This window comes from Cellulomonas sp. P1_C4 (assembly GCF_056406355.1).
Genome location: NZ_JBFUAI010000024.1, coordinates 1 through 56,264 on the forward strand (window position 1 = coordinate 1; position 56,264 = coordinate 56,264).

Consider the following 56,264-nt stretch of genomic DNA (forward strand, 5'->3'; position numbering starts at 1 on the left):
CGTCATCGGTGGGCACGGCAGACCTCCGGTCGGGTGCCGGGAGCGTATCTCGGCGACTCTGCCGCTGTGTCAGGATCACCCTTCTGGCCCGACGATCCAGGGAGCACTGATGGCAGGCGGTCTCGCCGGGACGCTGCACGGCTCGTCGGTGGGGGTCGGCGCATGCACGACCTGGTCGGCTCGGGTCAGCGGCGCATCGCCGCGAGGCAGCGCCCAGGTGACCCGCCACKCCCGAGCCGCGCGCTCCTCGACCGGGCGGTACGCCATGAGCATGAGGGGCAGCTCGCCCTCGCCGGTCGCGACCGTCCAGCGATCGGCGACGTCCGCGATCCGGCGGGACGGGCCGGTCTCGTCGTCGACCAGGATCTCGACCAGGCCCGGGAGGGCCAGCAGCAGCGGGTCGCCGACATCGCGCAGGAGCGAGCGGACCTCGTCGGCGGCGACCTCGTCGCGCAGCTCGAGCACCACCGCGGTGTCGTAGCCGGTGGGCGGGGGGCCCTCCGCGGGGAACGGGAGCCGCAGGGCCGGCAGGGAGCCGTCGCGGCGGCGGACCTCGTCGGCGAGGGGGTCGTTGTCGAGCGCCGCCTCGGCCAGCAGCTCGGCGGCGTCGGCCGCGCTGAACCGGATGCCGCCGGTCGTGCTGAGCACGGAGACCTCGTCGGCCACCGACCGCACCGCGGCGAACCCGACCCCGAACCGACCGACCGTCCGTCGCGACGCCGGCTCGTCGCGCTTGGCCGACGCCCGCATCGACGCCAGCGACGCGACGCCGTCCGCGTCCAACGGGGCGCCCGTGTTCGCGGCGACGAGCACCGTGCCGTCGTCGTCGGTGCGCGCCAGCCGCAGCAGCAGCCGGCCCGGGACGCCCGCGCGCGTGGCCGCGTCCGCGGCGTTCTGCGCGAGCTCGACGATCACGCGGTCGCGGTAGTAGCCGCGGGCGTGGTCCTCCTCCGTGTTCGCGTCCTCGCGCAGTCGCGTCGGCGACGAGCGCCACGCCCCCAGGACGGCCGCGCGCAGGGCGGCCGTCCCGAAGGCGTCAGCGGTCACGGCTCCGGGTCGGGAACGGCGCTGGGCGCGTCCTCGTCGTCGGGGGTCGAGCCGGGCGTGGCGGTGTCGGCGGGCGCGTCGACCGTCGGGCCGTCGGTCGGAACGTCGACGGCCGTCGGCGACTCGTCGTCGGCAGTCGTTGCCTCGTGGTCGGCTACCGGCGCTTCGTCGGCAACCTGCGACGCATCGTCGGCCGGCACTTCGTCAGCAACCTGAGCCTCGTCGGCCCCCTGCGACGCGTCGGCGACCGGTGCCTCATCGGCAACCTGCACCTCGCCAGCAGTCGCTGTCTCGTCAGCATCCTGCACGTCGTCAGCAACCGGCGCCTCGTCAGCGACCTGCACGTCGTCAGCAACTGGCGCTTCGTCGGCGACCTGTACCTCGTCGACCGGTGCCTCGTCAGCAATCTGCGGCTCGTCGGCAACGGCGATCTCGTCGAAAACTGTCACCTTCTCGGCAGCGGGCGCCTCGTCGGCAGTCTGCGCCTGGTCCTCCGCGGCTGCGTGCTCGTCGGCAACCAGCGCGTCGGCCCGAGCCACGACCGGAGCCGCAGCCGACCGAGCGGCGAGATCGACCAGCTCCAGGCTGAGCTCGTCGATCAGGGGGTCGGCGTCGGGCCATTCGGTCGGCGGCGTCTCGGCGTCGGTCTCCGAGTGCGCACCGCACCCGTGGTCGACGCTCACGACGGTGCCGTCGTCGGGCGACCACTGGTTCGCGCACACGCCGAAGACGGTGCCGAGCGAACCCTGCAGCGGCACGAGGAACCCGCAGCTGCCGCACGCGGCGGCGGAGGCGAGTGAGCCAGCGCTCGTCGGGCCGTGCGGGCCGCGGTACCAGCGCTCGGCGGCCTCGTCGCGACCCTCGGGCGAGAGCACCCGGACGCGGGCGAGGGCGAGCTCGTCGATCGCGACGTCGTCGAGCTCGGGGTCCCCGGTCGGGGTCCAGCCGGGCTCGAGCCGCGGGTCGTCGGCCTTGAAGGGCAGGACGTCGCCGGGGCCGATGTCGCCCGGGCGGATGCGCTCGGACCACGGGAGCCAGGCCTGGCCGAGGACGGCGTCGGGGCCGGGCAGCAGCTCGGCCTCGCAGACGGTGACGGTGCGACCGCGCGGCACGCGGGCGACCGTGACCGTCCACTCCCATCCCCGGTAGCCGCGCGCGGCAGACGCGAACCGGTGGGAGACCAGCCGCTCGCCCTCGACCACGAGACCGAGGTAGTCGCCGACGTCGGAGGGGTCCTCGGCGAGGCCGACCGCGACCTCGCGGGCCAGGTCGACGGCCGATCCGAGGACCGCGTCCTTGGTTGCTGCAGGCATGCTCAGGCCTCGATGTCGTCCGCGACGGCTCGCAGCAGGGCGGCGTACTGAACCCCACGAGCCTTCTCGGGGTAGCGGCCACGACGCAGGTCGTTGCCGACGCGGTCGAGGACCTTGATGAGGTCCTCGATGATGACGGCCATGTCGTCGGCGGGCTTGCGCGCCGCCTTGGCGACAGAGGGCACGGGGTCCAGCAGCTTGACCGAGAGGGCCTGGGGGCCGCGACGGCCGTCCGCGACGCCGAAGTCGACCTTCGCGCCGGGCTTCGGCGCCGTGACGCCCTCGGGCAGCGCCGACGCGTGCAGGAAGACCTCGCCGCCGTCGTCGCCGGCGATGAACCCGAAGCCGCGCTCGGTGTCGAACCACTTGACCTTGCCGGTAGGCACGGTGAACCCCGTTCATGAGAAGAAGACGTACTGGCCACAAGGTTACCGGCCACGGCACGGGAAAACCCCACGAGACCCCGGAAGGGTGCATGGCCAGCGCGCGTTGGACCGAAAGATGACCTCCTTCTCCGACCCCCGCGACAGGCTCGAGTCGCTGCGGACGACGACGCTCGCGCGCCTCGCCGCGCTCCAGCGCGAGCACAGCGCGGTCGTCGACGCCTCGCGGGACAGCAACGCCGACGACGAGCACGACCCCCGAGGGCGCGACGATCGCCTTCGAGCGGGCGCAGGTGGACGCCCTCGCGCGCGACGCGTCGGAGCGGCTCGTGTCCGTCGAGCTCGCGCTCGCGCGGCTGGAGGCCGGCACCTACGGCGTGTGCGAGGTCTGCGGGACCGCGATCCCCGACGGCCGGCTGGAAGCGCGGCCGACCGCGACGACGTGCGTGGCGTGCGCCGCGCGACGAGTCTCTTAGACCCCCTGCGCCAGCCGGTCGAGCGCCAGCGCGGCGAGCACGGCCGGGCCGACGGCGAGCGACTCCTCGGCGAACGTCGCCTGCGCGGAGTGGTTGTAGGCCGCGGTCGCCGGGTCCTGGCCGACCGGCGTCGCGCCGAGCCCGAGGTAGGTGCCCGGCACCTCCTGGAGGACGTAGGAGAAGTCCTCGGCGCCCGAGATCGGCTGCGGCGCGGTGCGGTAGGCCTGCTCGCCGAACAGCCCGCGAACCAGGCCGGCCGCGCGGTCGACCTCGGCGGGCGTGTTCGACGTGACCGGGTAGCCGCGCTGGTAGTCGACGGTGGCAGTCAGGCCGTGCGCGGCCGCGATGCCCTCGGCGACGCGGGTCAACCGGTCGGGCACGACGGCGTGGGTCGACTCGGAGAACGTGCGGACGGTGGCCTCGAGGACCGCGGTCGCGGGGATCACGTTGTTCGTCGTCCCCGCCTCGATCTTGCCGACAGTGACCACCACCGGGTCGAACACGTCGAACTGGCGCGTGACCATCGCCTGCAGGGCCAGGACGATCTCGGCGGCGACGGGCACGGGGTCGGCGGCGAGGTGCGGCATGGAGCCGTGGCCGCCCCGGCCGTGGACGGTGACGACGACGGAGTCCGCGGCGGCGAGCATGGTGCCCGCGCGAGAGATCACCAGACCGGTCGGCAGCATCGACGACATGACGTGCAGGCCGTAGGCGGCGACCACCCGGTCGCCGGCGGTGTCCAGCACCCCTTCCTCGATCATGAGCCGGGCGCCGTGGTTGCCCTCTTCTCCGGGCTGGAACATGAAGACCACGTCGCCCGCGAGGTCGTCGCGGCGCGACACCAGGAGCCGGGCGGCACCCACCAGCCCGGCGACGTGCAGGTCGTGCCCGCAGGCGTGCATGACACCGGCGTTCTCCGAGGTCACGGGCTCGCCCGAGTCCTCGGTCACGGGGAGGGCGTCCATGTCGCCGCGCAGCAGCACGGCCGGGCCGGGCCGTCCCCCGCGGAGCACCGCGACGACGGAGCTGAGCCCGACGCCGGTGCGCACCTCGAGCCCGAGCGGCTCGATCGCGTCGAGGACCAGCCGCTGGGTCKCCGGCAGGTCGAGGCCGATCTCGGGCGTCCGGTGCAGGGCCCGCCGCAGGGCGACGAGCTGGGGCAGCTGCGCGGCGGCGTCGGCGCGCAGGCCGGCGAGGACGTCGGGAGCCAGGGACACGAGCGGACCTCCGGGTGCGAGACATGCGAGACGTGTGAGACATGCGAGGTGCCGACGGTTACCGGTCAGTACTGAACCACCCGCTCAGCGCGAGCGCCACGTAAGGTTGTGCGGATGCCCACGTTCACCGGTTACCTGCGCGAACGCAGCGACGACGAGCTCGTCGCGCTTCTGCGCAGCCGACCGGACCTGGCCTCGCCGTCGCCCGCGACGTTGTCGTCGCTGGCGGTCCGCGCCACCAGCCGGTCGAGCCTCGAGCGCGCGCTGGCCGGCGTCGACGCGAGCGTGCTGCAGGTGCTCGAGGCGGTCGTCGCGCTCTCGGACCCGGGACCCGTCACGGCCGCCGACCTGCCCGCGGCGCTGGGTGCCACGGACGACGCCGGCATCGAGCTCGTCGAGCGGGCGCTGCGGCTCGCGGTCGTCGGCACCCTCGTCTACCCGGACACCCCCGACGACGACGCGCCGTTGCTGCCCTCCCCGGGCCTCGCCGAGATCCTCGGGCCTTACCCCGCCGGCCTCGCGCCGCTCGACATCGCCGTCCGACGGGGCGCGACGCCGGAGCCCGTGGACCTCACCGACCTCCCGGCCCTCCTCGACACCGCCCCCACCGGCGCTCGACCCGTCCTGGACGCCCTGCTCTGGGGTCCGCCCGTCGGCCTCGCACCATCCAACAGCACCGCGGCGGCCGCGGCCGTCGACTGGTTGCTGCGCCGGCACCTGCTGCTGCCCGGCGACTCCCGCCACGTCGTGCTGCCGCGGGCCGTCGCGCTCGCGCTGCGGGGCGGCCGCACGCACCCGGCCCCGGCGTTCCCGCCCGGTGTCCCCGACGGCGTCCCGGTGCGGCACCACGCGCTGGTCGCGGCCGAGTCCGCGGCGGCCGGGGAGCGCAGCGTCCTGCTCGTCGCGCGCCTGGTCCGCCTCTGGGAGCACACGCCGCCGGGGGTGCTGCGCGGCGGCGGTCTGGGGGTGCGCGAGCTGCGCCGGGTGGCGATGGCGCTCGAGACCGACGAGCCCGAGGCCGCGTTCGTCATCGAGCTGGCCGGCGCGGCCGCCTTCGTGGCCGACGACGGCGAGGACAACCCGTCGTTCGCGCCGACCGTCGCGGTCGACGAGTGGGCCGTCCGCGACGTCCCCGAGCGCTGGGCGGCGCTGGCCCGCACCTGGCGCTCGATGCTGCGCACTCCGTGGCTCGTCGGCGGTCGCGACGACCGCGGCGGCGTGCGGGCGGCCCTCGACCCCGAGCTGCAGCGCACGTGGGCGCCGCGGCTGCGCCGGTCGGTGCTCGACGTGCTGGCCGAGATGCCCCCGGGCACCGCCCTCGACGCCGCGCACGTGGTGGCGATCCTGCGCTGGCGCACGCCGCGGTCGGTCCCGCCGTCGGCGGCCGTGAACGCGATCCTGGTCGAGGCCGGCCGGCTGGGCATCCTCGGGGCGGGAGCGTTGTCCGACGCCGGCCGCGCGCTGCTGCTGGAGACCGCGCCGATGGTCGGCGCCGAGCCCGCGGACCCCGCCGACGCCCTCGCGGCCGCGCTGCCGCCCGCGGTCGACGAGATCCTGCTCCAGGGAGACCTCACGGGCGTCGTGCCCGGGCGCCCGAGTCCCGAGCTCGAAGACCTGCTCGACCGCACCGCGCACGTCGAGTCCCGCGGCGGCGCGCTCACGGTGCGGTTCACGCCGGAGTCGGTGCGCCGCGCCCTCGATGCCGGCTCCACCGCCGACGCTCTGCTCGGCGAGCTGGCCTCGCACGCCCGGTCGGGCGTGCCGCAGCCGCTGGAGTACCTGGTCCGGGACGCCGCGCGTCGCCACGGCCGCCTCCGGGTCGGCTCGGCGTCCGGCTACGTGCGCGCCGACGATCCCTCGCTCCTCGCGGGCCTCGCCGAGGACCCGCGCCTGGCGTCCCTCGGCCTGGTCCGGCTCGCGCCGACGGTGCTGGCGGCGCAGGCGCCCGTCCGTGAGCTGATCGACGCCCTGCGCGCGCACGGTCTGGCCCCCGTCGCGGAAGGCCCCGACGGACAGGTCGTGCACGTCGTCTCGACCGTGCGCCGCGTCGGGCGTCGGGCCACCGCGGGTGCCCGTCGTCGCACCACCGACGCGCCGACGGCCTCCCGGGAGACCGTGAGCGACGAGCGGCTCCTCGCGCTCGTGCCGCTGCTGCGTCGGGCCGAGCAGGAACGCAAGACGGACGAGGTCGAGCGGCTGCCCGGCGCGCTCCCGCCCCTCCCCGCTCGACGCGCCGTCCAGCCCGCGCTCGCGCCGCTGCCGGCGGGAACAGCCGACCCCGTCGACGCGTTGGTGCTCTTGCGTGAGGCGGCGGCCGAGAAGGCCGAGGTGTGGGTGGAGCTGGTCGGCTCGCACGGCGTCCCGCAACGGCGGCTGCTGCGTCCCTTGCGGGTCGAGGGCGGCCGGCTGCGGGCCATCGACACGGCCCGCGAGTCCGAGCTGACGGTGGCCGTGCACCGGATCGCCACCGTCACCCGCGCGGCAGCACCAGCACCAGCAGACGATCGTCAGGAGACTTCGTGACCAACGGCCCCCTCATCGTGCAGAGCGACAAGACGCTGCTGCTCGAGGTCGACCACGACCAGGCGGAGGCCTGCCGCCGCGCGATCGCCCCGTTCGCGGAGCTGGAGCGCGCGCCCGAGCACGTGCACACCTACCGCCTGACCCCGCTGGGCCTCTGGAACGCGCGCGCCGCGGGCCACGACGCCGAGCAGGTGGTCGACGTCCTGCTCGAGTACTCGCGCTACCCGGTCCCCCACGCCCTGCTCGTCGACGTCGCCGACACGATGTCCCGCTACGGCCGTCTCCAGCTGGTCCAGGACCCGGTGCACGGCCTCGTCCTGCACGCGCTCGACCCGGCCGTGCTCGCCGAGGTGGTGCGGTCGAAGCGGACCGCGGGCCTGCTGGGCGCCCGGCTCGACGCGACCGACGTCATCGTCCACCCCTCGGAGCGGGGCCACCTCAAGCAGGTGCTGCTCAAGCTCGGCTGGCCGGCCGAGGATCTCGCCGGGTACGTCGACGGTGAGGCTCACCAGATCGACCTGCACGAGGACGGCTGGGCCCTGCGGCCGTACCAGAAGCACGCCGTCGACAACTTCTTCCACGGCGGGTCCGGCGTGGTCGTGCTTCCCTGCGGCGCCGGCAAGACGCTGGTCGGCGCGGGTGCCATGGCGCGCTCGTCGACGACGACCCTGATCCTGGTCACGAACACCGTCAGCGCCCGCCAGTGGCGCGACGAGCTGGTCAAGCGCACCTCGCTGACCGAGGACGAGATCGGCGAGTACTCCGGCGCCCGCAAGGAGATCCGCCCGGTCACCATCGCGACCTACCAGGTCCTGACGACCAAGCGGAAGGGCGTCTACACGCACCTCGAGCTGCTGGACGCCCGCGACTGGGGCCTGGTGGTCTACGACGAGGTCCACCTGCTCCCGGCGCCGATCTTCCGCATGACGGCCGACCTGCAGGCCCGCCGGCGCCTCGGGCTGACCGCCACGCTGGTGCGCGAGGACGGCCGCGAGGACGAGGTGTTCAGCCTCATCGGCCCCAAGCGGTTCGACGCCCCCTGGAAGGACATCGAGGCGCAGGGCTACATCGCCCCGGCCGACTGCGTCGAGGTCCGCCTCACGCTCCCCGACGCCGACCGCATGGCCTACGCGATCGCCGAACCGGAGGAGAAGTACCGGCTCGCGGCGACCGCCCGCGGCAAGAACCGGGTGGTCGAGCAGCTGGTCGCCAAGCACGAGGGCGACCCGACGCTGGTGATCGGCCAGTACCTCGACCAGCTGCACACGCTCGCGGAGCACCTCGACGCGGACCTCATCACGGGCGAGACCACCGTGCACGAGCGGCAGCGGCTGTTCGACGCCTTCCGGTCCGGCGAGATCACCAAGCTCGTCGTGAGCAAGGTCGCCAACTTCTCGATCGACCTGCCCGAGGCGTCCGTGGCCATCCAGGTCTCCGGCTCGTTCGGGTCCCGCCAGGAGGAGGCCCAGCGCCTCGGCCGGATCATGCGGCCCAAGGGCGACGGGCGGACCGCGCACTTCTACACGGTGGTCGCGCGCGACACGGTCGACCAGGACTTCGCCGCGCACCGGCAGCGATTCCTGGCCGAGCAGGGCTACGCGTACTCGATCGTCGACGCCGAGGACCTGGACACTGCCGCCGAGCTGGAGGATTGAGCCGCAGCGCAGGCTCAGTCCGCCCACAAGCGAAGGACTGACGGACGACAGAGCGCCCGACCCCCGCGAGGGTCGGGCGCTCCGTCGTGCGTGGYCAGGCGGAGACGGGCTCCTGCGCGCTGGCGCGCACGTGGGCCGCGAACGACTCGGCGAGCGCACGGCCGGCGGCCGTCACCTCGGCCTCGCGCGCGGCGTAGGCGGACAGCACCGCCTCGGTGTCGACATCGTCGTACGCGTCGGCCCAGGAGCGCAGCGTCGCCGCCTCGGCCTCGGGGTGGAACTGCACGCCCCACGCGGAGCCGACGCGGAAGGCCTGGTACGGGTACATCGCCGACGAGGCGAGCCAGACCGCGCCGCGGGGCAGGTCGACGACCGCGTCCGCGTGCATGCTCGGCTGCGGGGTGCGGTACCGGTCGTCCGCCAGCGCTGCCACGGGGCCGACGACGGCGTCGCCGACCGCCTCGGGCCGCCAGCGCACATCGACGATGCCGGTCTCGCGCCCGGGAGGGGCCGCGACCTGCACGCGACCGCCGCGGGCGGCGGCGAGCAGCTGGGCGCCGAGGCAGATGCCGAGCGTGGGGACGCCCCGGGTGCTCGCGTCGGCCAGCAGCGCGCGCAGCTCGGGGAGCCACGGGGCGGCCGCGTCGTCGTAGGCCGACATCTGGCCGCCGAGGACGACGAGGCCGTCGCCGACCTCGCTCGCGACAGGAACGATCTCACCGGCGAACGCCGCGACGAGGCGCAGCTCGACGTCGCCGAGCCACTCGCTGAAGCGGTCGAGCGAGACGTCGGGGGAGCTCTGGATCACGGTGACGACCGGGCGAGGGCCGCCGTGCAAGGGGGTGGTCACGCGGAGACGGTACTCCCGCGCAACCGGTGATCTGCAACGAACGGACCACCCATCTGTCCGATTGCTGGTCAGACGTCCATGTTTGCCGCCCGGATGAATCTGTCACGCGTGCGCGTCGTCACAGACCAGACATCCCGCCCCGTCCGGCGTTCACCCAGCGAACTCCCAGGCTTCCGCGCCAGACTCGGCCTATGTCGACACCCCACACGACCGCGCCGTCGGGCACCCCCGAGGCGCGTCTGCTCGTCGTCGACGACGAGCCGAACATCCGCGAGCTGCTGGCGACGTCGCTGCGGTTCGCCGGGTTCGAGGTCCACGCCGCCGCCGACGGGGCCTCCGCGCTGCGGCTCGCCCGCGAGGTCGAGCCGGACCTCGTCGTGCTCGACGTGATGCTCCCCGACATGGACGGCTTCACCGTCACGCGGCGCCTGCGGGAGAAGGGCCAGCACGTCCCCGTCCTCTTCCTCACGGCGCGCGACGACACGGCGGACAAGGTGCAGGGGCTCACGGTCGGCGGCGACGACTACGTCACCAAGCCCTTCAGCCTGGAGGAGGTCGTCGCCCGCATCCGCGCCGTGCTGCGCCGCACGCGTCCGGGTCTCGACGACGACAGCAGCGTCCTGCGCTACGCCGACCTCGAGCTGGACGAGGACTCGCACGAGGTGGTCCGCGCCGGGCACCCCGTCGACCTGTCCCCCACCGAGTTCAAGCTGCTGCGCTACCTCATGCTCAACCCGGGCCGCGTGCTGTCGAAGTCGCAGATCCTCGATCATGTCTGGCAGTACGACTGGGGCGGCGACGCGAACATCGTCGAGTCCTACATCTCCTACCTGCGCCGGAAGGTCGACCAGATCGACGACGCCGACGGTCGGCGGCTGCCCCCGCTGATCCACACCAAGCGCGGGGTGGGCTACCTGCTGCGCGAGTCGTCGTGACGGCTGACGTCGTGGTCGAGCAGCCGAGCGAGACGGCGCCCGCACCCGCCGCTCCCGGCCGCCGCCGGTTCGGCGCCCTGCGCGACTGGTGGGCCGGCACGACGCTGGTCTCGCGCCTCGTCGGCATCGTCACGGTCCTGCTCGCGGTCGGCCTGGTGCTGGCGGGAGCCACGAGCGCCGCGCTGCTGGAGAGCACCCTGGTCGACCAGGTGGACAGCAAGCTGCAGACCGAGGGCGGGGACCTGGCACAGAGCACCGTGCAGCGCCTCAGTCGCGGTTTCGGTAGCGGCATGGCGCCGAGCGACTACTACGTCCGCGTGCAGCTCGACGGCTACGAGGACACCAACATCTCTCCCTCGGCCGTCACGCGGTACGGGACGCCGCAGGTGCCCGACCTGAGCTCGGAACGGGCGGCCGAGATCGAGGGCGACCCGTACACCGTCGGCTCGACGCAACCGGGCTCGACCTGGCGCGCGGTCGCGTACCCGTTGTACTCGAACGACACGCTCGCGGGATCGATCGTCGTCGCGCTTCCCCTCGGCGACATCGAGAGCACCGTCCGGCACATGAGCTTCGTGCTGCTCCTGAGCGGTCTCGGCATCGTCATTCTCGGCGCGGTCGCCGGCACCTGGGCCGTCCGTCGGTCGCTCAAGCCGCTGCGCGAGATCGAGACCACCGCCGCCGCGATCGCCGCCGGCGATCTGTCCCAGCGCGTGCCCGCCGCGTCCGAGCACACCGAGGTCGGCCGCCTGAGCGCCGCGCTCAACGGGATGCTCGCCCAGATCGAGCAGGCGTTCGGCGCGCAGACCGCGTCCGAGGCGCGCATGCGCCGGTTCGTCGCCGACGCCTCCCACGAGCTGCGCACCCCGCTGGCCACCATCCGCGGCTACGGCGAGCTCTACCGGATGGGTGCGCTGACCACGACCGACCAGGTCGACGACACCATGCGCCGCGTGGAGCAGTCCGCCATCCGCATGGGTGCGCTCGTCGAGGACCTGCTCGCGCTGGCCCGCGTCGACGAGGGCCGGCCCATGCAGATGGGCCCCGTCGACCTCACCGTGCTCGCCGCCGACGCCGTCAGCGACCTGCACGCCCTCGACCCGTCTCGCCCGACCCGGCTGGTGCCGCTCGTCGATGGCGCCCCCGGCGGCCCGTGCCTCGTCGTCGGCGAGGAGTCGCGCCTGCGCCAGGTGCTCGCGAACCTCGTCGGCAACACCGTCCAGCACACCCCGCCCGGCACCCCCGTGGAGATCGCCGTGGGGACCCTGCCGTCCGGGCAGGCCGCGCTCGAGGTCCGCGACCACGGCCCCGGCATCGACCCGGAGCACGCCGCGCGGGTGTTCGAGCGGTTCTACCGGGTGGACGCCAGCCGTGGCCGCGACTCCGGCGGGGCCGGGCTCGGCATGGCGATCGTCGCCGCGATCGTCGACGCGCACGACGGCACGGTGAGCCTGGAGCAGACACCCGGAGGGGGGACGACCGTGCGGGTCACCCTTCCCGTCCCGCCGCCCGTTTCGGGGCATGGCGCCCAGGTCTGAGGGCTACCATGGCGGGTTCCTACCGTCGGAGTAAGGCTGAACTTCATGGGCGTCCATGACGCACCGCAGTGGTTGTTGTCCGCATATGTCCGCAGTGCTGTCGGAGCCGGCGCCACCGCCCCGACCGAGCAGATTCGCGACGCCGGACAGGCGCTGGTCGATCGCTGGGGCTCCCCCGGCCGGGCCTTCCACAACCTGAAGCACCTGGTCGACGTGCTCAGCCGCGTCGACGAGCTGGTCGAGGAGACCCACGATCCCGACATCGTGCGGCTCGCCGCCTGGTACCACGGGGCGATCTTCGACGCGGCCGACCGCAAGGCGTATGCCAACCGCGGCGGCGAGGACGAGATCGCGAGCGCGAGCCTGGCGTTCGACGAGCTGACCACGCTCGGCGTCCCCGAGAAGCGGGCTCAGCGCGTGCACGACCTCGTCGTCGCCCTGGTCCGCCACGCCCCGAACCCGGCGGACTTCGACTGCGCGGTGCTCTGCGACGCCGACCTCGCGATGCTCGCCACCGAGCCGCAGAAGTACAAGGCGTACGTGCAGGACATCCGCACCGAGTACGCGCACCTGCCCGTCGAGGACTACCTGCGCGCCCGCGTCCGCATCCTGCACAAGCTCCTGGCGCGGCCGTCGCTGTTCGTCAGCCCGCTCGGCGCCGCCTGGGAGGAGCCCGCCCGGCAGAACCTCTCCGGCGAGCTGCAGCGGCTGGAGAAGGAGCTCCGCGGCATCGACGCCGCCGCCGCGACGGCCGCCGCCGAGGCCCCGGCCGCGTCCGGCGCCGCGGGCTACGGCACCCCGTCCGAGGGCTCGAGCGCCGCGCACACCTGACCGTCCGCTTCTCCCCCAACGTCCGAGCAGATGTAGGCCCTGACCTGCATCTGCTCGGACGTTGTTGTCTCGCGGCTGGCTAGTTTCTGCGGGGTGGGCCGCGTACCCTGTGGGAGCGCTCTCGCGTGCATCGCCTTGCGGGTCTCTGGTCGGGCTGCGGGTGGTTGTGGTGACTGGGTGATGGACGGTCCCGGGTCGGGGTGCAGCGGTGCCCTCGACCCGGGCCGGAGCCGCTCGCCGAGGCGGTGGTGCGCTGCTCTGGATGCTGTGGTGCCGGCATGCCCGCTGGCTCGTGGTCGTGCGGGCCGCTGCCGCAACGGACCAGCCCACTTGCGCTGCCGATCCGCCCACAGCCCCGGGCTTCGTCGCCACGGTCCACCGAACTCCTCGAGCCGCTTTCGGCGCGGCCGCGGCCTCCTACCGTCGTCGCATCGGCCAGGACCACCCGGCCGTCACCCTCACGGAGGCTCCATGAGCAGGTACGAGGTCGACAGCGCGCAGGTCGCCCAGGCGGCGGCGAGCGTGCAGGCGCGGGCCGGCACCATCCGCAGCGAGGTGGCGGCGATGCACCGCCAGCTCGCCGACCTGCAGGGGTCGTGGCGGGGCGCCGCCGCCACCGCGTTCACGGGCGTTCTGGCGGACTGGTCCGCCACCGAGGCCCGCCTCGACGCGTCGCTCGAGCAGATCGTGGCCGCGATGCAGTCGGCCGCGCGGACCTACGCCGAGGCCGAGTCGCAGGCCTCCCGGCTGTTCAGCGTGTGACCGTGTCCCACGCGCGCCTACGCTCGGGCCGTGACCGTGCTCGTGGACCCGCCGATGTGGCCCAACCACGGCATGCTCTGGGGCCACCTGGTCAGCGACTCGTCGCTCGAGGAGCTGCACGCGTTCGCGGCCCGGGCGGGCATCCCGCCCCGCGGGTTCGACCTCGACCACTACGACGTGCCCGACCAGCGGATCGACGAGCTCGTGGCGCTCGGGGCGCAGCTGGTCAGCGCGAAGGAGCTGATCACGCGCCTGCGGGCGTCCGGGCTGCGCGTGCCGGCGCGGGATCGCGGCCGACACCACTAGCCGGCGCTCGTCCGGCGCGGGCCAGCGCCCGCCACCGACGCCGCAGGCACCGGCGATACGCTCGACAGATGCCGCCGCTGCGCCCGCTCGACCAGTCGTCGAAGCTGAAGAACGTCCTCTACGAGATCCGCGGGTCCGCCCTGGACGAGGTCGTCCGGCTCGAGGCCGAGGGTCACACGATCCTGCGGCTCAACACCGGCAACCCGGCGGCGTTCGGGTTCGAGGCGCCGCACCAGATCGTCCGCGACGTGATCGCCGCGATCCCCCACGCGCACGGCTACACGGACTCGCGCGGCATCCTGTCCGCCCGCCGCGCCGTGGTCACCCGCTACGAGACCGAACCCGGCTTCCCCGAGATCGACGTCGATGACGTGTACCTGGGGAACGGCGTCTCCGAGCTCATCACGATGGTCATGCAGGCGCTGCTCGACGAGGGCGACGAGGTGCTCATCCCGTCGCCGGACTACCCGCTGTGGACCGCGATGACGTCGCTGTCCGACGGCGTTCCGGTGCACTACCGGTGCGACGAGTCCGCCGGCTGGGAGCCCGACCTCGAGCACATCCGGTCGCTCGTCGGCCCCCGGACCAAGGCGATCGTCGTCATCAACCCGAACAACCCGACCGGTGCCGTCTACTCGCGCGAGGTGCTGGAGGGCATCGCCGCGATCGCGCGCGAGCACAGCCTGCTCGTGCTCTCCGACGAGATCTACGACCGGATCCTGTTCGACGGCGCGCAGCACATCCCCATGGCGACGGTCGCCCCGGACCTCCTGTGCCTGACGTTCAACGGCCTGTCCAAGACCTACCGCGTCGCCGGCTACCGCTCCGGCTGGCTCGTCGTCACCGGCCCCCGCGAGCACGCCACGGGCTTCCTCGAGGGCATCACCCTGCTCGCGTCGACGCGCCTGTGCCCCAACGTCCCCGCGCAGCACGCGGTCCAGGCGGCGCTCGGCGGCATCCAGAGCATCGACGCCCTCATCGCCCCCGGCGGCCGGCTGCACGAGCAGCGCGACGTGGCGTACCGCGGCCTGACGTCAATCCCCGGCGTCGACTGCGTCCGCCCCGACGGTGCGCTCTACCTGTTCCCGCGGCTCGACCCGGAGGTGCACGAGATCCGCGACGACGCCCGCCTCGTCTACGACCTGCTGGTGAGCGAGCACATCCTGCTGGTGCAGGGCACGGGCTTCAACTGGCCGACCCCGGACCACCTGCGCATCGTCACGCTCCCGGAGGCCCGCGTCCTGGCGGAGGCCGTCGAACGCATGGGCAACTTCCTGTCGAGCTACCGCCAGTAGGACGACGACGGGCCGGCCACCCGAAGGTGACCGGCCCGTCCGATGCGTTCAGCGCATCAGCTGCGGATCAGAACCCGCCGCCGAAGTCCTCGCCGCCGCCACCGGCCGGCGCGGGGTTGCGCTCCGGCTTGTCGGCCACGACGGCCTCGGTGGTGAGGAAGAGCGCGGCGATGGACGCCGCGTTCTGCAGCGCGGAGCGCGTGACCTTCACCGGGTCGTTGACGCCCGCGGCGAGCAGGTCCTCGTACGTGTTGGTCGCGGCGTTGAGGCCGTGACCCACGGGGAGGTTGCGCACCTTCTCCGCCACGACGCCACCCTCGAGACCGGCGTTGATCGCGATCTGCTTGAGCGGGGCCTCGATCGCGAGCTTCACGATCGCGGCACCGGTCGCCTCGTCGCCCTCGAGCTTGAGGCCCTCGAACGCCGTCTTGCCGGCCTGGATGAGCGCCACGCCACCACCGGCGACGATGCCCTCCTCGACGGCCGCCTTGGCGTTGCGCACGGCGTCCTCGATGCGGTGCTTGCGCTCCTTGAGCTCGACCTCGGTGGCCGCGCCCGCCTTGATGACGGCGACGCCGCCGGCGAGCTTGGCGAGGCGCTCCTGGAGCTTCTCGCGGTCGTAGTCCGAGTCCGAGTTCTCGATCTCGGCACGGATCTGCGTGACGCGGCCCTGGATCTGGGCGGCGTCGCCGGAGCCCTCGACGATCGTGGTCTCGTCCTTGGTGACGACGATCTTGCGCGCCGTGCCGAGGACCTCGAGGCCCACCGTGTCGAGCTTGAGACCGACGGTCTCGGAGACGACCTGGCCACCGGTGAGGATGGCCATGTCCTGCAGCATCGCCTTGCGGCGGTCGCCGAAGCCGGGGGCCTTGACCGCGACCGACTTGAACAGGCCGCGGATCTTGTTGACGACGAGCGTGGCCAGGGCCTCGCCCTCGACGTCCTCGGCGACGATGAACAGCGGCTTGCCGGCCTGGATGACCTTCTCCAGGAGGGGCAGCAGGTCCTTGACGTTCGAGATCTTCGACTCGACGAGCAGGACGTACGCGTCCTCCAGGACGGCCTCCTGACGCTCGGGGTCGGTCACGAAGTACGCCGACAGGAAGCCCTTGTCGAAGCGCATGCCCTCGGTGAGCTCGAGCTCGAGGCCCAGCGCGCTGGACTCCTCGACCGTGATGACGCCTTCCTTGCCGACCTTGTCGAGCGCCTCGGCGATGAGGTCGCCGATCGCCTGGTCGCCGGCGGAGATGGCGGCAGTGGCGGCGATCTCCTCCTTGGTCTCGACGTCCTTCGCCTGCGCGAGCAGAGCAGCGGTGACGGCCTCGACGGCCTTCTCGATGCCCTTCTTCAGCGCGATGGGGTTGGCGCCGGCCGCGACGTTGCGCAGGCCCTCGCGCACGAGCGCCTGGGCGAGCACGGTGGCGGTGGTGGTGCCGTCGCCAGCGACGTCGTCCGTCTTCTTGGCGACCTCCTTGACGAGCTCCGCACCGATCTTCTCGAAGGGGTCCTCGAGGTCGATCTCCTTGGCGATGGAGACGCCGTCGTTGGTGATCGTGGGGGCGCCCCACTTCTTGTCCAGGACGACGTTGCGGCCCTTCGGGCCGAGGGTGACCTTGACGGTGTCGGCGAGGATGTTGAGTCCCCGCTCGATGCCGCGGCGGGCCTCCTCGTTGAAGGCAATGATCTTGGCCATGGGGCTGTGATCCTTCACTGGGTTCGGGTCGGCCGAGGGTGCCCGCGACGGACGGGCACGCCACCCGCGGTCTTGTCCCGCGTGCGACGGCCCTCACCGGACGGCCGGGGTGATTCTGTCACTCTCCACCGGAGAGTGCTAAGTCCAATGGTTAGCACTCGACCCCCGAGAGTGCAAGCAGCGTTCACTCCTGGCGAGGTCGTCGCAGGGCCGCCCGGCCGTCGCCCGGGCGGCCTCCGACTATCGTGCGCGTGTGCAACGTCACGGCGACAACGTCGATGCAGCGGTCGCCGGCGCCCCGGCGTCGGCCCCGCGCATCCCCCGGGCGCACCGCGCACGCCGCCGACGAGGCGGTGCCGCGGTGGCCGTCGCCGTGCTCGTCGCCACCACGACGTCGCTCGTCGCGACCGCACCCACCGGCGCCCTGGCGACGGAAGCGACACCCGCTCCCCCCACCGTCGCCGCCAAGCCCGCCGCGTACGCGACCATCCCCCTCTACCTCCAGGGCCTGACCACGCTCCCCGGCGGCCTGCGGGCACCGCTGGCCGCCGGCACCGACGTGACGTTCCTGGCGGGCACCCGCGTGGTCGATCCCGCGGCGACCACGCTCACACGCCTCATGGGCGGGCAGGTGGGCACCGGCCACGGCGCGACGGCTCCGGCGGCGGCCACCGTGGCCGAGCGCCAGCGCGCGTGGCTGGCGTCGGGAACCGTCCCGGGAGCGGGTGGCCCCTACGACGACATGGCCCGCGGAGCCCTGCTGGACCTGCACTCCCTGACGCTCCCGGGTGGGGCGGCCGTCGCGGGGTGGTCGGACAAGTGGCGGTACGTGTGGCCGCGCGACGCGTCGTTCGTCGCCGTCGCCCTGGCGCGCACCGGTCACGTCGACGACGCCCTGGAGATCCTCGGCTTCCTCGACCGCGTCCAGGCGTCGGACGGCTCGTTCCAGGCGCGCTACCTGCCCGACGGCTCCGGCCCGCCCGACGACCGCGGCGTGCAGACGGACGGCACAGGCTGGTCGCTGTGGGCGGCGGGACTCGTCGTCGACGAGATCACCGACCCCACCGAGCGGGCCGCCGCCGTCGAGCAGCTCCACCCGCTCGTCACCCGGTCCACCCACCACGTGCTCGACCTCGTCGGCCGCGGGGGCCTGCCCCCCGCGTCGCCCGACTACTGGGAGGTCCCCGAGGACGCGCTCACGCTGGGCACCGTCGCGCCCCTCGTCGCGGGCCTGCAGCAGGCATCGCACCTGCTCGAGCTGGCCGACGACCACGCGCTCGCCGCGACCGCGTTCGACGCCTCGATCCGGACCAAGGTCGCGGTGATCCGCGCGTTCGGGCCGACCGGCTTCGCGCGGTACGCGGCCGGCGGGCACGCGGACGCCGCCAYGGCATTCCTGCTGCCACCGTTCCTCACGACGGCCGTCCCCGACGTCCAGGACGCGTGGCGTGAGTCGGCCGTGGCGATGGTGCGACCGGCAAACGGGCTGGCCCCGGGCGCGGGGTGGCGCGACGACGGCGTCTCGTGGACGCCGCAGACCTCGCTCTACGCCTGGGTGGCGGCCGAGAACGGCGACACCGCGCTGGCCGACGGCTGGCTCACGTTCCTCGACAGCCACCGCACCGCGACCGGGTCCCTGCCCGAGAAGGTGCTGGCGGACGGCTCCCCCGCCGCGGTCGCGCCCCTCGGCTGGAGCGCCGCGTGCGTGCTGCTGGCCCTGGACGCGCTCGACGGCGGCGTCGCCGGTGCCGGCGCGGGCGGCCGAGCCGGCTGAGACGCCGACGGGCCGCGCACCGGTCGGTGCACGGCCCGTCCGGGACCAACCGGGGCTCAGAGGCCCCGAACCTGCTCGGCCTGCGGCCCCTTGGTGCCCTGACCGACCTCGAACTCGACGTCCTGCCCCTCCTCGAGGGAGCGGTAGCCGTCCGACTGGATCGCGCTGAAATGCACGAAGAGGTCCTGGCCTCCCCCGACCGGGGTGATGAAGCCGTACCCCTTCTCCGCGTTGAACCATTTCACGATGCCCTGGGCCATGCCGTAACTCCTCGACGTCCGGGTGCCGGGCGCTCCGCCGGCGCCTGGTGCGCGCGAGCCTAGTGGGAGCGGTCCGCGGGCGACCAGGGTCGTCTCGGGGCCGGTGCGTCGGGCAGGTCAGGCGTCCGGGTTGGTCGCGAGGACCACGGAGATGCCGGTCCCCGCGTCGGTCGGCGACAGGGTCACCGTCGGGACACCGACCGTCGAGCCGACCAGGTCGGCCGTCGCCTTCTGGTCCTCGGCCGCGTAGTAGACGACGGAGGCGTCCGGAGCCGTGCCGGTGAAGTTGCCCGTCGTCACGGCCGTGAACCCGGCGGCCGTCAGCTTGGCGGCCTGGTCGCCCGCGAGGCCCGAGATCTTGGCGGCGTTGAGGACCACGACCGGGGTGCTCAGGTCTGGCGCGACAGCGGCTTCGGTCTCGGCCGGCGGCGCCTCGGTCGCGGTGTCCGTCGGCGCGGTGGCGCCGTCGCTCGCGGTGTCGTCGGGCGTCGCCGCGCCGTCGTCGGCCTCCGACGACGGCGAGTCGGACGTGCCGGGGAGCGACGGGAGGTCGCCGTTGCGGGACGCGTAGTTCACGGCCGCGAACGCGAGGACCGGCGCGACGACCAGGACGAGCAGGAACGGCCACCACCTGCTCCACGCGGTCCGGGGTGCGCGATGCACCCCGCGGGGGACGTCAGGGTTCGAGGGGACGTCGAACTCGTCCTCGGGGTAGGAGTACTCCGCCTTGCTCACGGCGGACAGGCTAACGGCTCGGTCGGTGAACTCGGGTCCACCCGTGGCCGGACGTGGGACGTGTCACGAAGGGGCGTCAGGCGTCGCCGAGGCGACGGGCGGAGCGTGCGCGCTGGCGCGACGACCGCATGCGGCGCAGGCGCTTGATCAGCATCGGGTCGTGCGCGAGGGCGGCCGGGTCATCGATCAGCGCGTTGAGCACCTGGTAGTACCGGGTGGCCGACATGTCGAACAGCTCACGGATGGCCGACTCCTTGGCGCCCGCGTACTTCCACCACTGGCGCTCGAAGGCGAGGACCTGCTCGTCGCGCTCGGAGAGACCGTCGGGACGTGGCGCGCTGCTGGGCTGCGGGAGCTGACCGATGACGATCGTCGCGGCGTCCATGCGTCCTCCTGTGTCTCGCGGCTGAACTCGTCGCTCAGCGCGACGTCCGTATCGTACGACCGTAATGACACAGGTGTCATTCCGCTCGGCGCGTCGTCGCCCGTGTGCCGCACTCGGTAGCCTCGCGGGCGTGAACGCCGCGCCGCTCGACCAGCTCGTCGCGCCCGACTGGGCCGTCGCCCTCGCCCCCGTGGAGCCGCAGATCCGCGCGGCCGGCCAGTTCCTGCGCGACGAGGTCGCGGCCGGCCACGGGTACCTGCCCGCGGGCGACGCCGTGCTCCGCGCGTTTCGGCGGCCGCTCGCGGAGGTGCGCGTGCTCGTCGTCGGCCAGGACCCGTACCCGACTCCCGGGCACCCGATGGGGCTCTCGTTCTCGGTGCAGCCCGACGTGCGACCGCTCCCGCGGTCGCTCACCAACATCTTCACGGAGCTAGTCGCGGATGTCGGGGTCGCGCCCCCCACCAACGGCGACCTGTCCCCGTGGGCCGACCAGGGCGTCATGCTGCTGAACAGGGTGCTCACGGTCCGTCCGGGCGCGCCCGCCTCGCACCGGCGGCGCGGCTGGGAGGCGGTGACCGACCAGGCCATCGCGGCCCTCGTCGAGCGCGGCGGTCCGCTGGTCGCGGTGCTCTGGGGACGCGACGCCCAGTCCCTGAAACCGGCGCTCGGCTCCGTCCCGACCGTCGAGAGCGTGCACCCCAGCCCGCTGTCGGCGAGCCGTGGGTTCTTCGGGTCGCGCCCGTTCTCGCGGGTCAACGAGCTGTTGGTCGCGCAGGGGGCCGCCCCGGTGGACTGGTCGCTGGCCTGAGCAACAATGTGGTCGTGACTTCTTCCACCCCCCGCTGGTCCCGCTACGTCGCCATCGGCGACTCGTTCACGGAGGGCCTCTGGGACGACCCGGACGGCCGCGAGGCGCCGCAGCGCGGCTGGGCCGACCTGCTGGCGTCCCACCTGGCGCAGCGCCGCGCGGCCGCCGGCGAGTCGCCCCTGCTGTACGCGAACCTGGCCATCCGCGGGCGGCTGCTCAAGTCGATCCTGGTCGAGCAGGTGCCCGCGGCTCTCGAGCTGAAGCCCGACCTCGTGAGCCTGGTCGGCGGCGGCAACGACATCCTGCGGCCCACCGCCGACATCGACCGGATGGCCCGCAACCTCGAGGCCGCGGTCGTGCGACTGCGCGCCGCGGGCGTCGACGTCCTGCTCGGCACCGGCGTCGACGCCGCCGACAGCCCGCTGGTCAAGGCCACCCGCAGCCGCGTCGCCATCTACGACGCCCTCATCTGGTCGATGGCCCGCCGGCACGGCGCCTACGTCGTCGACCTGTGGGGCATGCGCTCCCTGCGCGACTGGCGCATGTGGGCCGAGGACCGCATCCACCTCACCACCGACGGGCACGCCCGCGTGGCGCAGGCGGCACTCGTCGGCCTCGGCCTCGAGCCCGACGACGCCGGCTGGGACGACCCGCTCACGCCGCTGCCCCCCACCCCGCGCATGCAGAAGGCGCGCGAGGACGCCGCGTGGGTGCGCGAGCACCTCTACCCGTGGGCGACCCGGCGGCTGCGCGGGAAGTCGTCTGGCGACGAGCGCGTGCCGAAGCGGCCGGAGCTGACGCCGCTGGACTGATCGGACCCGCTCAGGGGACCTGGCAGACCAGTCCCGGCGTCCCCGTGCGGTTCTCGACGATGTCGACGTAGACGTCCGGGGAAGCGCCGATGTTCGCGCCGAGCCGCCCGCTCACCGTCGGGAGCGTCGAACAGCTCGACGTCACCACGCCGGAGTTGTTGATGCGCGTGAGTCCTGCGTTGGACCACGACCACCAGCTCGGCGCGCCGGAGAGCGTGATCGTGAACGAGACGTACTGGGAGTTGAGGATGCCGGGCGCGCTGACGTTGGTGCGGAAGTTCCCCTGGCCCGAGCCCGAGCTGCCCCAGTAGTCCGACTTGATCGGACCCGTGACGGTGCAGGGCTTCGTCGAGTCGAGCGACCCGTCGCTGGCGTTGCGCACCTGGCACACGTTCACCGGACCGGTGGGCGGCGTGTACGTCCACGTCGCGGCGACGGGCCACCCACCAATGGTGGCGTAGACCTTTTGGGCGACGGTCGGCGTGAAAGACGCGCTGGGAGAGGGCAGCGTTATTGATGCGACCGTCGCCGAGCCGCTGACCTCAAACTTCTTGGCCGTCGCCCAGGTGGCCGCGGTCGAGTCGTACACCGCTACGACAATCGGCAGGCCCCCGCAGCGGGTGACGTCGACGTTGCTCACCGTGACACTCGACGCCGTCGTGGTCGTCGCCGTGGTGGTCACCGCGACAGTCTGGGAGGTGCAGCGCGTCTGGCTGCTGATGAGCTGGCGGTTACCGGTGCTCAGCGAGAGTGCCGACGCACTGGAGACGGAGAGCCCCAGCAGACCCATGAGGACCGCGCCGAGCAGCACGATCGCGCCCGGGCGCTTGCAGGCCACTCGAAGGTCGTTCACGCGCGCCTCTCCGTAACCAGCGGCGGAGCGGCGTCGAGAGCATATTCAGCGTCCGCCCTGCGAGCCGCGAGCTGTGAGTCGGTGTCATCGCCAGCCTCGAGGTCGTCGTCGTCACGCGGCCAGGCCAAGATCGCCAGCCCGAGTGCGAGAAGACCACCCCAGACGAACGGGCTCGTCATGAGGCCGGTCAGGATGGCGATCTTCGGGATGCGCACGCGCGCAATGCCCTGTACTGCGTCGTCACCAGGACGGAACGGGTCGACGAAGTCGTTGTTGTCTCCCTGGAGCTGCCACGCGTCGGCGTCGCCTCCGATGATCCGGTGGATGATGCGCGCCCCGTGGATCTCGCCCGGCTGATAGACCACGATGTCGCCGACTGCGGGTGCGCCGCACCGAGCGATCACGAGATCTCCGGTGTAGTACGTCGGCTCCATCGAATGACCGGAGACGACGGTGAGGGTGGTGCATCCGCCCAGACTGGTAGGCCACAGAAGCAGAGCAAGCACGGCGACGACGCCAAAGAAAACCGCACTGCGGACGATGCGCAGCACCCGACGCTCGCGAGAAGCGTCGGGTGCTGCGGCGGTGTCCGCGTCGAACACGGTCGACCAGTGGCTCGTCGTCCAGCTGTCAGCTGTAGATCGTGAGGCTGACGCCCGTGATGTCGTTGGCGACGGTTGCCGTCGGGATCGTCACGTCGAGCGTGGTGCCCGAGATCTGCGCGCCGGTGCCCGGAGTGATGTCGGTCCAGCCCGCCGCCGTCTTGATGGCGACCTTGTAATTGAGCGTGTTGCACGTGGTGGCAATGCTCGAGAACTTGACGGTGGAGGCGGAGTACAGGCCGGAAGTCGTGTTGAGGGCCGGCGCTCCGAAGGCCACGGGGATCGGGACGCCCGTGGTCTGGCAGTCGGCGAGGATCGCGGTCGAGCCCGCCTGGAACTTGGCCGAGCTGTTGAGCGTCAGGGTGGACGCCGCCGCGAGCGACAGGCCCGCGACACCGAGGACGGCGAGGCCGAGGGCCAGACCCTTGCGGGACTTCTTGGACTTCGTGGAAGCCATGGTGATCTCCTGATCGGGAAGGTGCCGGGCATCGGCACCTCACCGAGACCCGCTCACGGAGACGCGCCGAGCGGCGGTCGTCCGCGAACGTAGGTGTCATCGGCACGACCACTGGTTCGGCCCTAGGTGGCAGCACCCGGGCCGTCCGTCTTGCCGGTTTCTTTCACCCCGGCCAAAGACGGCAGTTCCGTCAAGTCGGACAGGCGCTCTACTCGGCGCCCGCGCCCAGCGGCAGCCACGCCTCGAGGCGGGCGCCCTTCTCGCGGCCCGCTGCGAGGGCCAGGCGGCCGCCCGCGAGGGACAACCGCGTCGCCAGCCGGGCGGTGCCCGACGGTGTACCGGCGGTCACGGGGTCGTAGAGCTCGCCGTCGTTGTCGACGGCGACGTGCAGCACGCGGTCGGCGACGTCGAGCGAGACCACGAGCGACGCCGCGGGCCCGTGCTTGAGCGCGTTCGTCAGCGCCTCCTCGACGACGCGGACGGCCAGCAGCCGCTCGCTGATCGTGAGCGAGCAGCCCGACGGGTCGTCGAGCGACCGCACGGCGTCGCTCACCGTGAGCCGGGTGGCGATGCTCGCGGGGATGCGGCCGAGCAGGGCGCGCAGCGCGGGGACGAGGCCGAGCTCGAGACGGTCGGGGTAGAGGATCCGGCTCATCTCGCGGACGTCGATCTCCCGCGCGGACGCCAGCTCGGTGCGGACCCAGGTGAGGGTCTCGACGTCCTCGGCGTCCATGCTCCGTTCGTCGGCGCGCGCCAGGACGTCGCCCAGCCGCGCGTCCATGAGGACGAGCTTCGACTGCAGGGTTCCGTGCAGGCCCTCGGCGACGGCCCGTCGCACCCGGATCTCCTCCTGCTCGAGCGCCTTGACCGCGACCTCCACGAGCACGGTGTCGCGAGCCGCCGAGCGGGTCCGCGCGCGGTTGGTGCGGCGCGCGATGAGCGCCCACATGCCGATGGCGCCCGAGATAGCGCCGAGGACGAAGCCGCTGAGCACCTCGGCGTTGCGCGCCGGGTCGTCCAGCGAACCGTGCACACCGAACAGCACCTGCGCCAGGAAGCGCGCCACCGCCGCTGCGACCGACGCGGCGAGGACCGCGGCCGCCATCCACCACAGGCGGGTCGCGCGATGGGCCTGGGCGACGGCCAGCACGACCACGAGCATGACGACCGCCACCGCGTTCGCCCCGAGCCGCGCAGCGAGCGGGACCGACTCCCAGGCCGGGATGTACGTGGCGTAGACGTAGGTCGACTGCAGGGCGGCGCCGACGCCGTAGCCCAGGGCCACGATGGCGGTGGCGCGCAGCAGGGAGGTGCGATCCCCGCGGAGGTCCTCGCGACGGGTGGCCAGCGAGGCGGCGGAGTCGGTCGACGGCGTCGTCATCGGCGCTGGCCCCCGTCCTCGATGGGTGGTGTGCGGGTCCGCGACCGGCGCGTGGCGCGCCGCGGACCCAGCCGCAGACGATACTGGCGACGATGAGTGATCCCACCACCCGCCCCGTCCGCGTCGCCGTCGTCGAGGACCAGCCCCTGTTCCGCTCGATGCTGGAGCACACCCTCGCGGGGACCCCCGGGCTCCAGGTGGTCGCGGCGGTCGGCACGGTCACCGAGGCGGCGCGCGTGCTGCGCCCCGGCCTGGTCGACTGCGTGATCCTCGACATCGACCTGCCCGACGGCAACGGCATCGCGCTCGGCGTGACGCTCCGGCGTCGGATGCCCGACCTCGGCATCCTGCTCCTGTCCGCGCACGACGCCATGGACCTCCTGCTCGACCTCCCCGCCGACGTCGCCGCCGGGTGGGGCTACCTGTCCAAGACCTCGTCGACGAGCGAGGAGGTGCTGGTCAACGCCGTGCGCGCGGCCGCGGTGGGCGAGACCGTCCTCGACCCGGCGCTGCTGGCGCGGATGACCCCGCGGGCGGGATCGGCGGTCGCGCGGCTCACGGACCGGCAGTACGAGGTGCTTCGGCTGCTGGCGTCCGGCCTGTCCAACGCCGGCATCGGCGACCGGCTGGGGATCACCGAGAAGTCCGTGCAGAACCATGTCAACGGGATGTACGCCACGCTCGGCATCGACAGCGACCCGCAGCGCAACCCGCGCGTGACGGCCGCCCTGCGGCTGCTCGAGGAGACCGGGCCGAGCGCCTGACCCGGGTGGACCAGTTTCACCCGGTGTCGCCGTCGTAGGTCATGATCGGGCCATGGTCGACCGACGCAGCGGGGACGCTGCTCCCCCCACCACCAGCACCGTCCGCGGCGAGGACTGGTACGCCCGCGACCTGTCCGGCCAGGAGTTCCGCAACGTGGAGTTCGTCGACCTGGACCTCACCGAGACCTCGGGCGTCGGCGCCGTGTTCGAGGAGTGCGTGTTCCGCCACGCGAAGCTCAACGCCTCCGTGCACACCGACGCGGCGTTCATCAACTGCACGTTCTCGCGTTCCAACTTCTTCGACGTCCGGTTCGAGCGCTGCAAGATGGTCGGCTCGAGGTTCGACGACTGCGCCTGGGACCTCGCGCGGGTCGAGGGCGGCAACTGGTCGTTCGTCGGACTGTCCCGGGCCGACCTGCACTCCGCGACGTTCACCGGGGTGCGGCTGCGGGAGGCCGACCTCAGCGGCGTCCGCGCCGTCGGCGGCACCCTGCGCGACTGCGACCTGGCCGGCGCCTGGTGGGAGCGGGCCGACCTGACGGGTGCGACCTGCGCGGCAGCGACCTGGCCAGCCTCGACCCCGCGACCGTGACGCTCGACCGCGCGATCATCACGCTGCCGCAGGCGGTGGTCCTCGTCGAGGCGATGGGGCTGGACCTGCGGGTGGACTGACCGGATGGAGCCCCCTATCGGATTCGAACCGATGACCCCCTGTTTACAAGACAGGTGCTCTGGCCGACTGAGCTAAGGAGGCGGGCGGGCCCAGGATAACCGGGCGCCCCGCGAGGGAGCGCCCGGTCATCGAAGGATCAGGAACCCTGTGCGGCCTGGACGGCCTCGAGGAGGGCGCCCGGGGTCTGCCAGCCGCCACCGAAGTCCGTGCCGTTGATGAGCACCGTCGGCGTCGAGATCTTGCCGATGTCCGTGTTCATCTGGTTGGTCGCCGCGGCGACCCACGGGGCCATAGTGCGCCACGTGCCGTTCTTCGTGGCCTCGACGTCGTCGGTCTTGGTCGTGAAGGTGCCGTCCACGGTGGTGGTGAACGTGGCGGCCACGTCCTCCGGCACGCCGACGTCGGTCGCGATCTTCTTGATCTCCGCGTCGGTGCGGCCGGCGCTGCCCTCGGCCGGCTGGTCGACGTACATCGCGGACACGAACTTCGCGAACTGCGCGGGCGCCTTGTCCGCGACGATGGCGGCGGCGTTGGCCGCGCGGGTCGAGTAGCTGGTCCCCGCCGACTTGCTGTCGAGGAACGAGATCGGGTGGTACTCGACGGTCGTGCCGCCGTCGGCGAGCAGGGTGTCGATGTCGTCGCCGTTGATCTCCTCGAACTGGCCGCAGATCGGGCACATGAAGTCGAAGTAGACGGTCAGGGTGACGTCACCGTCGCCGGCCACGCCGACGTCGTCGCCGCCGTCGCCGCTGACGGGGATGCCGCCCTTGTCGTTGGCGGGGGCGGGCGCCGTGACGTCCGCGAGCGCGGGCGCGACGACGTTCGCGGTGCTGCCGCCGTAGACGACGTCGGAGTTGGCGGCCTCGTTGGCCTTGTTCTGGTTGACGATGGTGAACGCCACGGCGACCAGCGCGAGGATGGCGACGACGAGGCCGGAGATGGCGAGGATGCGGTTCCGCCTGGCCTTGCGCTCCTGCTCCTTGCGCATCTGGGCGGCCTTGAGGCGGGCCTCCTCGCGGCGCACCGCCTTGGTGGGACGCGGGTCGTTGGTGGGCATGGGTGCTCCTGGGTGGGACGACGGGATGGGTGGCGGGGGTCAGGCCGCGACCGGGGGACCGCGCCGCCCGACGCCGCCGGCGAGCACCCGCTCGGTCCAGGGCGCGACGACACCCGACGCGACGAGGCGAGCCCGCCGGACGACCGGGAGGGCCTGCGCGCCGACGCGCAGACCGGGGACGGCCCGGCGCAGGAGCAGCCGGACCTGGCGGGCGGCCCGCACGAGCAGCGCGGCCAGGCCGATCCCGCACGCGGTGAGCAGCAGGTAGAGGGCGGCCACCGGCACGGCGATGCTGAGCAGCACCACGGCGCCCTGGGACATGGACCCTAGGCCGTAGGAACCGTCGGGGCAGTCCGCGGCGTCGCGGAGCACGGCCAGGCGCAACCCGAGCGGGCCGAGCACGCCACCGGCGGCGACGCAGTCGTGCAGCAGCACGCGTCCCTGGGCGGCGACGGCCGCCATGAGGCCGGCCACCACGAGCCCGACCACCGGCGCGAGGCGCGCAGCGGCGACGTGCGGCCCTCGTCGCGCGGTCATGGCGCACAGCGTAGGGGTCTCTGCTGAGGATCCCCGCGTCGTCAGCCCGAACGGGGCAGCCTGACCACCTCGACATCGAACCCGAACGACCGCTTCCACTCCTGGGCCAGCCGCCCGCCTGCCCGCCGCACGATGCCGCGCAGCCACCACTCGTCGGGGTCGATGCCGGGGAACGCGTGCTCCATCAGCAGGGGGCGGAACCGGGCGTCGACCGCCTCGACCCGGCGGCGGAGCTCGGCCGTCTCCGGGTACGCGTTCAGTCCTGGGTCGGTGAGGGCGGCCTCGAGCGTGGTGCGCGCCATGGCCTCGTTGCCGTACGCGAACTCGTCACCCCGGTACCCGTGCTCACACTCCACGACGAAGCTCGACCACCGCTCGAGCACCGCCGCCGGGGTGTCGTCGCGCCACACGCCCCGACCGCGCACGAAGTCGGTGAACGCGTCGTCGAACGCGCTCACTTGGCGATCTCGCGCAGGAAGAACTCGTAGCCCTCGTCGGGACGGAAGTACGCCACGATCACGTCGCCGCGGAACACGCCGAGCGACCCGGTGCTGTGGTCGAACCGGACGACATCCCCGTTGCTGCGACGCCCGACGGCCACATCGGTCTCCGCCTCCCACGACATTCCTGAACCCTCCCCGGGATCGTCGAGCCCTCAGCCACGAGGGTGCCAGAGCGGTCCCGCGTGGCGAGACGGTCCTCAGGGCAGCGTCGGGGTGGGCAGCGGCGCCCACGTGATCGGCGTGCCCGAGCGGATCTGGGCGATGAAGACCGCCGACGCCGCCAGCAGCACCACGGTCGCGACGAGCGCGCCGGTACGGCCCGGCGCGACGACCGCGAGCACGCGGCGGGCGCCGATCCTCGTCATGAGCGACAGCGGACCCCACCAGACGACGGCGGCACCGAACAGGACGATCGACCCCACCAGGATGGACGCGGTCAGGCCCTGGGGCTCCTGGCCGGACGGCGAGTCGCCGACCACCCAGTGACCGTCGCCGATGAGCCACCAGGACACGCCGAGCAGGATGACGACCACGCTCGCGCCGACGACGAGCGACGGCAGCAGCCCCACGACCGAGCGCAGCAGGTGCCACGGACCGGTGGCGAGCGCGACCGCGCCGTCCGAGCGCTTGACGCCGACCCGCTCCCGCCGGCCGTACATCGCCTCGACCGTGGACCCCACGGTGCGCACGACGACGACGAGGATCGTGAAGACGACCAGCGTCACGCCCGGGTAGAGCGCGCCGGCCGAGCCGAGCAGGAGGCCGGCCGCCAGCAGGGTGCCCCAGCGGCGGCGGGCCCGCGGTCGCTCGTACCCGGAGCCCTCGGGCTCGGGCTCCTCGGACGCGTCGAGGTCCTCGTTGATCCACTCGACCCCGTCGGGATCCTCGTCCCACGCGTCCTCTGCGGGGGCGCCTCCGTCCACGGTGGGGTCGAACGCGCGTGTCCGGCCGTCGTTGGCCACCAGGACGGGCGCGACGACCGCGGCCGGCGCGGCCAGCACCGTGGTCCCGACGAGGTCGTCGGCGACAAGCACCGCGGTCGCGGTCTCGTCGGCGATCGACTCGCCCTCCGCCACAACCAGCGTGAGCGCCGCGACGACGTCCTCCGGGGCGATGCGGTCGGCCGGGGCCGGCGCGAGGGCGCGGGTGAGCGTGGCGGTGGTCAGCGGGCCGAGCCCCTCGAGGTCCACGTCACCCGACCGGGCCCGCGCGAGCACAGCCTCGAGCGGGCGGCTGCCGAACGGGTCGCGGCCGGTCGCGGCGAACGCGAGGATCGCCGCCCACCCCCAGAAGTCGGACCCGGCGTCGGGCTCGTCGCCGTCCAGGAGCTCGGGCGCGAGGTATCCCGGGGTGCCGATGACCAGGCCCTCGGCGGTGAGGCGCGAGTCGTCGGCGGCCTGCGCGATGCCGAAGTCGATCAGCACCGGGCCGTCGTCGCCGATGATGACGTTGGACGGCTTGAGGTCGCGGTGCACCACGCCGGCGCCGTGCACCGCCTCGAGCGCGTCGCGCAGCCCCTCGGCCAGGTCGAGCAGCTGCTCGGCGTCCAGCGGGCCGCGCTCTCGCACATGCTCCTCGAGGTTGTCTCCGGGGACCAGCTCGGTGACCAGGAATGCCTCGGTCGAGTCGGCCTCCGCGTCGAGGATCGCCGCCACGCCCGGGTGGCGCAGCTTCTGCAGCGCGTGCACCTCGCGCCGCAGGCGGTCGCGCGCGACGGCGTCGGACCCGATGTGCGGGTGCAGCATCTTGAGCGCGACCGCGTCGCCACCGCCGTCGACGGCCCGGTAGACCGTGCCCATGCCGCCGGAGCCGAGGGGTGCGACGACGGTGTATCCGCCGATCTCCGACCCCGGTGTCAGACCGATCCGCTCCATCCCCGCACCGTAGCGGGACGCCTGTGCGCACCGCCCGACAACGCGCTGGACGGACCAGGCGCTTCCCGCACAGATAGGGTCGGACCAGACCCAAGGAGTTGATCTGGTGCCTTCTGACGTGCCCGCGCACGGCTACGACTTCGTCGTCGTCGCGAACCGTCTCCCCGTCGACGTCAGCCTGGACGACGACGGCGAGCCCACCTGGACCCGATCGCCGGGAGGCCTGGTCACCGCCCTGGCGCCCGTGATGGCGAGCACGTCCGGCGCGTGGGTGGGCTGGGGAGGGTCGCCCGACCTCGAGCTCGACCCCTTCGACGTCGACGGCACCGAGCTGATCCCGGTGACGCTCACCGAGGACGACCTCGAGCAGTTCTACGAGGGCTTCTCCAACGACACCCTGTGGCCGCTCTACCACGACGTCATCGAGCCGCCGGCGTACCACCGGCAGTGGTGGGAGTCCTACCAGAGGGTCAACCAGCGGTTCGCGGAGGCCACGGCCGCGCAGGCCGCGAAGGGCGCCACCGTCTGGGTGCACGACTACCAGCTCCAGCTGGTTCCGAAGATGCTGCGGGAGCTGCGCCCGGACCTGCGCATCGGGTACTTCCACCACATCCCGTTCCCGCCGCTGGAGCTGTTCGCGCAGCTGCCGTGGCGCGTGCAGGTGGTCGAGGGGCTGCTCGGCGCCGACCTCGTGGGCTTCCAGCGGGCCGGGGACGCCGCGAACTTCGTCCGCGTGGTGCGCCGGCTGACGGACCTCACGACCCGCGGTCAGATGGTGACGCTCTCGAAGCACGGCGAACCCGGTCGGCACGTGCGCGCGGCCGCGTTCCCCATCTCCATCGACTCCCACGCCTTCGACGAGCTGGCCCGCACCGACGCCGTCCAGGAGCGCGCGCAGAAGATCCGGCGCGAGCTGGGCGACCCCGAGTACCTGCTCCTGGGCGTCGACCGGCTCGACTACACCAAGGGCATCCGGCACCGGATCAAGGCCTACGGGGAGCTCCTGGAGGAGGAGCGGCTGTCGCCGCAGAGCACGACGCTGGTGCAGGTGGCCAGCCCGAGCCGGGAGAACGTCGGGGCGTACCAGACGCTGCGCGACGAGGTCGAGCTGCTGGTCGGCCGCATCAACGGCGACCACGGCCAGGTGGGCCACGCGCCCGTCCAGTACCTGCACCAGTCGTTCCCGATGGAGGAGATGGCCGCGCTGTACCTGGCGGCCGACGTCATGCTGGTCACGGCCCTGCGCGACGGGATGAACCTCGTGGCCAAGGAGTACGTGGCCGCCCGGTCCGACGACCGCGGCGCCCTGGTGCTCTCGGAGTTCACGGGCGCCGCCGACGAGCTGACGGGCGCCGTCCTGGTGAACCCGCACGACATCGAGGGAATGAAGGACGCCATCACCTACGCCGTGCACATGGACGCCCGCGAGTCTCGCAAGCGGATGCGCCGGTTGCGGCGACGCGTGCTCGGGCACGACGTCGTCGCCTGGTCGGAGGACTTCCTCGCGGCCCTCAACTCGGTGCCCGTGCGAGCCCGCCGTGGCTGAGGACCTGACCGAGGCGCTCACCACGCTCGCCGCCGACGACGCCCGGCGGCCCCTGCTGGTCGCGCTCGACTTCGACGGGACGCTCGCCCCGCTGCAGGACGACCCGAGCGCGTCACGGATCCTCCCGGCCGGCGTCGACGTGCTCGCGCGCCTCGCCGGCACCCCAGGCGTCGCGCTGGCCCTCGTGTCCGGGCGGTCGATGAACGACCTGCACACGCTCGCGCAGGTGCCCTCCGGCACGTTCCTCATCGGCAGCCACGGCGCCGAGCGCGCCCGCGTCACCACCTGGGGGCTCGACCGCGACGTCGTGCAGCTGACCGACGAGCAGGCGGACCGGCTGGCATCGCTCGGCGCCGAAGTGGCACGCATCGCCCGCGGGCGGGACGGCGTCTGGGTGGAGACCAAGCCGACCGCCGTGGTCGTGCACACGCGCCTCGCGGAGGATGCGGTCGCTCGGCCGGCCGAACGGGAGGCGATCGCCCTCGGCGAGAAGCTCGGCTCCGGCGTGCTGCACGGCAAGGACGTCGTCGAGATCTCGGTGCTCTCGGCCAGCAAGGGCGAGGCGCTGACGGCGTTGCGCGACGAGCTCGCCGCTCCCGTCGTGCTCTACGGGGGCGACGACGTCACCGACGAGCACGCGTTCGCGGCGCTCCGGGCCGACGACGTGACCGTCAAGGTGGGCCCGGGCGAGACCGCGGCACGCTTCCACGTCGACAGCCCCGAGCAGATGGTCGCGGCACTGGCCGCACTCGCCGACGCCCTCTGAGCGGACTCCTGGTCGCTTTCAGGGCGCAGGCGTAGCGTGCGCCTCATGCCCGGCCGGATGCACGAGGTCGAGCTCGTCGAGGCTGCGGACGAGCCCGCGCGATCCCGGTCGGCCTCACGACCCCGCTCCTGGACGCCGCGGGCCGCGCAGCAGGTCGACGTCGAGCTGGACGACGACGTCGACGCCCGCGAGCGCGACGACACCGACCGGCACGTGCTCGCCGCCCGGTCCTGGCTGCGCCGGCACGGCCGCCGACTGGTCCCCGTCGCTGCCGGGTTGGCCGTGGCGCTCGTCGCCACCCAGGTCACCGTGAACCACCGGGAGGCCGTGCGCCTGGCTGCCCTCGCCGCCATCCCGGGCGTCGTGCCTCCGGCCGACCCGTCGATCGGCGTGCTGTGGCGGGCGGACGCGCGCCTCGGCGCCGCGCTGCGGTCCGGCGCCGTGGTGTCCGGGACGCTCGTCGGCGGGGTCCAGGACCCCAGCGGCGCGCTGTCGCTCGTCGGCGTGGACCCCGACACCGGCGTCCAGGCGTGGCGGACTCCCGTGGGCCTGCCCGACCCGCCGCAGCCGACCGTCGGGACGAGCCCGTCGGTGTGGGTCTCCTGCACCGCCGTCCCGCACGGCGGCACGCCGGTCGCGGCGTGCCTCGCGCAGCTGTACGGCGACGACGCGGCCGTCGGGGTCCCGGGCTCGTCGGTCTGGGTGCTCGATCCCGCCGACGGCACCGTGCTGTCCCACCGCACCGTGCCGGGGACGACCGGGCTCGACTTCACCCAGGACGACCTCGTCGTCGCGGAGCGGGTCGCCGACGACGGCTCCCCCGCCCCGACGGACGCGTCGTCGGTCCGGTGGGCGGTCACCGCGAGCGACGCCGTCAGCGGAGAGACCGACTGGACCTGGACCAGCCCGTCGGTGGACGTGCTCGGCCGGGAGGACGGCCCAGCCGGGTCGAGCGCCACCCTGTCCGCCGCCCTGCAGACCGTCGACGACGCCATCGTCATGACCGTCGACGAGCACGCCTGGATCCTGAGCACCGACGGGCAGCCGCGGCGGGACATCCCCCTCGACCCGGGATCCTGGCTAGGGCCGGCCCGCGCCGGGGTGTTCGTCGAGAACGTGTGGTCGTCCTCCGACCTCTTCCAGGGCACGGTGCTCCTGGCGGACGGCACCGAGATCCCGGTCGACGAGGCACCCGGCTATCTCTCGGTCGACGACGGCTCAGCACCGGGGGTGTTCTTCACCGTCGGCTCGCAGGACTCGGGCGCCGACGGTCTCACGGCCCGGTCGGCACGCACCGGCACGGTCCTCTGGCACCTGCCCGGGTCGATCGTCACGGGGCTGCTCCTCGACGGCATCCTCTACGTGGCGATGTCCAACGCGCTCGTCGCGGTCGACGCCACGACCGGCCGCACCCAGTGGCGCACCCCGCTGGACTACCTGCCCCAGCAGCTCTCGACGGACGGCCGCTACCTRCTCGTGCCCGGGCTGGGCGTCACGCTCGACGCGTACGAGCTGCGCGACGGCTCGCTCGCCTGGCACAAGGACCTGGCGCAGGAGGTCGCGGGCGACCGGGACCCCATCTTCGTGCAGGGCTTCCTTCCGGGCTGGCACGACCCCCGGCTCTACGTGTGGATGGACAGCGGCGCCGTCGCGGTGCTGGGCTGACCGGGCAGCGCCATGAGCCTGCACCCCGGTCACCTGGCCCCCGTCGAGCTCGACGAGCCGGACCTGACCCGCACCGCCGAACCGTCGCTCCTGCCCGCGTGGCTGCGCCGGCACGCGCCCGCCGTCGCCGGGGCCGCCGCGCTGCTGGTGCTCGCGCTGCTGAGCGCCCAGGCGGCGCTCGACTCCCGCGAGCGGCAGCGCCTCGCGTACCTCGCCGACGTCCCCGGAGTGCTGAGCCCGCTGCACGACCCGCCCGACGCCCTCTGGCGCTGGGCGCCGACCGCGGGCACGCTCGTGGCCGGCGACCAGGCCGGCCGGTGGGCCATCGGCGCCCTCTACCACCGCGGCGGGGTCGACCTGCAGGGCACCGACCCCGACACCGGCCACGTCCTGTGGTCCGTGCCGTTCTCGCTCGACGCCGCGCTGCCGCCCGGCGGCCGGTCCGAGCTCCCGTCCGTCTGGGTGCGGTGCACGGCGGTGGCAGCGCAGACGCCCGTCGCGGTGTGCGCCGCCGAGGTCTCCCCGGTCGGCTCGGTCGGTGCCGCGACGCCGCTGGTCGTGCTCGACCCGACCGACGGCACGGTGCTCGCGACACCGTCCGTCGCGGCCGGCTCCCTGTGGTCCACGGCCGGGCCGGACCTGGTGCTCGCCGCGCCCGAGCCCGTCGACGGCGGGGGCGTGCACTGGACGCTCAGCGCGACCGACCTCGCCACCGGGGAGGTCGCGTGGCGGCGGACCACCCCCGTCGTGCCGCAGGTGCACGAGGTCATGGTCGGCGACGTGATGATCCGGTCCACCCCCGCGCTGACCAGCGACGACGACCGGGTGCTGCTGACCGACAGCGGGCACGCGTGGCTGTTCGGTGCCGACGGCGCACCGCGCGGCGACGTCACCGTCGCGACCGACGGCTGGGCCGCGCTCGCGCGCGCCGACACGCTCGTGTGGACGCCGTGGCAGACCTTCGCCATCCCCGCGGGGATCCTGGTCACCCGGGACGGCACGCGCGTGGCGGTCGGCGAGAGCCCGGCGTCCCTGGCCGTCGACGACGGCAGCGCCCCCGGCACCGTGCTGCTCACCGACACCACCGCCGGCACCACCCTGGTCGCCCGCGACGCGACCTCGGGCGACGAGCTCTGGCGCACCGACGGCCTCACGTCCGAGCCCCTTCTCGTCGACGGCGCCGTCTACCTGCCCGGGGTCGACGACGTGGCCGCGGTCGACGCGCGGACCGGCGAGCAGCGGTGGCGGGTGGACGTCGGTGGCGTCCCGCTCTTCCTCGGCACCGACGGCACGCACGTCGTCGTGCTCACCCCCGACCGCACCCTGCGCGCGCTCGGCATGACCGACGGACGGCCCGCCAGCGTCGCGGACGTCGCGACGCTCCTGTCCGACGACCCGGGCGGCGTCTCCGCCGTCAGCGAGTACGCCGGGCGGCTGCTCGTCCGGTTCCGCGACGGGACGAGCCTGGTCGTCGGCTGACCCTTGCCCGCCTGCGCCGGACGTGTGCAACGTCACTGCGGGGTGTGGTCGGTCCGCACCGGTATGGCATGATGACCGCGGGCGACGGGGGATTCCCTCCTCCAGAACCCGTGTCATCGAGGACACTCTTGACACTCTTCACTACGGATCGTCCGGCACGTACCTGCCGGTGAAGGGATTGATCAGCCATGGCAACGGTCACTTTCGACAAGGCCTCCCGGGTCTACCCGGGCACAGAGCGCCCCGCGGTCGACGCGCTCGACCTGCACATCGAGGACGGCGAGTTCCTCGTCCTCGTCGGCCCCTCCGGTTGTGGTAAGTCCACCTCGCTCCGCATGCTCGCGGGCCTCGAGGACGTCAACGCGGGCCGCATCCTCATCGGCGACCGCGACGTCACGGACGTCCAGCCGAAGGACCGCGACATCGCGATGGTCTTCCAGAACTACGCGCTGTACCCGCACATGACGGTCGCCGACAACATGGGCTTCGCGCTCAAGATCGCCGGCACGCCGAAGGCGGAGATCCGCCAGCGCGTCGAGGAGGCTGCCAAGATCCTCGACCTCTCCCAGTACCTCGACCGCAAGCCGAAGGCCCTCTCCGGTGGCCAGCGTCAGCGCGTCGCCATGGGCCGTGCCATCGTGCGTTCGCCCCAGGTGTTCCTCATGGACGAGCCGCTGTCGAACCTGGACGCCAAGCTCCGCGTCCAGACCCGTACGCAGATCGCGTCGCTGCAGCGTCGTCTCGGTGTCACCACCGTCTACGTCACGCACGACCAGACCGAGGCCCTGACCATGGGTGACCGCATCGCGGTCCTCAAGGACGGCCTCCTGCAGCAGGTCGGCACGCCCCGCGACATGTACGACACCCCGGCCAACGTCTTCGTCGCCGGCTTCATCGGCTCGCCGGCCATGAACATCGGCACCTTCCCGGTCCTCGACGGCACCGCGAACCTGGGCCGCGCCCGCGTCGCCGTGCCGCGTTCCGTCATCGGGCAGTTCACCGAGGACGACCGCAACCACATCACGGTCGGCTTCCGTCCCGAGTCGGTCGACGTCGTGCCCGAGGGCACGCCGGACGGCATCCCGATCATCGTCAACATCGTCGAGGAGCTCGGCTCCGACGCGTTCGTCTACGGCTCGCTCACCAACGAGTTCGGCCGCGCCGACCAGGTGCACTCCGGTGCCGGCGACGCGCAGGTCATCGTGCGCGTCGACCCCCGCCAGGTGCCCGCCAAGGGCGAGACGATCTTCATCCGCCTCCGCGAGGGCGAGACGCACCTCTTCCACGCGGGCTCGGGCGAGCGCATGGCCTGACCTCAGCACACCCGACAGGGCGGTCCCGGCTTCGGCCGGGGCCGCCCTGTCGGCTTTCGTCGGACTTCTCCCGACGCGGCCCTGTCAGCGTTCTCTGCGAGAATCGAACCCATGAGCCCGACGCCGCAGCGCCTCCAGATCACCGCGGCCTCGCCCGACCCTGCACTCCTGGACCTGCCGTGGCACATCCCGCTCGAGGACTGGCCGGCCGAGACGCTCGCCGCCCTCCCCCGCGGCATCTCCCGGCACATCGTGCGGTTCGCCAAGATGTCGGGCCGCGTCATCGCGGTCAAGGAGATCGGCGAGACCGTGGCGTACCGGGAGTACGAGCTCCTGCGCCAGCTCCGCCGCCTCGACGTCCCGTCCGTCGAGCCCGTCGGCGTCATCACCGGTCGGCGCGACCCGGACGGCGAACCCCTCGAGGCCGTGCTCATCACGCAGCACCTGCAGTTCTCGCTCCCCTACCGCGCGCTGTTCAGCCAGGCGCTGCGCCCCGACACCGCGACGCGCCTCATCGACGCGCTCGCCGTCCTGCTGGTCCGGCTGCACCTGGCCGGCTTCTACTGGGGCGACGTGTCGCTGTCCAACACGCTGTTCCGTCGGGATGCCGAGACGTTCGCCGCGTACCTGGTCGACGCCGAGACGGGCGACCTGCACGACAAGCTCTCCGACGGGCAGCGCGGGTACGACCTCGAGGTCGCGCGCGTGAACATCATCGGCGAGCTCATGGACCTGCAGGCCGGGGAGTTCCTCGAGGAGGACGTCGACGCCGTCGCCATCGGGGACGCTCTGGCCGAGCGGTACGGCGAGCTCTGGCGCGCGCTCACCGAGTCCGAGTCGTTCACGTTCGGCGACCGCTGGCGCGTGCAGGCCCGCATCGACCGGCTCAACGACCTGGGTTTCGACGTGGGCGAGCTCGACATCACCACCGACGTCGACGGCACCAGCGTCCGGATCCAGCCGAAGGTCGTCGACGCCGGGCACCACTCCCGCCGCCTCATGCGGCTCACCGGGCTCGACGTGCAGGAGAACCAGGCCCGCCGCCTGCTCAACGACCTCGACGAGTTCCGCGCGGCCACCGACCGGCAGCGCGACGACGAGTCGTTCGTCGCGCACGACTGGCTGACCGACATCTTCGAGCCCGCCGTCCGCAGCGTCCCGCGGGACCTGCGCGGCAAGCTCGAGCCCGCGCAGATCTACCACGAGCTGCTGGACCACCGCTGGTTCCTGTCGGAGCAGGCCGGCCACGACGTGCCGATGCAGAAGACCGCGAAGAGCTACGTGAAGAACATCCTGCCCACGCGGCCCGACGAGCAGGCGGTCCTCGGCGTGCAGGCCGGCGAGATCCCGGACACCGACATGATCCCGCGGGTGGACCCGGACCAGATCATCGGCTGACCGTCAGACCGCGCGCTGGCGGGCCACCTCGAACAGGGCGATGCCCGCGGCAACGCCGGCGTTGAGCGACTCGACGGCCGACGCGATCGGGATGGACGCGATGGCGTCGCACTGCTCGCGGACCAGGCGCGACAGGCCCTTGCCCTCGGAGCCGACGACGAGCACGAGCGGGTCGGTCGCGTACGGCAGGTCGGTGATGGTGACGTCGCCGCCGCCGTCCAGGCCGACGACGAACACGCCGGCCGCCTTGAGCCCCTGCAGGGTCCGGACCAGGTTGGTCACGCGGGCGACGGGCACCCGGGCGGCCGCTCCGGCCGAGACCTTCCACGCCGACGCCGTCACGCCCGCCGCGCGACGCTCGGGGACCAGCACGCCGTGCGCGCCGAACGCACCGGCCGACCGGAGCACCGCGCCGAGGTTGCGAGGGTCGGTGACGCCGTCGAGCGCGACGATCAGCGCGGGCCGGTCGGACTCCGCCGCCGCGTCGAGCAGGTCGTCGTCGTCCGCGTACGCGTACGGCGGCACCTGGATGGCGACGCCCTGGTGCACCGAGCCGTCGGTCAGCCGGTCGAGCTCGGCCCGGCTGACCTCGAGCAGCGGGTAGTTAGAGTTACCGGCCGCACTGATGATCTCGCGCGTGCGGTCGTCGCCCTCGAGCCGCGAGGCGATGTAGACCGTGGAGACCGGGATGCCCGCACGCAGCGCCTCGACGACCGAGTTCCGGCCCGAGACGATCTCGTGCGTCGAGCTCTTGCGACCACCCTTGGACCCGGCGGCGCTGCGGCTCGCCGACGCCTGCTGGCGACCCGACGTGCCCCGGGTACCGGCGACGGCGCGACGCTCCGCGGCGATCTTCGCCTTGTGCGCGGGGTGGTACTCGCGGTCCTCGGCCTTGGGCGTCGGGCCGCGGCCCTCGAGCGACCGGCGGTTCTTGCCGCCCGTGCCCGCGCTGGCGGTCTTCTTCGAGCTGCCCTTGCGGACCGCCCCTCGACGCTCTGAGTTTCCGGCCATGTTCAGTTCTCCATCTGATGGTCATGATCGAGGCGTCCGGGGGCCAACGACCACCGTGCCCCCGTCGGTGAGTCCTCGACGACGACGCCGGCCGCGGCGAGGCGGTCCCGGATCGCGTCGGACGTGGCGAAGTCGCGCGCGGCGCGGGCCTGCGCGCGGGCCTCGAGCTCGGCGGCCACGACGGCCTCCAGAGCCTTGGCGTACCGGGCGTCGCCGCCGTGCGCCCGCCACTGCGGACCGCCCGGGTCGAGGCCGAGCACGTCGAGCATCGCCCGCAGCACCACCATGGCGTCGCGAGCCTCGGCGAGGTCGCCGCGGGCCAGCGCGGAGTTGCCCGTGCGCAGGTGCTCGTGCACGACCGCGAGCGCAGCCGGGACGTTGAGGTCGTCGTCCATCGCGAGGACGAACTCGGGCGGCAGCTCGACCGCTCCCACCTCGGCGTCGTCAGCGACACCGACCTTCTCCGCGGCCCGCTCGACGAAGCCGGCGAGCCGGTCCCAGGTGGCCTCGGCCTCGCGCAGGGTGTCGTCGGTCCACTCGAGCATCGAGCTGTACTGCACGGCCGTCATGGCGTAGCGCAGGACGGACGCGCGCTCCTTGGCCAGCACCGCTGTGACCAGCAGCCCGTTGCCGAGCGACTTGCTCATCTTCGCGCCGCCCTGCGTGACCCAGCCGTTGTGCAGCCAGTACTGGGCGAACCCGTAACCGGCTGCGCGCGACTGCGCCTGCTCGTTCTCGTGGTGCGGGAAGCGCAGGTCGAGCCCGCCGCCGTGGATGTCGAAGGTGTCGCCGAGGTAGCGCTGGGCCATCGCGGAGCACTCGAGGTGCCAGCCGGGCCGGCCGCGACCGAACGGGGTCTCCCACGCCGCCGTCGCCGGCTCCCCCGGCTTGGACGCCTTCCAGAGCGCGAAGTCGCGGGGGTCCCGCTTGGCGTCGTCGTCGACGGTGCCGTCCGGCGCCGGGACCATGTCGTCCACACGTTGGTTGGTCAGCGCGCCGTACTCCGAGTAGCTGCGGACGTCGAACCACACGTCGCCGGGGCCGGTCGTGTACGCGTGGCCGGTCTCGACCAGCCGGTCCATCAGCTCGATCATCGCGGGCACGTGGCCGGTGGCCCGCGGCTCATGGCTGGGCGGCAGCACGCCGAGCGCGTCGTACGCCGAGGTGAACGCGCGCTCGTTCGTCGTCGCCCAGCCCCACCACGGCTCGCCGGCGTCGGCGGCCTTGGCCAGGATCTTGTCGTCGATGTCCGTCACGTTGCGCACCAGCGTCACGCGGTGCCCCGTGCGGCGCAGCCAGCGGACCAGCACGTCGAACGCGATGGCCGAGCGGAGGTGCCCGATGTGCGGCGGCGCCTGCACGGTGGCGCCACACAGGTAGATGCCGACCTCTCCGGGCACGAGCGGGACGAAGTCACGCACCGTCCGGGTCGCGGTGTCGAAGAGGCGCAGGGTCACGCAGCAAGGTTACCGGCGCGCCGCCCTCCCGCCTTTCACACTGCCGACCCCCCGCGACCCCCGACAACGTCCGAGCAGATGCGCGCCAGAGCCCCCATGTGTTCGGACGCTACCGATCCTGCCGCGCAACGTCCGAAGAAGTGCGCGCCAGAGCCCCCATGTGTTCGGACGTCAGCGATCCGTCACCGCACCCGAACTGCCGGAGCGGTGGGTCAGCCGAAGGTGCGGTGCTCGCCGCGGTACGTGGGGACGGTGGCCTCGATGATCGTGCCGCGCACCAGGTGGACCTGCTCGAAGCGCTCCATGACCTCGCCGGACTTGGCGTGCCGGAACCAGACCCGGTCGCCGACGCGCAGGTCGGCGTCGCCCGAGAGCCGCATCGGCGTCTGCACCTCGCCGGCACCCTCGCGGCTGGTCAGCGCCAGCCCGGCGGGCCAGACGGGTCGCGGCTGCCGGGACTTCTTCGCGGGGCCGGAGGCGATGTACCCGCCGCCGAACGCGGTGGCGAACCCCGGACCKGGGATCCGGACGACGTCGAGCCCGAAGAACGCGGCGGGCCGGGGGGTGAACGAGCGATAGGCGTCGAAGAGCGTGGGCACGAACAGGCCCGACCCGGCCGTGACCTCGGTGACGACGGGATCGGCGGCGCTGGACTCCACGGAGCCGGAGCCACCCGAGTTCACCAGCGTCAGGGGGTGGCCGGCGGCGGCCTCGACGGCGGCGACGACCGCGGCGCGTCGGGTGGCGAGGTCCGAGATCGACAGGCGCTTCACGGCGCGGACGGCGGGCGACGAGTCGGGCAGGCCGGCCACCTGGGCCTCGTAGAACATGACGCCGACGACGTCGACCCCGGACCGCGCGGCGATGAAGGTGGCGAGCGCCCCGGCGTCGGACGCGGAGTGCACGGGTGAGCGCCGCACGCCCAGGTGCGCGGCGATCGGACCGAACCGCACCTTGAGCGAGGCGTCGACGTCGATGCACAGGCGCAGCGTGGCGCCGTGGGCCTGCGCGGCACGGGCGGCGAGCTCGACCTGCGCGACGTCGTCGACCATCAGCGTGACGGCCGCGGCGGCGACGGGGTCGGCCGCCAGGGAGTCGAGGGCACCGGTGTCGACGGTCGGGTAGCCCAGCAGGACGTCGTCGACACCCTGCCCGACGAGCCAGAGCGCCTCGCGCAGCGAGTAGCCCATGACGCCGGCGAACCCGGGTTGCGCGAGCACCCGGTCGAGCACGTGCCGCACGCGGACGGACTTGCTGGCCACGCGGATCGGGGTGCCGGCGGCGCGCCGCACGAGGTCGGCGGCGTTGGCGTCGACGGCGTCGAGGTCCACGACGGCGAGCGGCGCGGGAAGGCCGTGCGTCGCCTCGTCGAGGCGATCGCCGAGGGTCAGGCTCATGCATCTGCTCCTGCGGTCAGGGGGGCACCGTCGTGCTTCACGACGCCGAAGCGGCCGGCGAAGACCGCGACGGCGATCGCGAGCACCGCCGGCACCGCGAAGCCCCAGCGGAGGTTGGACTGGCTGCCGATCACGCCGACGAACACGCCGCCGAGGACCGCACCCACGTAGTTGAAGCCGTTCAGGCGGGCGACGACCGCGTCCGCGTGCCCGGGCGCCAGCTCCCCGGCGGCCGAGAAGCACAGCGGCGCGATCAGGCCGAGGCCCGCTCCAGCGACCGCGAAGCCGAGCACGGCCTGCTCGGGCGCCCGGCTGGTGATGACCAGCAGCAGCCCGGCGGCACCGACGAGCGCCGCGACGCGGACCACGGCCGCCCGGCCCCAGCGGCGGACGCAGGGGTCGCCGGCGAGGCGCGAGACCAGGGTCATGGCCAGATAGGCGGCGTACCCGAGCTTGGTGATGGTCCCGGCGGTGTCCAGCACCTCGTGCATGAAGATCGGGCTCCACGTCGAGATCGCCTGGTCGTTGACGTAGTACGCGACGACGCCGAGGCCGAGGAGCAGCAGCGGAGCCCACGGGATCACGGGCTTGACGGGGTCGATGCGCGGCTCGACGGGCGTGGCGACCTCATCGGCGATGGCGACCTCGTCGGCGGTGGCGACCCTCTCGCGCCAGGAACCGCGCCACACGACGACCGAGGTCAGGGCGGCGACGACCGTGCCGAGCAGCAGTGTGAGCGCGACGGGCTCCGTGGGGACGCGGCCGGTGGAGACGGCGATCAGGACCGTGCCGACGATCCCGCCGACCGACCACGAGGCGTAGAAGCTGGTGAGCAGCGACTTGCCGTAGACGCCCTGGACGGCCACCGCCTGCATGTTGGTGCCCGCGTCGACCATGCCGAGCCCCACGCCGTAGACAGCGAAGCCGCAGCACAGCAGGGCGAACGTGGGCGCGACGGCCACGAGGACCACGGCAGACGCGACCACCACGAGCCCGGTGCCGAGGACAGCCCGGCTACCCCCGGGGGTGCGCGCGATCCGGTCGGCGATGAGCGTGCCCACGCCGGCCATGACGCAGACGCCGAGGATGACCGCCGAGATGGCGAGGTCGTCGATGCCGTAGCGGTCCTTGAACGAGTCGAGGCTCGTGAGGATCATCGCGAAGACGAAGCCCTGGGCGGCGAACCCCAGGGAGCCGGCGACGCGGGCACGCCTCGCGACGGCCGAGACGGGCGCCACCGGCGCCGGTGTCGCGGTCCCGCTCACGCGGACGTCGTCGGTGCAGGCGCGAGCTCGTCGTCCGGCGCGAGCGCGGCCGGGACGGCCATGGTGGCGAGGAACCTGCCGAAGCCCTGCAGACCCGTGCGGGCAGTCTCGGAGTCGCCGTCCACCAGCCAGGCGAGCGAGAAGCCGTCGATGACCGCGACGACCGACCGGGCGAGCGTGCCGCGCGGCACCGACCACCCGACGTGGGCAGACCGCTCGACCAGGTCCAGCACCTGCTCGGCCGCGGCCCACTGGCCGCGATACTGCTCGATGGCGACCTGGTTCAGCTCGGGGTGCCGCAGCGAGGACGTGGTCAGCTCGTAGGACAGCAGCTGGGGACCGCGCGACTCCTTGATGCCGGCCCAGAGGGCGTCGATGACGCTCTCGATGACGCCCTCGGTGTCCGCCGCGTCCTGGGGGATCTCGCCGAGGCTGCGCTCGAGGTTGGCCGACGTGATGGCGTGGGCCATCGCGCGCAGCAGCTCGTCCTTGTCCTGGAAGCAGTAGTGCACGACCCCCAGCGACACACCCGCCTCCGCGGCGACGGCGCGCACGGTGGCAGCGTCGATGCCGTCGCGGCTCGCGACGGCGAGCGCAGCCTCGATCAGCTGCTCGCGCCTCTCGGCCACAGGCAAGCGGTTCATGAAGGGTCCCCTCCCTCGTGCGACGGCCCCTCCAGTACGGCAAACAACCGGGTGGGCAAGGCCGACGCGTCCCCCTAGAGCACAGTTCAATATCGATAGTCACGATAGTCAAGGACTTGGCGCACTTGACTTGGACAGATGACCAGTAAGACCCTCTGTTCTATGGGATCACTGCCGGCAGCCGGCGCCTGGCAGAACTGGGCACGCACCGCGAGCGCGACGCCGCAGCGCGTGCTGCACCCCCGCGACCTGGACGAACTGATCGCAACTGTGCGAAAGGGGGCGGCCGACGGACTGCGTGTCCGCGCAGTGGGCGGCGGCCACAGTTTCACCCCCGTGGCGGTCACCGACGGGGTTCACCTGCGGCTCGACGCGCTGGACGCGTTCGAGCGTGTCGCCCCCCAGGCCGACGGCACGACGCACGTCACGGTCGGGGCCGGGATCAAGCTCCACGCCCTCAACGCCGGGCTGGCCGAGCGCGGCCTGGCCATGCGCAACCTCGGTGACATCGACAAGCAGTCGATCGCCGGCGCGATCTCGACCGGCACGCACGGCACGGGCGCCCGGCTCGGCGGGCTGGCCACGCAGGTCGTCGGCGCACGCCTGGTGACCGCGTCGGGTGCCGTCGTGGAGACGTCCCCCACGCAGCAGCCCGAGCTGTTCGAGCTCGCACGACTGGGCCTCGGCAGCGTCGGCGTGCTCGCCGCAGTCACGCTCGAGGTTGTGCCGGCCTACCGCCTCGAGGCCCGCGAGGAGCCCTGGGCCCTGGATGCCGTGCTCGAGCAGCTCGACGGCCCGGACGGGCTCGTCGAGGGCAACGACCACTTCGAGTTCTACTGGTTCCCGCACACGCGCCGGGCGCTGACCAAGCGCAACAACCGGGTGGCCGACGACGTCGTGCGGCCGCTGCACCCGGTCCGCGGGTGGGTCGATGACGAGCTGCTGTCCAACGCCGTCTTCTCGTTCACCAACGGCGTCGCCACCCTGATGCCCTCGACCACCGCCACCATCAACGGGCTCGCCGCCCGGGCGCTGAGCTCGCGCCGCTACACGGCGCCCTCCGCCGAGGTCTTCGTCTCGCCGCGCCGGGTGAAGTTCCGCGAGATGGAGTACGCCGTCCCGCGCGACCGCCTGCGCGAGGTGCTGCGCGAGATCGACACCTGGATCGAGTCGACCGGCGAGCGCGTGCCGTTCCCGGTCGAGATCCGGTTCGCGGCCGCCGATGACCTGTGGCTCTCGACGGCGTACGGTCGGGACACCGCCTACGTCGCCGTGCACCAGTACGTCCGGCTGCCGTACGCGCGCTACTTCACCGCCGTCGAGCGCATCGTCGCGCAGGTGGGCGGCCGACCGCACTGGGGCAAGATGCACTGGCTCGAGGCCGAGCAGCTCGGTGCGCTCTACCCGCGCTTCGCCGACGCCCAGCGCGTCCGCGCGCAGGCCGACCCCGAGGGCGTGTTCAGCAACTCGTACCTCGACCGGCTGCTGGGCCCCGGGGAGCGCCGCGCGGCGTAGCTCGCGCGGGTGTCCAACCAGCGGCGTGGCTTCGCGCGGGTGTCCAACCAGCGGCGTAGCTTCGCGCGGGTGTCCAACCAGCGGCGTAGCTTCGCGCGGGTGTCCAACCCAGCGGCGTAGCTTCGCGCGGGTAGACCAAGTGACCTAGCGCCGTGCGACCGTCGACCCGCGGATCACCAGGCGCCCGGCCACGTACTCCGTGCCCGACCCGATGTCGACGCCGTCCAGGGCGGCGAAGACCCGCTGCGCGGCCGTGCGCCCGAGCTGCTGCAGGTTGGCGTCGATGCTGGTCAGCTCCGGGCGGGCGTTGGTGGTCAGCACCTCCCAGTTGTCGAACCCCATGACCGCCAGGTCGCCGGGGACGGAGCGGTCCAGGTCGCGCGCCGTGTCCAGCGCGCCGCGGGCGATCTGGTCGGAGCCGCAGAGCACGGCGTCGACGTCCGGGTGCCGGGCGAGCAGCATCGCCGCGGCGTCTCGTCCCCACCGCTCGGACCAGTCGCTGTACATGACGTCCCCGACGAGCTCGAGGCCGGCCGCCTTCAGGCCCGCTGCGACCCCTTCCGCGCGGTCGCGGGCCGCCGCGTATGCGTGCTCGCCGGTGATGTGGGCGATGCGGGTGCGACCGCACGCGACCAGGTGCTCGACGGCGATGCGGCCGGCGGTGACGTTGTCGGGCGTGATGGACAGGTCCGAGGCGTCGTCGGACGGCGCGTACGCGTAGACGACCGGCACGGGGATGTCGTGCCCGAGGGACGGGCGCGGGTCGGTCTGCCGGCCCACGACGATGAGCCCGTCGACGCGCCGGCTCAGCAGTGCTCGCAGGTGGTACTGCTCGCGGATCGTGTCGCCGCGCGCGTCGCAGAGGAACACGTTGACCTGGCCCGCCCCGAACGCGTCCTCGGCGCCCATGAGGATGGGGATGACGAACCGGCCCTCGAGGTCGCTGGTGAGCAGGCCGACGGTGCCGGTCCGGCCGGCGAGCAGGCCGCGGGCGAGCGGGTTGGGGCTGAACGAGAGCCGGTCCGCGGCCTCGATCACGCGCTGCCGGGTGGTGTCCTTGACCTGGTCCCGCCCGTTGAGCGCCTTGGACGCCGTGGCGACGGAGACGCCGGCAAGGCGCGCGACGTCGGTGAGCGTCACAGCGCGAGCGGGCTCGGTGCGTGCCACGGGCGTCCCTCCCTGCGTGCGACTCGGCGTGCGGCGGCTCCGGTGTCGCGGTTCGTGATCGAACTGTAACCGCCCGCACCCGTTGACGCGCTACCCATCCCCGAACTATCTTCAGAAAACCTTTTCGGTGAGTTTCGGAACGCCCGGCGTCTCGTCGAGTTCGCACAGACGCGCACGTCCAGGCTCTGCGCGGCCAACGAGAACGCGTCCGCTCAGCGCTACCGCTACTCGCCAACCGATAAGGGTTTCGCCCCATGACCCCCGGGGTGCCGACGGCGGCACCCGCTCGACGAAGAGCACGAGGAGAGCCCCATGAGGATCACCCGCACCCGGTCGGCAGGCACCCGCCTGGCCGCCGGGGTCGTGACGGCAGGCCTGCTGGTCGGCCTCGCGGCATGCACCAGCGCCAAGGACGACACCAGCACGGGCGGCAGCACGGCTGACGTCACGGCCGGCACCGACGGCACCGACGACGGCACCAAGCTCACCCTGTGGACCCGCGCCCCGCTGGAGAAGCAGGCCAAGCTGCTGGTCGCGGCGTACAACGACTCGCACAAGAACCAGGTCGAGCTGACCGTCGTCCCCAACGACGACTACGTCGCCAAGGTCGGCGCCGCAGCGGGCTCGGACGGGCTGCCCGACCTGTTCGCGGCGGACATCGTCTACGTCCCGAACTGGGTGAAGCAGGGCCTGTTCCAGGACCTCACCGCGCAGATCGACGCGCTGCCGTACAAGGACGCGATCAACAAGGGCCACCTCACCGCCGGCACCCAGGACGGCAAGGAGCACGTGCTGCCGTTCGTCCTCGACCTGTCGATGCTGTTCTGGAACAAGGACCTCTACAAGGAGGCGGGCCTCGACCCCGAGACCCCGCCGGCCAACATGACCGAGTACGTCGCCAATGCCAAGGCGATCCAGGCCCTGAACAAGCCGGACACCTACGGCACGGCGACGGGCCTCAACTGCGGCGGCTGCCTGGTGTTCACCTGGTTCCCGTCGGTCTGGGCCGACGGCGAGCAGGTCATGAACGAGGACGGCACGGAGTCGCTGCTCAACAGCGACACGGCCAAGGAGATCTACTCCGACTGGAAGGACATGTGGGACTCGGGCGCCGTGCTCCCGTCCTCCAAGGACGAGGCGGGCCCCACGTGGACCGCGGGCTTCACCGAGGGCAAGGTCGGCCAGATGTTGTACCCGGCGACGCTGCTCTCCTCCACCACGGGCTTCGACGTCGGCGTGGCCGGGATCCCGGGACCGAAGGGTGGCGGGTCGACGTTCGTCGGCGGCGACGGCATCGGCGTCTCGAAGGACTCGAAGAACGCCGCCCAGGCGTGGAACTTCCTCTCCTGGATGATGTCCGAGGACGCCCAGGTGGGCGTGCTGGCGAAGGACAACGACGTCGTGTCGCGCAGCGACCTGGCGGACAACCAGTACTCCTCCCAGGACCCGCGCCTCATCACGATCAACGAGGTGGCCGGCAAGGGCGACACCCCCGTCGCGCTCAACTTCCAGCAGGCGTTCAACGCGCCGAGCAGCCCGTGGCTGACGCTGGTGCGCAACGCGGTGCTGGGCGACGGCAGCTCGGTCGACGCGGACAACGACGAGATCACTGCGGTCCTCGGTCAGTAGTCCGCTCGACCCGCTCGGTCGGTGGGTGTCGTAGGGCACGACGACACCCACCGGCCGGGCCGGCACGCCCCCGGCTCCACACGAGAGGCCTTCCCCATGACCGTCCAGACGGCCACCCCACCCCGGGCGGCGACCCCGCCCACCCGGCGCCGCAAGAACGGCGCCCGCCTGCGCGGCTGGGCCTACGCATCCCCCACCGCGCTGTTCGTCCTCGTCCTGTTCGTCGTCCCGCTCGGCCTCGTCTTCCGGATGAGCGCCTCGAAGTGGCCGCTGCTGACGGGCGACCAGGGGATCAACTTCCCCGACAACTACACCAACGCCGTGCAGAACCGGTTCTTCGTCGACTCGGTGCTGTTCACCCTGAAGTACACGGTCCTGGCGACCATCCTGCTCATCGCGCTGGGCCTGGGGCTCGCGCTGCTGGTGCAGGAGTCCACGCGCTGGAAGGGGTTCCTGCGCACGTCGTTCCTGGTGCCCAGCGCCCTGGGCCTCGCGTCGGCGTCGCTGCTCTTCTACGTCCTGTACTCGCCCCTGGCCGGCCCGCTGGCGCCGTTCATGGAGCGCATGGGCTGGAGCTTCCTCGGCACGCCCAACGCGGCGCTGGCGTCGACCCTGTTCCTCATCGTGTGGCGGTACGCAGGCTTCTACATGCTGCTCATGCTGGTTGGCCTGCAGGCGATCCCCAGCGACATCTACGAAGCCGCCCGGATGGACGGCGCCAACCGGTGGAACACGTTCAGCCGGATCACGATCCCGCTGCTGAAGCCCACGCTCGCGCTGACCACGATCCTGTGCGTCACGGGCTCGCTGCTGGCGTTCGAGCAGTTCTACATCCTCACCAAGGGTGGCCCCGACAACAGCACCATCACCGTGGTGCAGCTCATCTACTCGGTGGCGTTCCAGGGCCAGAACGACCTCGGCGTGGCCGCGGCGCTCTCCGTCATCGTGCTGGCCGCGCTCGTGGTCATCAACGTCGTCCAGCTGCGCGCCTTCCGCGGCTCGGACGAGAGCTGAGGGGCCGACGATGACCATCGCAGGAGTACGCAACCACCCCGACGCCGAGCTCCCGCTCGAGCCCGTCAAGAGGACCGCACCCCCGACGACCATCGGTGGCCTGGCCCTGCGCACCCCCTTCTGGGTGTTCTCCGGCGCCATCGCCGTGATCTTCCTGTTCCCGCTGGTGTGGACCGCGTTCTCGTCGGTCTCCCCGCACCCGGGCACCGGGCAGGTCGACGGCTGGGGCTTCGGCAACTACGTCACGCTCGCGCACTACCAGGCGGGCATCTGGCAGTACCTCGCCAACTCCGTGTTCGTCTCCGGGCTGTGCGTCGTGCTCACGCTCGCCATCTCGACGCTGGGTGGGTACGCGTTCGCACGATTCCGCTTCCCGGGCCGCAACGCGCTCTTCATGCTCACGCTGGCCATCCTCATGGTCCCGTACGCGACGCTGCTGATCCCCCTGTACGTGCTGCTCAACACGATCGGCCTGCAGAACTCGCTGGTCGGCGTCGCGCTCGTGCTCACCATGTTCCAGCTGCCGTTCTCGACGTTCATGATGCGGATCTCGTTCGAGTCGATCCCCCGTGAGCTGGACGAGGCCGCCATGGTCGACGGCTGCTCGACGTTCTCGGCGCTGTGGCGGGTGCTGCTGCCCGCCGTCAAGCCGGGGCTCATCACGGTCGGCCTGTTCGCCTTCCTCGCGGCGTGGAACGACTTCTTCGCGCCGCTGATCCTCATCAACGACTCGAACAAGCTGACGCTGCCGCTCGCGGTCGCGAACCTGCGGGTCCAGGTGCAGGGGGTCGTCGACTACGGCGCCACCGAGGCCGGCGTGGTCGTCCTCGCCGTCCCCTGCATCGTCCTTTTCCTCCTGCTCCAACGACACTACGTGCGCGGCTTCATGTCGGGTGCGCTCAAGGGATGACGATGAACAACAGCACCTCGACGACTGCCACTCCCGTCGCCCCCACGCGCGGTGCGCTGCGCCCCCTCGGCCTCGACGAGGTGCAGATCACCGGCGGATTCTGGGCCGACCGGCAGGCCGTCAACGGCGCCGCGAGCCTCGCGCACATCGAGCACTGGATGGAGCGCGAGGGCTGGATCGGCAACTTCGACGCGGCCGCGGACGGCACCCTGTCCGGGCACCCGGACAAGCACAGCGGCCGGGAGTTCTCCGACTCGGAGGTCTACAAGCTGCTCGAGGCCATGGCCTGGGAGATCGGCCGTACCGGGGAGGCCGCGCTGGAGGCCCGCTTCCGCGCGCTGGTCGCCCGGATCGCCGCCGCGCAGGAGCCGGACGGCTACCTCAACACGAACTTCGGTCGGCCCGGTCAGCGCCCGCGGTACTCCGACCTCGAGTGGGGCCACGAGCTGTACTGCTACGGCCACCTGTTCCAGGCGGCGGTCGCCCGGGCACGGACGCGTCCCGACGCCGACGACGGCCTGCTCGCGGTGGCCCGGCGCGCCGCCGACCACGTGGTCGCCACGTTCGGCCCGGACGGCATCGCCTCGGTCTGCGGGCACCCGGAGATCGAGCCGGCGCTCGCCGAGCTGGGCCGCCTGACCGGCGAGCAGGCGTACGTCGACCAGGCCGCGCTGTTCGTCGAGCGCCGCGGCACCGGGACCCTGGCCGACATCGACCTGGGCCGCGAGTACTTCCAGGACGACGTGCCGGTCCGGAAGGCGACGGTGCTGCGCGGGCACGCGGTCCGGGCCAACTACCTGGCGGCCGGCGCGGTCGACGTGGCGGTGGAGAACGACGACACCGAGCTGCTCGCCGCCCTGACCTCCCAGTGGGAGACCACGGTCGCGCGCCGCACCTACGTCACGGGCGGGCAGGGGTCGCACCACGAGGGCGAGTCGTTCGGCGACGACTACGAGCTGCCGCCCGACCGCGCCTACTCGGAGACGTGCGCCGGCATCGGCTCGGTGATGTTCTCCTGGCGGCTGCTGCTCGCGCAGGGCCTGCCGCGGTACGCCGACCTGGTCGAGCGCACGCTCTACAACGTCGTCGCCACCTCACCCTCGGCCGAGGGGACCGCGTTCTACTACACGAACACGCTGCACCAGCGCGTGCCGGGCACCGTCCCGCCGACGGACGTCGCGAGCCCCCGCGCCTCGTCGTCGCTGCGTGCGCCGTGGTTCGCCGTGTCCTGCTGCCCGCCCAATGTCGCCCGCACCCTGGCCAGCCTGGCGGCCTACGTCGCGACCACGGACGACGACGGGCTGCAGCTGCACCAGTACGCGCCGGCGCGCATCCGCACGGCGCTGCCCGACGGCCGCCGCATCGAGCTCGACGTGGAGACCGCCTACCCGCGCGACGGCGTCGTCCGGGTGACGGTGGCGACCACCGAGGACCGCCCGTGGACGCTGAGCCTGCGCGTGCCCGCCTGGGCGCAGGGCGCCACCCTGGTGACCCCGGACGGCGAGCAGCCCGCTCCGACCGGGACGGTGGACGTGCACCGGGCCTTCGCTGCGGGCGACGTGGTCGAGCTGCGTCTGCCGGTGGCGGCGCGCGTGTCGAGCGCCGACCCGCGCATCGACGCGGTCCGCGGCTGCGTGGTCGTGGAGCGCGGGCCCGAGGTCCTCTGCGTCGAGTCCGTCGACGCGGGCGGGGACGTCGGCGACCTGCGGCTCGACCTGGACGCCGGGCTGCGTGAGGTCGACGGGCAGGTGCTCGCGACGCTGGTCTCCGGCGGCGTCGTCGGCGACGCCTGGCCGTACGGGTCGGCCAGCGAGCGACCGGTCGAGCGCACCGCCTCCGTGCCCCTGATCCCGTACCACGACTGGGCAAACAGGGGCCCGTCGACGATGCGGGTGTGGATCCCTAAGGGGTGAACGCACCGCCCGGGGGCGGCCGCGCTCTGGTCTTGCCCCCGGCGGCAGGTGCAGAGTGTGCCGGTGACACTCACCAGCAGGGCTGTCGTCGCGAGCGCCTACGGCGGACCGGAAGTTCTCCACCTGATCGATGTCGATCCGGGTGAGCCGGGCCCGGGCAACGTGCTGATCGAGGTGCGGGCGGCCGGGGTCAACCCGACCGACTGGAAGGGCTACGCCGCCCGCGACGGCGCGGATCCCGCCAAGCTGCCGATCCGGCTGGGCTACGAGGTGTCCGGCGTCGTGAGCGCCGTCGGGCCGTCCGTGCGGTGGCTGGCCCCCGGCGACGAGGTGATCGCGTGGCGGGTGAAGGGCGGCTACGCGGACCGCATCGTCGTCTCGGAGCAGGTGACCGTCCGCCGGCCGTCGAACCTCGACTGGCCAGCCGCGTCCGGCCTGCTGCTCACCGGCACCACCGCGGTGCACACCCTCAGCGCGACGGGCACCCACGACGACGACGTCGTGCTGGTGCACGGCGGCTCAGGGGGCGTGGGCCGCATGGTGGTCCAGCTCGCCGTGCTGCGGGGGGCGCGGGTCATCGCGACGGCGTCCACCTGGCACCACGACGACCTGCGCAGCCTCGGCGCCGTCCCGGTGGCCTACGGCGAGGGCCTGCTCGACCGGATCGCCGATGCCGTCCAGTCGACGGGGCCGGTCACCGTCGCCATCGACACCGTGGGCACCGACGAGGCGCTCGACACCTCCGTGGCGCTGGTGGCGGACCGGCAGCGGGTCGCCACGATCGCCGGGTTCCGCCGCGCAGGCGACCTGGGGATCAAGGCGCTCGGGGGCGGGCCGGGCGCGGACCCGGGGACCGCGATCCGCGAGGCGGCCCGCGCGCAGCTGGCCGAGCTGGCGTCGGACGGCTCCCTGGACGTCCGGGTGGCGCAGACCTATCCCCTGTCGGAGGTGGCCCAGGCGCACCGGGACGGTCAGGCGGGGCACTCCGCGGGCAAGCTGGTGCTCATCCCGTAGCCCGTCAGAAGGGCAGCGGCGGGGGCGTCTCCGTGATCTCGCGGCGGTGATGCTCGTCCAGACCGCGCAGCCCCGCGCTGGTCGCCTCGAGGACCTCCAGGGGAACGCGGACCCGCATCCGGACCGCCTGGACCCCGTTCTCGCGGTGGGGCAACGGGGGGTGCTGGAGCGCTCTCACGACCGGGAGCCTCTCGGTGGGTGCCTCCGACGACTGTGTCACGCCGGGGACGGTACCTGCCCGCGGCAACCGGACGCCAGCCCAGATATCGGACATGCCGCTGACCTGCGACCACACGCCGGAGCGGGCTCGTCGGTATCAGGTAGTACCGATATCCGCCGCGAGCGCGCGCAGCTCGTCGAGCACCCGCCGGACCACCAGTCGCTCGGCGCGGTCCCGTCGCAGCAGCGCGTCGATCCGCCTGCCCGCGCGCACGCCCGCCAGCGGCACCAGCCGGACGTGGGCACCGCCACCGAACGTGTAGCGGGGCAGCAGCGACACCCCGTGCCCCGCGGCGACGAGCGCCTCGACCACGTGGAAGTCGTTGACCCGGTGCACGATCTGCGGGTTGCCGGCCACCGCGCCCAGCACGGTCGCCACGGGGAACCCCTCGCGCACCGCGATCCACGGCAGGTCCCGCAGGTCCCCGGGGCGCACGTCCGTCCGGTCGGCCAGCGGGTGGTCGAGCGGGACCGCGACGTCGAGCGGCTCGCGCAGCAGCGGCACCACGCGGACGGCGTCACCACCCGCCCAGCCGACCCCGCCGTCCGGTCGGTGCGCGACGACCACGTCCATCCGGTCGGTGAGCGCGACGAAGTCGTCCTGCGCGACGTCCTCGTCGGTGCACTCGAGCGTGATGCCGCCGATGGCCGCCACGCGCGTGAGCAGCGCCGGCAGCAGCAGCTGCGCGCCGCTCTGGAACGCGGACACCCGCACGACGCCCTGGGGCCGCGCGAGGAACTCGTCGCACGCGGCCCGCGCCCGTTCGAGCGCGACCGCGACGTCCACGGCCGCGGCGGCCAGCGCGTCGCCCGCCGGGGTGAGCCGCAGCCCCCGCCCGACGCGCTCGGTCAGCGGTACGCCGACCTCGCGCTGCAGCTGGGCCACCTGCTGGGAGACGGCCGACGGCGTCAGGTGCCGCACGGCCGCCGCGGCCGTGATGCCGCCCTGCGAGCCCACCGCGCGGAGAGTCTCGAGCGCGCGAGGATCCATGCAGCGACGCTACATCGTCACACCAGATTCTTTCGCTGGTGCTGCACGGACGTCCGGCCGCATGCTCAGACCATGCCCGCCCGCGACCGCCTGCTCGCCGCACTCGTCGCCGTCTGCTGGGGGCTCAACTTCCCCGCGATCCACCTGTCGCTGCAGCAGTTCCCGCCGTTCTTCCTCGTGGCCGTCCGCTTCGCGCTCATCGCGGTCCCGACGCTCCTGCTGGTCCCCCGGCCGACCGCACCGTGGCGCTGGATCGTGCTGTACGGGTTCGGCTTCGGGGTGCTGCAGTTCGTGTTCCTCTACCTCGCGATGTCCTCCGGGATGCCGACGGGTCTCGCGTCGCTGGTCCTGCAGTCGTCGGCGCCGTTCACCGTCGTGCTGGCGGGGGTGTTCCTGCGCGAGCGGATCACGGCCAGGCAGGGTGCGGGGATCCTGCTCGCGGTCGCCGGTCTCGGCGGGATCGCGGCGCACCGGGCCGGTCTGGCGGGCGGCGCGACGCTGGTCCCGGTCCTGCTCACGCTGTGCGGCGGGCTCGGCTGGGCGGTCGGGAACCTGGGCAACCGCCGCGCGGTCCAGGCGCAGCCCGGCGAGCCGTTCCGGCTGATGCTCTGGATGTCCGTCGTGCCGCCGCTGCCCATGCTGGCGCTGTCCCTGGCGGTCGAGGGACCCGCCCGCATCACCGCCTCGTTCCAGGACCTCGGCAGCGCGCAGGGGCTGCTCGCGATCGGCGGGCTGCTGTTCACGGTCGTCGTCGCGACCCTCGTCGGCTCGGGGCTGTGGACCACGCTCATGGGCCGGCACCCGTCGAGCACCGTGGCGCCGTTCTCGATGCTGGTGCCGGTGGTCGGCATCGGCGCCTCGTGGCTGCTGCTGCGGGAGCGCACGTCGGCCGCCGAGCTCGCCTGGGGCGCGCTGGTGGTCGCCGGCGTGCTCCTGGGCAGCACGCGAGGGCGCCTGCGCGGGACTCAGCCGGCGGCGACCAGTGCCRTGGCGATCGCCGCGACGCCCTCGCCGCGTCCGGTGAGCCCGAGCCCGTCGGTGGTGGTCGCCGAGACGCTCACGGGGGCACCCACGGCATCCGAGAGGGCCGCCTCCGCCTCCGCCCGCCGCTGACCGATCTTCGGCCGGTTCCCGATCACCTGGACCGCCACGTTGCCGATGTCGAAGCCGGCGGCACGGACCCGCCGGGCGGCCTCGGCCAGCAGCGTGGCGCCCGCGGCGCCGGCCCACTGCGGCTCCGACGTGCCGAAGTTCGACCCGAGGTCGCCCAGCCCCGCGGCCGCCAGCAGCGCGTCGGCTGCGGCGTGCGCGGCGACGTCGGCGTCGGAGTGCCCGGCCAACGGCCGCTCCCCCGGCCACGCCAGGCCCGCGAGGTGCAGGACGGCGCCCGGCGCGGGCTCCGGGTCGTACGCGTGCACGTCGACGCCGATCCCGGTGCGGGGCAGCGGGCTCACTCGTCGACCTCCGTCGGCAGCGCGGCGACCGCGAGGTCCCGGGCGGTGGTGATCTTGGCGGCCCGCTCGTCGCCGGCCACCACCCAGACGGGCTCGCCCAGCCGCTCGACCAGGCCGGCGTCGTCGGAGGCCGCCAGGGCCTCGTCGTGGGCGTCCACCGCGCCCTGCGCGTGCGCGCGCAGCAGCAGGTCGCGGTCG

52 protein-coding genes, 1 tRNA gene and 3 pseudogenes (1 of these 56 running past the window's edge) are annotated in these 56,264 nt (G+C 73.0%); 27 read left to right on the plus strand and 29 right to left on the minus strand.

Annotated features, from left to right (window positions below):
• Positions 1-75 precede the first annotated feature (75 nt).
• The 3 genes from AC1DYZ_RS17525 to AC1DYZ_RS17535 are packed head-to-tail and all read right to left on the minus strand — an operon-like array spanning position 76 to position 2,746.
• Positions 76-1,047, minus strand: a complete 972-nt coding sequence (locus tag AC1DYZ_RS17525) for a sacsin N-terminal ATP-binding-like domain-containing protein (RefSeq protein ID WP_477066410.1) — start codon at positions 1,045-1,047, stop codon at positions 76-78.
• Positions 1,044-2,360: a DUF3027 domain-containing protein gene (locus tag AC1DYZ_RS17530; protein ID WP_477066411.1), complete on the minus strand. Its 1,317-nt coding sequence runs from the start codon at positions 2,358-2,360 to the stop codon at positions 1,044-1,046. The genes AC1DYZ_RS17525 and AC1DYZ_RS17530 overlap by 4 nt, the downstream gene beginning before the upstream one ends.
• A gap of 2 nt (positions 2,361-2,362) precedes the next feature.
• Positions 2,363-2,746, minus strand: coding sequence for a cold-shock protein (locus AC1DYZ_RS17535; RefSeq protein WP_315098645.1), 384 nt, complete (start codon positions 2,744-2,746; stop codon positions 2,363-2,365).
• A 115-nt stretch (positions 2,747-2,861) separates the two neighbouring features.
• Here AC1DYZ_RS17535 and AC1DYZ_RS17540 point away from each other — a divergent pair.
• Positions 2,862-3,219 (plus strand): annotated as a pseudogene (locus AC1DYZ_RS17540) (TraR/DksA family transcriptional regulator).
• Here AC1DYZ_RS17540 and AC1DYZ_RS17545 read toward each other — a convergent pair.
• On the minus strand, positions 3,216-4,436 hold the full coding sequence (locus tag AC1DYZ_RS17545) for a M20 metallopeptidase family protein (RefSeq protein WP_477066412.1): 1,221 nt from the start codon (positions 4,434-4,436) through the stop codon (positions 3,216-3,218). The pseudogene AC1DYZ_RS17540 and the gene AC1DYZ_RS17545 overlap by 4 nt on opposite strands.
• Before the next feature lie 114 nt (positions 4,437-4,550).
• Here AC1DYZ_RS17545 and AC1DYZ_RS17550 point away from each other — a divergent pair, with 114 nt between their 5' ends.
• Positions 4,551-6,959: a helicase-associated domain-containing protein gene (locus AC1DYZ_RS17550; protein ID WP_477066413.1), complete on the plus strand. Its 2,409-nt coding sequence runs from the start codon at positions 4,551-4,553 to the stop codon at positions 6,957-6,959.
• On the plus strand, positions 6,956-8,614 hold the full coding sequence (locus AC1DYZ_RS17555; protein ID WP_477066414.1) for a DNA repair helicase XPB: 1,659 nt from the start codon (positions 6,956-6,958) through the stop codon (positions 8,612-8,614). The genes AC1DYZ_RS17550 and AC1DYZ_RS17555 overlap by 4 nt, the downstream gene beginning before the upstream one ends.
• 271 nt (positions 8,615-8,885) lie before the next feature.
• On the opposite strand, the pseudogene AC1DYZ_RS17560 reads toward AC1DYZ_RS17555, so the two are convergent.
• Positions 8,886-9,464 (minus strand): annotated as a pseudogene (locus AC1DYZ_RS17560) (type 1 glutamine amidotransferase); the annotation flags it as partial.
• Between the two features lie 191 nt (positions 9,465-9,655).
• Between AC1DYZ_RS17560 and AC1DYZ_RS17565 the strand changes: the two are divergent.
• The 6 genes from AC1DYZ_RS17565 to AC1DYZ_RS17590 all read left to right on the plus strand — a co-directional run bounded on the left by AC1DYZ_RS17565 (position 9,656) and on the right by AC1DYZ_RS17590 (position 15,131).
• Positions 9,656-10,399 carry a response regulator transcription factor gene (locus AC1DYZ_RS17565; RefSeq protein WP_477066415.1) on the plus strand — a complete coding sequence of 248 codons (744 nt, stop codon included), beginning with the start codon at positions 9,656-9,658 and terminating at the stop codon, positions 10,397-10,399.
• Positions 10,396-11,937 (plus strand): sensor histidine kinase, encoded by a 1,542-nt coding sequence (locus tag AC1DYZ_RS17570; RefSeq protein ID WP_477066416.1) that lies wholly within the window; start codon positions 10,396-10,398, stop codon positions 11,935-11,937. Before AC1DYZ_RS17565 ends, AC1DYZ_RS17570 begins: the two co-directional genes overlap by 4 nt.
• A 45-nt stretch (positions 11,938-11,982) precedes the next feature.
• The gene (locus tag AC1DYZ_RS17575; protein ID WP_477066417.1) at positions 11,983-12,768 is read left to right on the plus strand and encodes an HD domain-containing protein; all 786 of its coding nucleotides are present in this window, start codon (positions 11,983-11,985) and stop codon (positions 12,766-12,768) included.
• A gap of 471 nt (positions 12,769-13,239) precedes the next feature.
• A complete protein-coding gene (locus AC1DYZ_RS17580) occupies positions 13,240-13,530 on the plus strand; it encodes a WXG100 family type VII secretion target (RefSeq protein ID WP_477066418.1) in 291 nt (96 codons plus the stop codon).
• A gap of 30 nt (positions 13,531-13,560) precedes the next feature.
• On the plus strand, positions 13,561-13,836 hold the full coding sequence (locus AC1DYZ_RS17585) for a DUF4031 domain-containing protein (protein WP_456825366.1): 276 nt from the start codon (positions 13,561-13,563) through the stop codon (positions 13,834-13,836).
• A 68-nt stretch (positions 13,837-13,904) separates the two neighbouring features.
• Positions 13,905-15,131 carry a pyridoxal phosphate-dependent aminotransferase gene (locus tag AC1DYZ_RS17590; protein WP_477066419.1) on the plus strand — a complete coding sequence of 409 codons (1,227 nt, stop codon included), beginning with the start codon at positions 13,905-13,907 and terminating at the stop codon, positions 15,129-15,131.
• Positions 15,132-15,198: 67 nt separating this feature from the next.
• Here AC1DYZ_RS17590 and groL read toward each other — a convergent pair whose 3' ends face one another.
• Positions 15,199-16,824, minus strand: a complete 1,626-nt coding sequence (groL, locus tag AC1DYZ_RS17595) for a chaperonin GroEL (RefSeq protein WP_456825368.1) — start codon at positions 16,822-16,824, stop codon at positions 15,199-15,201.
• Between the two features lie 253 nt (positions 16,825-17,077).
• Between groL and AC1DYZ_RS17600 the strand changes: the two genes are divergently transcribed.
• On the plus strand, positions 17,078-18,598 hold the full coding sequence (locus AC1DYZ_RS17600; RefSeq protein ID WP_477066420.1) for a glycoside hydrolase family 15: 1,521 nt from the start codon (positions 17,078-17,080) through the stop codon (positions 18,596-18,598).
• Positions 18,599-18,654: 56 nt separating this feature from the next.
• Here AC1DYZ_RS17600 and AC1DYZ_RS17605 read toward each other — a convergent pair whose 3' ends face one another.
• From AC1DYZ_RS17605 to AC1DYZ_RS17615, 3 genes are all read right to left on the minus strand, one after another.
• On the minus strand, positions 18,655-18,858 hold the full coding sequence (locus tag AC1DYZ_RS17605) for a cold-shock protein (RefSeq protein WP_456825370.1): 204 nt from the start codon (positions 18,856-18,858) through the stop codon (positions 18,655-18,657).
• A 117-nt stretch (positions 18,859-18,975) separates the two neighbouring features.
• Entirely contained in the window at positions 18,976-19,593 is a 618-nt protein-coding gene (locus tag AC1DYZ_RS17610) for a LytR C-terminal domain-containing protein (protein WP_477066421.1), read from the minus strand.
• A gap of 76 nt (positions 19,594-19,669) precedes the next feature.
• Positions 19,670-19,978, minus strand: a complete 309-nt coding sequence (locus AC1DYZ_RS17615; RefSeq protein WP_456825372.1) for a DUF3263 domain-containing protein — start codon at positions 19,976-19,978, stop codon at positions 19,670-19,672.
• Between the two features lie 130 nt (positions 19,979-20,108).
• Here AC1DYZ_RS17615 and AC1DYZ_RS17620 point away from each other — a divergent pair, with 130 nt between their 5' ends.
• Positions 20,109-20,786 (plus strand): uracil-DNA glycosylase, encoded by a 678-nt coding sequence (locus AC1DYZ_RS17620; protein ID WP_477066422.1) that lies wholly within the window; start codon positions 20,109-20,111, stop codon positions 20,784-20,786.
• A gap of 14 nt (positions 20,787-20,800) precedes the next feature.
• Positions 20,801-21,598 (plus strand): SGNH/GDSL hydrolase family protein, encoded by a 798-nt coding sequence (locus AC1DYZ_RS17625; protein ID WP_477066423.1) that lies wholly within the window; start codon positions 20,801-20,803, stop codon positions 21,596-21,598.
• A gap of 10 nt (positions 21,599-21,608) precedes the next feature.
• On the opposite strand, the gene AC1DYZ_RS17630 is transcribed toward AC1DYZ_RS17625, so the two are convergent.
• The 4 genes from AC1DYZ_RS17630 to AC1DYZ_RS17645 all read right to left on the minus strand — a co-directional run bounded on the left by AC1DYZ_RS17630 (position 21,609) and on the right by AC1DYZ_RS17645 (position 24,891).
• On the minus strand, positions 21,609-22,451 hold the full coding sequence (locus tag AC1DYZ_RS17630; RefSeq protein ID WP_477066424.1) for a hypothetical protein: 843 nt from the start codon (positions 22,449-22,451) through the stop codon (positions 21,609-21,611).
• The gene (locus tag AC1DYZ_RS17635; protein ID WP_477066425.1) at positions 22,448-23,053 is read right to left on the minus strand and encodes a S24/S26 family peptidase; all 606 of its coding nucleotides are present in this window, start codon (positions 23,051-23,053) and stop codon (positions 22,448-22,450) included. Before AC1DYZ_RS17635 ends, AC1DYZ_RS17630 begins: the two co-directional genes overlap by 4 nt.
• A 28-nt stretch (positions 23,054-23,081) precedes the next feature.
• On the minus strand, positions 23,082-23,510 hold the full coding sequence (locus AC1DYZ_RS17640; RefSeq protein WP_477066426.1) for a hypothetical protein: 429 nt from the start codon (positions 23,508-23,510) through the stop codon (positions 23,082-23,084).
• A gap of 208 nt (positions 23,511-23,718) precedes the next feature.
• Positions 23,719-24,891, minus strand: coding sequence for a sensor histidine kinase (locus tag AC1DYZ_RS17645; RefSeq protein ID WP_477066427.1), 1,173 nt, complete (start codon positions 24,889-24,891; stop codon positions 23,719-23,721).
• A 92-nt stretch (positions 24,892-24,983) separates the two neighbouring features.
• Here AC1DYZ_RS17645 and AC1DYZ_RS17650 point away from each other — a divergent pair, with 92 nt between their 5' ends.
• Positions 24,984-25,655, plus strand: a complete 672-nt coding sequence (locus AC1DYZ_RS17650) for a response regulator (RefSeq protein ID WP_477066428.1) — start codon at positions 24,984-24,986, stop codon at positions 25,653-25,655.
• 52 nt (positions 25,656-25,707) lie between these two features.
• On the plus strand, positions 25,708-26,247 hold the full coding sequence (locus AC1DYZ_RS17655; RefSeq protein WP_477066429.1) for a pentapeptide repeat-containing protein: 540 nt from the start codon (positions 25,708-25,710) through the stop codon (positions 26,245-26,247).
• A gap of 85 nt (positions 26,248-26,332) precedes the next feature.
• On the opposite strand, the gene AC1DYZ_RS17660 is transcribed toward AC1DYZ_RS17655, so the two are convergent.
• The 6 genes from AC1DYZ_RS17660 to AC1DYZ_RS17685 all read right to left on the minus strand — a co-directional run bounded on the left by AC1DYZ_RS17660 (position 26,333) and on the right by AC1DYZ_RS17685 (position 30,299).
• A tRNA-Thr gene (locus AC1DYZ_RS17660) sits at positions 26,333-26,409 on the minus strand.
• Positions 26,410-26,464: 55 nt separating this feature from the next.
• Positions 26,465-27,385, minus strand: a complete 921-nt coding sequence (locus AC1DYZ_RS17665) for a DsbA family protein (RefSeq protein WP_477066430.1) — start codon at positions 27,383-27,385, stop codon at positions 26,465-26,467.
• A gap of 39 nt (positions 27,386-27,424) precedes the next feature.
• Positions 27,425-27,922, minus strand: coding sequence for a hypothetical protein (locus AC1DYZ_RS17670; protein WP_477066431.1), 498 nt, complete (start codon positions 27,920-27,922; stop codon positions 27,425-27,427).
• Positions 27,923-27,963: 41 nt separating this feature from the next.
• The gene (locus AC1DYZ_RS17675) at positions 27,964-28,380 is read right to left on the minus strand and encodes a hypothetical protein (protein ID WP_477066432.1); all 417 of its coding nucleotides are present in this window, start codon (positions 28,378-28,380) and stop codon (positions 27,964-27,966) included.
• Positions 28,377-28,547: a hypothetical protein gene (locus AC1DYZ_RS17680; RefSeq protein WP_477066433.1), complete on the minus strand. Its 171-nt coding sequence runs from the start codon at positions 28,545-28,547 to the stop codon at positions 28,377-28,379. Before AC1DYZ_RS17680 ends, AC1DYZ_RS17675 begins: the two co-directional genes overlap by 4 nt.
• 75 nt (positions 28,548-28,622) lie before the next feature.
• On the minus strand, positions 28,623-30,299 hold the full coding sequence (locus tag AC1DYZ_RS17685; protein WP_477066434.1) for a serine/threonine-protein kinase: 1,677 nt from the start codon (positions 30,297-30,299) through the stop codon (positions 28,623-28,625).
• A 106-nt stretch (positions 30,300-30,405) separates the two neighbouring features.
• Between AC1DYZ_RS17685 and AC1DYZ_RS17690 the strand changes: the two genes are divergently transcribed.
• The 6 genes from AC1DYZ_RS17690 (at position 30,406) to AC1DYZ_RS17715 (ending at position 38,466) form a co-directional block, all read left to right on the plus strand.
• The gene (locus AC1DYZ_RS17690) at positions 30,406-31,845 is read left to right on the plus strand and encodes an alpha,alpha-trehalose-phosphate synthase (UDP-forming) (RefSeq protein ID WP_477066435.1); all 1,440 of its coding nucleotides are present in this window, start codon (positions 30,406-30,408) and stop codon (positions 31,843-31,845) included.
• On the plus strand, positions 31,838-32,611 hold the full coding sequence (gene otsB, locus AC1DYZ_RS17695) for a trehalose-phosphatase (RefSeq protein ID WP_477066436.1): 774 nt from the start codon (positions 31,838-31,840) through the stop codon (positions 32,609-32,611). Before AC1DYZ_RS17690 ends, otsB begins: the two co-directional genes overlap by 8 nt.
• 45 nt (positions 32,612-32,656) lie before the next feature.
• Positions 32,657-34,276 carry an outer membrane protein assembly factor BamB family protein gene (locus tag AC1DYZ_RS17700; RefSeq protein ID WP_477066437.1) on the plus strand — a complete coding sequence of 540 codons (1,620 nt, stop codon included), beginning with the start codon at positions 32,657-32,659 and terminating at the stop codon, positions 34,274-34,276.
• Positions 34,277-34,288: 12 nt separating this feature from the next.
• Positions 34,289-35,755, plus strand: coding sequence for an outer membrane protein assembly factor BamB family protein (locus tag AC1DYZ_RS17705; protein ID WP_477066438.1), 1,467 nt, complete (start codon positions 34,289-34,291; stop codon positions 35,753-35,755).
• Between the two features lie 188 nt (positions 35,756-35,943).
• Entirely contained in the window at positions 35,944-37,068 is a 1,125-nt protein-coding gene (locus AC1DYZ_RS17710) for an ABC transporter ATP-binding protein (RefSeq protein ID WP_477066439.1), read from the plus strand.
• A gap of 111 nt (positions 37,069-37,179) precedes the next feature.
• On the plus strand, positions 37,180-38,466 hold the full coding sequence (locus tag AC1DYZ_RS17715) for a DUF4032 domain-containing protein (RefSeq protein ID WP_456825392.1): 1,287 nt from the start codon (positions 37,180-37,182) through the stop codon (positions 38,464-38,466).
• Between the two features lie 3 nt (positions 38,467-38,469).
• Here the strand turns inward: AC1DYZ_RS17715 and rlmB are convergent, their stop codons facing one another.
• From rlmB to AC1DYZ_RS17740, 5 genes are all read right to left on the minus strand, one after another.
• Positions 38,470-39,477, minus strand: coding sequence for a 23S rRNA (guanosine(2251)-2'-O)-methyltransferase RlmB (gene rlmB, locus AC1DYZ_RS17720; RefSeq protein WP_477066440.1), 1,008 nt, complete (start codon positions 39,475-39,477; stop codon positions 38,470-38,472).
• Positions 39,478-39,479: 2 nt separating this feature from the next.
• Positions 39,480-40,934, minus strand: a complete 1,455-nt coding sequence (gene cysS / locus AC1DYZ_RS17725) for a cysteine--tRNA ligase (protein ID WP_477066441.1) — start codon at positions 40,932-40,934, stop codon at positions 39,480-39,482.
• Positions 40,935-41,146: 212 nt separating this feature from the next.
• On the minus strand, positions 41,147-42,331 hold the full coding sequence (locus AC1DYZ_RS17730; protein WP_477066442.1) for an alanine racemase: 1,185 nt from the start codon (positions 42,329-42,331) through the stop codon (positions 41,147-41,149).
• Positions 42,328-43,596 (minus strand): MFS transporter, encoded by a 1,269-nt coding sequence (locus tag AC1DYZ_RS17735; protein WP_477066443.1) that lies wholly within the window; start codon positions 43,594-43,596, stop codon positions 42,328-42,330. Before AC1DYZ_RS17735 ends, AC1DYZ_RS17730 begins: the two co-directional genes overlap by 4 nt.
• Positions 43,593-44,240 (minus strand): TetR/AcrR family transcriptional regulator, encoded by a 648-nt coding sequence (locus tag AC1DYZ_RS17740; protein WP_477066444.1) that lies wholly within the window; start codon positions 44,238-44,240, stop codon positions 43,593-43,595. Before AC1DYZ_RS17740 ends, AC1DYZ_RS17735 begins: the two co-directional genes overlap by 4 nt.
• A 162-nt stretch (positions 44,241-44,402) precedes the next feature.
• On the opposite strand from AC1DYZ_RS17740, the gene AC1DYZ_RS17745 reads away from it, so the two are divergent.
• Positions 44,403-45,755 carry a D-arabinono-1,4-lactone oxidase gene (locus AC1DYZ_RS17745; protein ID WP_477066445.1) on the plus strand — a complete coding sequence of 451 codons (1,353 nt, stop codon included), beginning with the start codon at positions 44,403-44,405 and terminating at the stop codon, positions 45,753-45,755.
• Positions 45,756-45,899: 144 nt separating this feature from the next.
• On the opposite strand, the gene AC1DYZ_RS17750 is transcribed toward AC1DYZ_RS17745, so the two are convergent.
• Positions 45,900-46,922, minus strand: coding sequence for a LacI family DNA-binding transcriptional regulator (locus tag AC1DYZ_RS17750; protein WP_477066446.1), 1,023 nt, complete (start codon positions 46,920-46,922; stop codon positions 45,900-45,902).
• 312 nt (positions 46,923-47,234) lie between these two features.
• On the opposite strand from AC1DYZ_RS17750, the gene AC1DYZ_RS17755 reads away from it, so the two are divergent.
• The 5 genes from AC1DYZ_RS17755 to AC1DYZ_RS17775 all read left to right on the plus strand — a co-directional run bounded on the left by AC1DYZ_RS17755 (position 47,235) and on the right by AC1DYZ_RS17775 (position 53,402).
• Complete coding sequence (locus AC1DYZ_RS17755) at positions 47,235-48,551, plus strand: ABC transporter substrate-binding protein (RefSeq protein ID WP_477066447.1); 1,317 nt, start codon at positions 47,235-47,237, stop codon at positions 48,549-48,551.
• A gap of 96 nt (positions 48,552-48,647) precedes the next feature.
• Positions 48,648-49,565: a carbohydrate ABC transporter permease gene (locus AC1DYZ_RS17760; RefSeq protein WP_477066448.1), complete on the plus strand. Its 918-nt coding sequence runs from the start codon at positions 48,648-48,650 to the stop codon at positions 49,563-49,565.
• Between the two features lie 10 nt (positions 49,566-49,575).
• Positions 49,576-50,475, plus strand: a complete 900-nt coding sequence (locus AC1DYZ_RS17765) for a carbohydrate ABC transporter permease (RefSeq protein ID WP_477066449.1) — start codon at positions 49,576-49,578, stop codon at positions 50,473-50,475.
• The gene (locus AC1DYZ_RS17770) at positions 50,472-52,388 is read left to right on the plus strand and encodes a glycoside hydrolase family 127 protein (RefSeq protein ID WP_477066450.1); all 1,917 of its coding nucleotides are present in this window, start codon (positions 50,472-50,474) and stop codon (positions 52,386-52,388) included. The genes AC1DYZ_RS17765 and AC1DYZ_RS17770 overlap by 4 nt, the downstream gene beginning before the upstream one ends.
• A 63-nt stretch (positions 52,389-52,451) precedes the next feature.
• Positions 52,452-53,402 carry an NADP-dependent oxidoreductase gene (locus AC1DYZ_RS17775; protein ID WP_477066451.1) on the plus strand — a complete coding sequence of 317 codons (951 nt, stop codon included), beginning with the start codon at positions 52,452-52,454 and terminating at the stop codon, positions 53,400-53,402.
• 4 nt (positions 53,403-53,406) lie between these two features.
• On the opposite strand, the gene AC1DYZ_RS17780 is transcribed toward AC1DYZ_RS17775, so the two are convergent.
• Both AC1DYZ_RS17780 and AC1DYZ_RS17785 read right to left on the minus strand, forming a co-directional pair.
• Complete coding sequence (locus tag AC1DYZ_RS17780; protein ID WP_477066452.1) at positions 53,407-53,580, minus strand: hypothetical protein; 174 nt, start codon at positions 53,578-53,580, stop codon at positions 53,407-53,409.
• Between the two features lie 138 nt (positions 53,581-53,718).
• Positions 53,719-54,612 (minus strand): LysR family transcriptional regulator, encoded by an 894-nt coding sequence (locus AC1DYZ_RS17785; RefSeq protein WP_477066453.1) that lies wholly within the window; start codon positions 54,610-54,612, stop codon positions 53,719-53,721.
• Positions 54,613-54,684: 72 nt separating this feature from the next.
• Here AC1DYZ_RS17785 and AC1DYZ_RS17790 point away from each other — a divergent pair, with 72 nt between their 5' ends.
• Positions 54,685-55,725 (plus strand): EamA family transporter, encoded by a 1,041-nt coding sequence (locus tag AC1DYZ_RS17790; RefSeq protein WP_477066454.1) that lies wholly within the window; start codon positions 54,685-54,687, stop codon positions 55,723-55,725.
• Here the strand turns inward: AC1DYZ_RS17790 and AC1DYZ_RS17795 are convergent.
• Positions 55,650-56,066 (minus strand): annotated as a pseudogene (locus AC1DYZ_RS17795) (2-C-methyl-D-erythritol 2,4-cyclodiphosphate synthase); the annotation flags it as partial. The gene AC1DYZ_RS17790 and the pseudogene AC1DYZ_RS17795 sit on opposite strands and share 76 nt — an antisense overlap.
• A protein-coding gene (gene ispD, locus AC1DYZ_RS17800) for a 2-C-methyl-D-erythritol 4-phosphate cytidylyltransferase (protein ID WP_477066455.1) crosses the window boundary here: on the minus strand, positions 56,063-56,264 show its end. The gene runs 554 nt beyond the window's last position; the window shows 202 of its 756 coding nt (coding positions 555-756); its start codon lies off the right edge, out of view — the gene reads right to left on this strand; its stop codon occupies positions 56,063-56,065. The pseudogene AC1DYZ_RS17795 and the gene ispD, both read right to left, overlap by 4 nt.

Coding starts and splice junctions, on each gene's coding strand:
- AC1DYZ_RS17590 (WP_477066419.1), top strand. CDS start 13,905: ATGCCGCCGCTGCGCCCGCTCGACCAGTCGTCGAAGCTGAAGAACGTC.
- AC1DYZ_RS17530 (WP_477066411.1), bottom strand. CDS start 2,360: ATGCCTGCAGCAACCAAGGACGCGGTCCTCGGATCGGCCGTCGACCTG.
- AC1DYZ_RS17615 (WP_456825372.1), bottom strand. CDS start 19,978: ATGGACGCCGCGACGATCGTCATCGGTCAGCTCCCGCAGCCCAGCAGC.
- AC1DYZ_RS17670 (WP_477066431.1), bottom strand. CDS start 27,922: ATGACCGCGCGACGAGGGCCGCACGTCGCCGCTGCGCGCCTCGCGCCG.
- rlmB (WP_477066440.1), bottom strand. CDS start 39,477: ATGGCCGGAAACTCAGAGCGTCGAGGGGCGGTCCGCAAGGGCAGCTCG.
- AC1DYZ_RS17640 (WP_477066426.1), bottom strand. CDS start 23,510: ATGGCTTCCACGAAGTCCAAGAAGTCCCGCAAGGGTCTGGCCCTCGGC.
- AC1DYZ_RS17740 (WP_477066444.1), bottom strand. CDS start 44,240: ATGAACCGCTTGCCTGTGGCCGAGAGGCGCGAGCAGCTGATCGAGGCT.
- AC1DYZ_RS17550 (WP_477066413.1), top strand. CDS start 4,551: ATGCCCACGTTCACCGGTTACCTGCGCGAACGCAGCGACGACGAGCTC.
- AC1DYZ_RS17650 (WP_477066428.1), top strand. CDS start 24,984: ATGAGTGATCCCACCACCCGCCCCGTCCGCGTCGCCGTCGTCGAGGAC.
- AC1DYZ_RS17760 (WP_477066448.1), top strand. CDS start 48,648: ATGACCGTCCAGACGGCCACCCCACCCCGGGCGGCGACCCCGCCCACC.
- AC1DYZ_RS17785 (WP_477066453.1), bottom strand. CDS start 54,612: ATGGATCCTCGCGCGCTCGAGACTCTCCGCGCGGTGGGCTCGCAGGGC.
- AC1DYZ_RS17710 (WP_477066439.1), top strand. CDS start 35,944: ATGGCAACGGTCACTTTCGACAAGGCCTCCCGGGTCTACCCGGGCACA.
- AC1DYZ_RS17715 (WP_456825392.1), top strand. CDS start 37,180: ATGAGCCCGACGCCGCAGCGCCTCCAGATCACCGCGGCCTCGCCCGAC.
- AC1DYZ_RS17680 (WP_477066433.1), bottom strand. CDS start 28,547: ATGTCGTGGGAGGCGGAGACCGATGTGGCCGTCGGGCGTCGCAGCAAC.
- AC1DYZ_RS17655 (WP_477066429.1), top strand. CDS start 25,708: ATGGTCGACCGACGCAGCGGGGACGCTGCTCCCCCCACCACCAGCACC.
- AC1DYZ_RS17705 (WP_477066438.1), top strand. CDS start 34,289: ATGAGCCTGCACCCCGGTCACCTGGCCCCCGTCGAGCTCGACGAGCCG.
- AC1DYZ_RS17765 (WP_477066449.1), top strand. CDS start 49,576: ATGACCATCGCAGGAGTACGCAACCACCCCGACGCCGAGCTCCCGCTC.
- AC1DYZ_RS17645 (WP_477066427.1), bottom strand. CDS start 24,891: ATGACGACGCCGTCGACCGACTCCGCCGCCTCGCTGGCCACCCGTCGC.
- AC1DYZ_RS17770 (WP_477066450.1), top strand. CDS start 50,472: ATGACGATGAACAACAGCACCTCGACGACTGCCACTCCCGTCGCCCCC.
- groL (WP_456825368.1), bottom strand. CDS start 16,824: ATGGCCAAGATCATTGCCTTCAACGAGGAGGCCCGCCGCGGCATCGAG.
- AC1DYZ_RS17575 (WP_477066417.1), top strand. CDS start 11,983: ATGGGCGTCCATGACGCACCGCAGTGGTTGTTGTCCGCATATGTCCGC.
- AC1DYZ_RS17745 (WP_477066445.1), top strand. CDS start 44,403: ATGGGATCACTGCCGGCAGCCGGCGCCTGGCAGAACTGGGCACGCACC.
- AC1DYZ_RS17665 (WP_477066430.1), bottom strand. CDS start 27,385: ATGCCCACCAACGACCCGCGTCCCACCAAGGCGGTGCGCCGCGAGGAG.
- AC1DYZ_RS17565 (WP_477066415.1), top strand. CDS start 9,656: ATGTCGACACCCCACACGACCGCGCCGTCGGGCACCCCCGAGGCGCGT.
- AC1DYZ_RS17685 (WP_477066434.1), bottom strand. CDS start 30,299: ATGGAGCGGATCGGTCTGACACCGGGGTCGGAGATCGGCGGATACACC.
- AC1DYZ_RS17580 (WP_477066418.1), top strand. CDS start 13,240: ATGAGCAGGTACGAGGTCGACAGCGCGCAGGTCGCCCAGGCGGCGGCG.
- AC1DYZ_RS17605 (WP_456825370.1), bottom strand. CDS start 18,858: ATGGCCCAGGGCATCGTGAAATGGTTCAACGCGGAGAAGGGGTACGGC.
- AC1DYZ_RS17755 (WP_477066447.1), top strand. CDS start 47,235: ATGAGGATCACCCGCACCCGGTCGGCAGGCACCCGCCTGGCCGCCGGG.